At 63.0% G+C, this 57,671-nt stretch carries 47 protein-coding genes (1 of these 47 running past the window's edge); 27 read left to right on the top strand and 20 right to left on the bottom strand.

The genetic code is table 11. The annotated features are described in order from the left end of the window. The 9 genes from NPS47_RS17675 to NPS47_RS17635 all read left to right on the top strand — a co-directional run. Positions 1-773: the 3' portion of a sigma-54-dependent transcriptional regulator gene (locus NPS47_RS17675; RefSeq protein ID WP_274296108.1), read on the top strand. It extends 760 nt beyond the left edge of the window; only the last 773 of its 1,533 coding nucleotides appear in the window; its start codon lies off the left edge, out of view; it ends in the stop codon at positions 771-773. 260 nt (positions 774-1,033) lie between these two features. Beyond that, positions 1,034-1,411 (top strand): glycine cleavage system protein GcvH, encoded by a 378-nt coding sequence (gene gcvH, locus NPS47_RS17670; protein ID WP_274296107.1) that lies wholly within the window; start codon positions 1,034-1,036, stop codon positions 1,409-1,411. Positions 1,412-1,425: 14 nt separating this feature from the next. Beyond that, a complete protein-coding gene (gcvP, locus tag NPS47_RS17665) occupies positions 1,426-4,296 on the top strand; it encodes an aminomethyl-transferring glycine dehydrogenase (protein WP_274296106.1) in 2,871 nt (956 codons plus the stop codon). A 146-nt stretch (positions 4,297-4,442) separates the two neighbouring features. Then, on the top strand, positions 4,443-5,696 hold the full coding sequence (gene glyA, locus NPS47_RS17660; protein ID WP_274296105.1) for a serine hydroxymethyltransferase: 1,254 nt from the start codon (positions 4,443-4,445) through the stop codon (positions 5,694-5,696). A gap of 27 nt (positions 5,697-5,723) precedes the next feature. Beyond that, entirely contained in the window at positions 5,724-7,100 is a 1,377-nt protein-coding gene (locus NPS47_RS17655; RefSeq protein ID WP_274296104.1) for an L-serine ammonia-lyase, read from the top strand. Between the two features lie 9 nt (positions 7,101-7,109). Next, complete coding sequence (gene gcvT / locus NPS47_RS17650; protein WP_274296103.1) at positions 7,110-8,234, top strand: glycine cleavage system aminomethyltransferase GcvT; 1,125 nt, start codon at positions 7,110-7,112, stop codon at positions 8,232-8,234. Between the two features lie 24 nt (positions 8,235-8,258). Continuing rightward, complete coding sequence (lipA, locus tag NPS47_RS17645; protein ID WP_274296102.1) at positions 8,259-9,227, top strand: lipoyl synthase; 969 nt, start codon at positions 8,259-8,261, stop codon at positions 9,225-9,227. Between the two features lie 216 nt (positions 9,228-9,443). Further along, a complete protein-coding gene (locus tag NPS47_RS17640; RefSeq protein WP_274296101.1) occupies positions 9,444-10,256 on the top strand; it encodes a class I SAM-dependent methyltransferase in 813 nt (270 codons plus the stop codon). Between the two features lie 151 nt (positions 10,257-10,407). After that, positions 10,408-11,211, top strand: coding sequence for an alpha/beta fold hydrolase (locus NPS47_RS17635; protein WP_274296100.1), 804 nt, complete (start codon positions 10,408-10,410; stop codon positions 11,209-11,211). 30 nt (positions 11,212-11,241) lie between these two features. Here the strand turns inward: NPS47_RS17635 and NPS47_RS17630 are convergent, their stop codons facing one another. Then, complete coding sequence (locus NPS47_RS17630; RefSeq protein ID WP_274296099.1) at positions 11,242-11,949, bottom strand: peptidoglycan-binding domain-containing protein; 708 nt, start codon at positions 11,947-11,949, stop codon at positions 11,242-11,244. Positions 11,950-12,370: 421 nt separating this feature from the next. On the opposite strand from NPS47_RS17630, the gene gltS reads away from it, so the two are divergent. From gltS to NPS47_RS17575, 11 genes are all read left to right on the top strand, one after another. Then, on the top strand, positions 12,371-13,585 hold the full coding sequence (gene gltS / locus NPS47_RS17625) for a sodium/glutamate symporter (protein ID WP_274296098.1): 1,215 nt from the start codon (positions 12,371-12,373) through the stop codon (positions 13,583-13,585). Positions 13,586-13,912: 327 nt separating this feature from the next. Further along, entirely contained in the window at positions 13,913-15,451 is a 1,539-nt protein-coding gene (gene bcsE, locus NPS47_RS17620) for a cellulose biosynthesis protein BcsE (RefSeq protein ID WP_274296097.1), read from the top strand. After that, positions 15,448-15,636 carry a cellulose biosynthesis protein BcsF gene (locus tag NPS47_RS17615; protein ID WP_274296096.1) on the top strand — a complete coding sequence of 63 codons (189 nt, stop codon included), beginning with the start codon at positions 15,448-15,450 and terminating at the stop codon, positions 15,634-15,636. Before bcsE ends, NPS47_RS17615 begins: the two co-directional genes overlap by 4 nt. Continuing rightward, positions 15,629-17,227 (top strand): cellulose biosynthesis protein BcsG, encoded by a 1,599-nt coding sequence (gene bcsG, locus NPS47_RS17610; protein WP_274296095.1) that lies wholly within the window; start codon positions 15,629-15,631, stop codon positions 17,225-17,227. The genes NPS47_RS17615 and bcsG overlap by 8 nt, the downstream gene beginning before the upstream one ends. 23 nt (positions 17,228-17,250) lie before the next feature. After that, positions 17,251-17,460, top strand: a complete 210-nt coding sequence (gene bcsR, locus NPS47_RS17605; RefSeq protein WP_274296094.1) for a cellulose biosynthesis protein BcsR — start codon at positions 17,251-17,253, stop codon at positions 17,458-17,460. Beyond that, positions 17,457-18,191 (top strand): cellulose biosynthesis protein BcsQ, encoded by a 735-nt coding sequence (bcsQ, locus tag NPS47_RS17600; protein WP_274296093.1) that lies wholly within the window; start codon positions 17,457-17,459, stop codon positions 18,189-18,191. The genes bcsR and bcsQ overlap by 4 nt, the downstream gene beginning before the upstream one ends. Beyond that, positions 18,188-20,785: a UDP-forming cellulose synthase catalytic subunit gene (gene bcsA, locus NPS47_RS17595; RefSeq protein WP_274296092.1), complete on the top strand. Its 2,598-nt coding sequence runs from the start codon at positions 18,188-18,190 to the stop codon at positions 20,783-20,785. Before bcsQ ends, bcsA begins: the two co-directional genes overlap by 4 nt. Then, positions 20,782-23,088 (top strand): cellulose biosynthesis cyclic di-GMP-binding regulatory protein BcsB, encoded by a 2,307-nt coding sequence (bcsB, locus tag NPS47_RS17590; RefSeq protein ID WP_425313524.1) that lies wholly within the window; start codon positions 20,782-20,784, stop codon positions 23,086-23,088. Before bcsA ends, bcsB begins: the two co-directional genes overlap by 4 nt. Further along, positions 23,085-24,185, top strand: a complete 1,101-nt coding sequence (gene bcsZ / locus NPS47_RS17585) for a cellulose synthase complex periplasmic endoglucanase BcsZ (RefSeq protein WP_274296091.1) — start codon at positions 23,085-23,087, stop codon at positions 24,183-24,185. The genes bcsB and bcsZ overlap by 4 nt, the downstream gene beginning before the upstream one ends. Next, entirely contained in the window at positions 24,173-27,715 is a 3,543-nt protein-coding gene (bcsC, locus tag NPS47_RS17580) for a cellulose synthase complex outer membrane protein BcsC (RefSeq protein ID WP_274296090.1), read from the top strand. Before bcsZ ends, bcsC begins: the two co-directional genes overlap by 13 nt. A gap of 25 nt (positions 27,716-27,740) precedes the next feature. After that, a complete protein-coding gene (locus tag NPS47_RS17575; protein ID WP_274296089.1) occupies positions 27,741-27,959 on the top strand; it encodes a DUF4287 domain-containing protein in 219 nt (72 codons plus the stop codon). Positions 27,960-28,165: 206 nt separating this feature from the next. On the opposite strand, the gene NPS47_RS17570 is transcribed toward NPS47_RS17575, so the two are convergent. The 4 genes from NPS47_RS17570 to NPS47_RS17555 form a co-directional block, all read right to left on the bottom strand. After that, positions 28,166-28,795, bottom strand: a complete 630-nt coding sequence (locus NPS47_RS17570) for a hypothetical protein (RefSeq protein WP_274296088.1) — start codon at positions 28,793-28,795, stop codon at positions 28,166-28,168. Then, a complete protein-coding gene (locus tag NPS47_RS17565) occupies positions 28,792-30,651 on the bottom strand; it encodes a hypothetical protein (RefSeq protein ID WP_274296087.1) in 1,860 nt (619 codons plus the stop codon). The genes NPS47_RS17570 and NPS47_RS17565 overlap by 4 nt, the downstream gene beginning before the upstream one ends. A gap of 189 nt (positions 30,652-30,840) precedes the next feature. Then, positions 30,841-34,242 (bottom strand): Ig-like domain-containing protein, encoded by a 3,402-nt coding sequence (locus NPS47_RS17560; RefSeq protein WP_274296086.1) that lies wholly within the window; start codon positions 34,240-34,242, stop codon positions 30,841-30,843. A 191-nt stretch (positions 34,243-34,433) separates the two neighbouring features. Next, positions 34,434-34,976 (bottom strand): AAA family ATPase, encoded by a 543-nt coding sequence (locus NPS47_RS17555; protein ID WP_274296085.1) that lies wholly within the window; start codon positions 34,974-34,976, stop codon positions 34,434-34,436. A gap of 278 nt (positions 34,977-35,254) precedes the next feature. On the opposite strand from NPS47_RS17555, the gene NPS47_RS17550 reads away from it, so the two are divergent. From NPS47_RS17550 to NPS47_RS17535, 4 genes are all read left to right on the top strand, one after another. Beyond that, positions 35,255-35,917 (top strand): hypothetical protein, encoded by a 663-nt coding sequence (locus NPS47_RS17550; RefSeq protein WP_274296084.1) that lies wholly within the window; start codon positions 35,255-35,257, stop codon positions 35,915-35,917. A 114-nt stretch (positions 35,918-36,031) separates the two neighbouring features. Further along, the gene (locus NPS47_RS17545) at positions 36,032-37,588 is read left to right on the top strand and encodes a GGDEF domain-containing protein (RefSeq protein ID WP_274296083.1); all 1,557 of its coding nucleotides are present in this window, start codon (positions 36,032-36,034) and stop codon (positions 37,586-37,588) included. 64 nt (positions 37,589-37,652) lie between these two features. Next, on the top strand, positions 37,653-37,811 hold the full coding sequence (locus tag NPS47_RS17540) for a DUF2986 domain-containing protein (RefSeq protein ID WP_274296082.1): 159 nt from the start codon (positions 37,653-37,655) through the stop codon (positions 37,809-37,811). Between the two features lie 212 nt (positions 37,812-38,023). Then, the gene (locus NPS47_RS17535) at positions 38,024-39,181 is read left to right on the top strand and encodes an HPP family protein (RefSeq protein WP_274296081.1); all 1,158 of its coding nucleotides are present in this window, start codon (positions 38,024-38,026) and stop codon (positions 39,179-39,181) included. On the opposite strand, the gene NPS47_RS17530 is transcribed toward NPS47_RS17535, so the two are convergent. Beyond that, positions 39,155-40,021: a LysR family transcriptional regulator gene (locus NPS47_RS17530; protein ID WP_274296080.1), complete on the bottom strand. Its 867-nt coding sequence runs from the start codon at positions 40,019-40,021 to the stop codon at positions 39,155-39,157. The two genes, NPS47_RS17535 and NPS47_RS17530, sit on opposite strands and share 27 nt — an antisense overlap. 104 nt (positions 40,022-40,125) lie before the next feature. On the opposite strand from NPS47_RS17530, the gene NPS47_RS17525 reads away from it, so the two are divergent. The 3 genes from NPS47_RS17525 (at position 40,126) to NPS47_RS17515 (ending at position 42,597) form a co-directional block, all read left to right on the top strand. Then, positions 40,126-40,314, top strand: coding sequence for a hypothetical protein (locus NPS47_RS17525; RefSeq protein ID WP_274296079.1), 189 nt, complete (start codon positions 40,126-40,128; stop codon positions 40,312-40,314). Between the two features lie 125 nt (positions 40,315-40,439). Then, the gene (locus NPS47_RS17520; RefSeq protein WP_274296078.1) at positions 40,440-41,447 is read left to right on the top strand and encodes an Ldh family oxidoreductase; all 1,008 of its coding nucleotides are present in this window, start codon (positions 40,440-40,442) and stop codon (positions 41,445-41,447) included. 841 nt (positions 41,448-42,288) lie between these two features. Next, complete coding sequence (locus NPS47_RS17515; protein WP_274296077.1) at positions 42,289-42,597, top strand: DUF3077 domain-containing protein; 309 nt, start codon at positions 42,289-42,291, stop codon at positions 42,595-42,597. A gap of 149 nt (positions 42,598-42,746) precedes the next feature. On the opposite strand, the gene NPS47_RS17510 is transcribed toward NPS47_RS17515, so the two are convergent. From NPS47_RS17510 to NPS47_RS17445, 14 genes are all read right to left on the bottom strand, one after another. Further along, entirely contained in the window at positions 42,747-44,327 is a 1,581-nt protein-coding gene (locus NPS47_RS17510) for an aldehyde dehydrogenase (NADP(+)) (protein ID WP_274296076.1), read from the bottom strand. Positions 44,328-44,352: 25 nt separating this feature from the next. Next, a complete protein-coding gene (abaF, locus tag NPS47_RS17505; RefSeq protein ID WP_274296075.1) occupies positions 44,353-45,735 on the bottom strand; it encodes a fosfomycin efflux MFS transporter AbaF in 1,383 nt (460 codons plus the stop codon). A gap of 69 nt (positions 45,736-45,804) precedes the next feature. After that, positions 45,805-46,722, bottom strand: coding sequence for a dihydrodipicolinate synthase family protein (locus NPS47_RS17500; RefSeq protein WP_274296074.1), 918 nt, complete (start codon positions 46,720-46,722; stop codon positions 45,805-45,807). Positions 46,723-46,845: 123 nt separating this feature from the next. Next, entirely contained in the window at positions 46,846-47,874 is a 1,029-nt protein-coding gene (locus NPS47_RS17495) for a trans-3-hydroxy-L-proline dehydratase (protein WP_274296073.1), read from the bottom strand. A gap of 97 nt (positions 47,875-47,971) precedes the next feature. After that, positions 47,972-48,694 carry an amino acid ABC transporter ATP-binding protein gene (locus NPS47_RS17490; RefSeq protein WP_274296072.1) on the bottom strand — a complete coding sequence of 241 codons (723 nt, stop codon included), beginning with the start codon at positions 48,692-48,694 and terminating at the stop codon, positions 47,972-47,974. After that, positions 48,687-49,337, bottom strand: coding sequence for an amino acid ABC transporter permease (locus tag NPS47_RS17485; RefSeq protein WP_274296071.1), 651 nt, complete (start codon positions 49,335-49,337; stop codon positions 48,687-48,689). Before NPS47_RS17485 ends, NPS47_RS17490 begins: the two co-directional genes overlap by 8 nt. 10 nt (positions 49,338-49,347) lie before the next feature. Continuing rightward, positions 49,348-50,013: an amino acid ABC transporter permease gene (locus NPS47_RS17480; protein WP_274296070.1), complete on the bottom strand. Its 666-nt coding sequence runs from the start codon at positions 50,011-50,013 to the stop codon at positions 49,348-49,350. Next, positions 50,006-51,787 carry an aconitase family protein gene (locus NPS47_RS17475; protein WP_274296069.1) on the bottom strand — a complete coding sequence of 594 codons (1,782 nt, stop codon included), beginning with the start codon at positions 51,785-51,787 and terminating at the stop codon, positions 50,006-50,008. The genes NPS47_RS17480 and NPS47_RS17475 overlap by 8 nt, the downstream gene beginning before the upstream one ends. Positions 51,788-51,797: 10 nt before the next feature. After that, the gene (locus NPS47_RS17470; protein ID WP_274296068.1) at positions 51,798-52,616 is read right to left on the bottom strand and encodes a transporter substrate-binding domain-containing protein; all 819 of its coding nucleotides are present in this window, start codon (positions 52,614-52,616) and stop codon (positions 51,798-51,800) included. Positions 52,617-52,858: 242 nt separating this feature from the next. Next, positions 52,859-53,608: an AraC family transcriptional regulator gene (locus NPS47_RS17465; RefSeq protein ID WP_274296067.1), complete on the bottom strand. Its 750-nt coding sequence runs from the start codon at positions 53,606-53,608 to the stop codon at positions 52,859-52,861. Positions 53,609-53,664: 56 nt separating this feature from the next. Then, a complete protein-coding gene (locus NPS47_RS17460; protein ID WP_274296066.1) occupies positions 53,665-54,921 on the bottom strand; it encodes an NAD(P)/FAD-dependent oxidoreductase in 1,257 nt (418 codons plus the stop codon). Next, positions 54,918-55,154, bottom strand: a complete 237-nt coding sequence (locus NPS47_RS17455) for a 2Fe-2S iron-sulfur cluster-binding protein (RefSeq protein WP_274296065.1) — start codon at positions 55,152-55,154, stop codon at positions 54,918-54,920. The genes NPS47_RS17460 and NPS47_RS17455 overlap by 4 nt, the downstream gene beginning before the upstream one ends. Then, on the bottom strand, positions 55,147-56,262 hold the full coding sequence (locus NPS47_RS17450; RefSeq protein WP_274296064.1) for an NAD(P)/FAD-dependent oxidoreductase: 1,116 nt from the start codon (positions 56,260-56,262) through the stop codon (positions 55,147-55,149). Before NPS47_RS17450 ends, NPS47_RS17455 begins: the two co-directional genes overlap by 8 nt. Continuing rightward, positions 56,259-57,191 carry a 4-hydroxyproline epimerase gene (locus NPS47_RS17445; RefSeq protein ID WP_274296063.1) on the bottom strand — a complete coding sequence of 311 codons (933 nt, stop codon included), beginning with the start codon at positions 57,189-57,191 and terminating at the stop codon, positions 56,259-56,261. The genes NPS47_RS17450 and NPS47_RS17445 overlap by 4 nt, the downstream gene beginning before the upstream one ends. Between the last annotated feature and the right edge of the window lie 480 nt (positions 57,192-57,671).

The raw sequence follows: 57,671 nt of genomic DNA, 5'->3' as shown, positions 1-57,671 counted from the left end.
ACTGCGCGGCGTTGCCGGAGAGCCTGGCCGAGAGCGAGCTGTTCGGCTATGCCGCCGGTGCTTTTACCGGCGCCCAGCGCGGCGGCAAGCCGGGCCTGCTGGAACTGGCCGACGGTGGCACGGTGTTCCTCGACGAAGTGGGCGAGATGTCGCCGTACCTGCAGGCCAAGCTGCTGCGCTTTCTCAGTGACGGCAGCTTTCGCCGGGTCGGTGGTGGCGGCGAGGTGCGGGTGAATGTGCGGGTGGTCTGCGCGACGCACCGCAACCTGGAAAACATGGTGGTCGAAGGCAGCTTTCGCGAAGACCTCTACTACCGCCTCAACGTGCTCAATCTGCTGGTGCCGCCGTTGCGCGAGCGCGGCCGCGACATCCTGCTGCTGGCCGAGCACTTCCTGCGTCAGGCCTGCGCGCAGATCCAGCGCTCGCCGTGCCGGCTGGCGCTGGCCACCCATCCGCTGCTGCTGGGTAATCGCTGGGCCGGCAACGTGCGCCAGTTGCAGAACGTGATCTTCCGCGCCGCGGCCATCAGCGAAGGCGAGGTGATCGATTGCGACGACCTGGAACTGGCCGGTACCGCTCTGAACAACCAGCAGCCCGAAGTACCGCAAGTCACCAGCCTGGAAGCGGCTGTGCAGGGTTTCGAAAAGACGTTGCTGGAAACGATGTATGCGGCCTATCCCTCGACCCGGCAACTGGCGGTGCGCCTGCAGACTTCGCACACGGCCATCGGCCAGCGCTTGCGTAAATACGGCATCGCCAGCCGGGTCTCGTAGCAGTCTGGTTCGAATACGCTCCACTGGAGTGATTGTGCTCCAGTCGGGCGTGGGCCGCGGCTTCATTGGCCAATCCCGTCAGGGCTGGCTGCCGGGTTCATGTAGCGGAGCGATTTCGCTCCAGCGCAGAGGCTTGAGGTTGATTGGTTATTTCACATAACTAGCTGAAATATAACGATTTTATTAAGTTGGCACTGCCCTTGCTCTTGTATCAATTAGTCCTGCACAAGGACCCACCTGATAACAAGAGAGGAAGATCCATGACCACGCTGCGTTTTACTCCCGAACACGAATGGCTGCGCCTGGAAGCGACTGGCGAGCTGACCGTCGGCATCACCACCTACGCCCAGGAGGCCCTGGGGGACGTGGTGTTCGTTCAGCTGCCGGAGCCGGGCGAGTACGGCGAGGGCAATGAAGTCGCGGTGCTGGAGTCGGTGAAGGCCGCCAGCAACATCAGCATGCCCCTGAGCGGTACCGTGGTGGCGGTCAACCAGGCTCTGGCCGACGACCCCGAGCTGGTCAATGCCTCGCCGATGCAGGACGGCTGGTTCTTCCGTATCCAGGTCAGCAACCCTGCCGACCTCGACACCCTGATGGACCAGGAAGGCTACGACCGCTTCCTGGCCGACAACGCCTGAGCCAGGGGGCCGACATGAGCATTGCATCCACCCCTCTGACCACCGCCAACGAGTTCATCGCCCGCCACATCGGCCCACGCGAGGACGACATAGACGCGATGCTGGCGCTGATCGGCCATGACACTCTCGACGGCCTGATCGACAGCGTCATCCCGGACAGCATCAAGGGCACCAGCGTGCTTGAGCTGAGCCAGGGGCAGGGCGAGGCCGAGGCGCTGGCCTCGCTCAAGGACATCGCCGCGAACAACCAGCTGTTTCGCAATCACATCGGCCAGGGCTATTACCCTTGCCACACGCCGACGCCAATCCTGCGCAACCTCTTGGAGAACCCGGCCTGGTACACCGCGTACACCCCGTACCAGCCGGAGATTTCCCAAGGCCGGCTGGAAGCATTGCTGAACTTCCAGACCCTGATCAGCGACCTCACCGGCATGGAAATCGCCAACGCCTCGTTGCTCGATGAAGCCACCGCCGCCGCCGAGGCCATGACCTTCTGCAAGCGTCTGGCGAAGAGCAAGGCGCCGGCGTTTTTTGTCTCCAGCCATTGTCATCCGCAAACCCTCGACGTCCTGCGCACCCGTGCCGAGCCACTGGGTATCGAAGTGGTCATCGGTGATGAGTCGACTCTGTTGAATCAGAACCTGGAGGGCTATTTCGGCCTGTTGCTGCAATACCCGGCCAGCACCGGCGCTATCGTTGATCATCGCGCCCTGGTGCAACGTGCCCATGCTGCCGGCGCGCTGGTGGCGGTGGCCGCCGACCTGCTGGCGCTGACCTTGCTGACACCACCGGGTGAATTCGGCGCCGACGTGGTGCTCGGCAGCGCCCAGCGTTTTGGCGTGCCGCTGGGCTTCGGCGGCCCGCACGCGGCGTTTTTCGCCACGCGTGACAGCTTCAAGCGCGACATGCCCGGGCGCCTGGTCGGCGTGTCCATCGACCGCTTCGGCAAGCCGGCCCTGCGCCTGGCCATGCAGACCCGCGAGCAGCACATTCGCCGCGAGAAGGCCACCAGCAATATCTGCACCGCGCAGGTGCTGCTGGCCAACATCGCCAGCATGTACGCGGTCTACCATGGCCCACAGGGCCTGGCACAGATCGCCCGGCGCGTGCACCGGTTGACGGCGATTGTGGTGCGCGGGCTGCTGCAGCTTGGGCACAAGGTCGAGCAGCAGCACTTTTTCGACACCGTCAGCGTGGTGACCGCGCGCCCTGTGGCCGAGGTGCTGGCCGCTGCCAACGCGGCACAGCTGAACCTGCGGTTGATCGACGCGCAGCGGGTCGGCCTGTCGCTGGATGAGACTTGCGAGCAGGCGGCTGTCGAGGCGTTGTGGCAAGTCTTCGCTGCGCCCGGTCAGGCAGTTCCGGACTTCGCTGGCGTGGCCGCCGACACCGCCGATTGCCTGCCGACGCAGCTGCTGCGCGAGACGCCGTTCCTGCAGCATCAGGTATTCAACCGCTATCACTCGGAAACCGAGCTGATGCGCTACCTGCGACGCCTGGCCGACAAGGACCTGGCCCTGGACCGCAGCATGATCGCGCTGGGCTCGTGCACCATGAAGCTCAACGCCGCCAGTGAGATGATCCCGATCACCTGGCCCGAGTTCGGCGCCTTGCACCCGTTCGCCCCGGCTGAGCAGTCGCTGGGTTACCGCCAGCTGACCGACGAACTGGAGGCCATGCTCTGCGCGGCCACCGGTTATGACGCCATGTCGCTGCAGCCCAATGCCGGCTCCCAAGGCGAGTACGCCGGCCTGCTGGCGATCCGCGCCTATCACGCCAGCCGTGGCGAGGCGGGGCGCGATGTCTGCCTGATCCCGTCGTCGGCCCATGGCACCAACCCGGCCACCGCGCAGATGGCCGGCATGCGCGTGGTGGTGGTCAACTGCGACGAGCGCGGCAACGTCGATGTTGACGACCTGCAACGCAAGGCCGAGCAGCACACGGATCAACTGGCCGCCCTGATGATCACCTATCCCTCGACCCATGGTGTGTTCGAGGACGGCATCACCCGCATCTGCGACATCATCCATGCGCACGGCGGCCAGGTGTACCTGGACGGCGCCAACATGAACGCCATGGTCGGCCTCTGCGCACCGGGCAAGTTCGGTGGCGACGTGTCGCACCTGAACCTGCACAAGACCTTCTGCATTCCCCATGGTGGCGGCGGTCCGGGTGTCGGTCCGATTGGCGTCAAGGCGCATCTGGCGCCGTTTCTGCCGGGGCACGCGCACATGGACAACAAGCACGGCGCGGTCAGCGCTGCGCCGTATGGCAGCGCCAGCATCCTGCCGATCACCTGGATGTACATCCGCATGATGGGTGGGGAAGGGCTCAAGCGTGCGTCGCAGCTGGCGATCCTCAGTGCCAACTACATCGCCCGGCGCCTGGAGGAGCACTACCCGGTGCTCTACACCGGCGAGAACGGCCTGGTCGCTCACGAATGCATTCTTGATCTGCGCCCGCTCAAGGACAGCAGCGGCATCAGCGTCGAGGACGTGGCCAAGCGCCTGATCGACTTCGGCTTCCATGCCCCGACCATGTCCTTCCCGGTGGCCGGCACCTTGATGGTCGAGCCTACCGAGAGCGAGTCGAAGCAAGAGCTGGACCGCTTCTGCGAGGCGATGATCTGCATCCGCGAGGAAATCCGCGCCGTGGAAAACGGCAGCCTGGACAAGCTCGACAACCCGCTCAAGAACGCACCGCATACCGCCAGCGAGCTGGTGGGTGAATGGCCGCATCGATATGGCCGGGAGCTGGCGGTGTATCCGCTGGCCGAGCTGCGCGAGAGCAAGTACTGGCCGCCGGTGGGGCGCGTGGACAACGTCTACGGCGACCGCAACCTGGCCTGTGCCTGCCCGCCGATGTCGATCTACCAAGACGCTTGACGATGCCTCGGTGGGAGCGGGCTTGCCCCGCGATGCGATGTGACTGGCTGCACGCAATCGCGGGGCAAGCCCGCTCCCACAGGCAAGCGGGCTCCTACCGGCAGCTGTTGCCATTTGCTTGAACGCTAATAACAAGGAAAACCACCATGTTCCATAAGAGCCTGACCCTCTCCGATTTCGACCCAGCACTGGCCGCCGCCATCCACCGCGAGGCACAGCGCCAGGAAGACCATATCGAGCTGATCGCCTCGGAAAACTACACCAGCCCGCAAGTGATGCAGGCCCAGGGCACCGAGCTGACCAACAAGTACGCCGAAGGCTACCCGGGCAAGCGCTACTACGGCGGTTGCGAGCACGTCGATGTGGTTGAGCAACTGGCCATCGACCGTGCCAAACAGCTGTTCGGCGCAGGCTACGCCAACGTCCAGCCACATTCCGGCTCCCAGGCCAACGCGGCGGTCTACCTGGCCTTGTTGCAAGCCGGCGACACCCTCCTCGGCATGAGCCTGGCCCATGGCGGTCACCTCACTCATGGTGCCAAGGTCAGCTCATCCGGCAAGCTGTACAACGCCGTGCAGTACGGCATCGACGCCAACGGCCTGATCGATTACGACGAGGTCGAGCGTCTGGCCGTCGAGCACCAGCCGAAGATGATTGTCGCCGGTTTCTCGGCCTACTCGAAAACCCTGGACTTCCCGCGCTTCCGTCAGATCGCCGACAAGGTCGGTGCCTTTCTGTTCGTCGATATGGCCCACGTCGCCGGCCTGGTCGCGGCGGGCCTGTACCCCAATCCGCTGCCGTATGCCGATGTGGTCACCACCACCACCCACAAGACCCTGCGCGGCCCGCGCGGCGGCTTGATCCTGGCCAAGGCCGATCCCGAACTGGAGAAAAAGCTCAACTCGGCGGTATTCCCGGGCGGGCAGGGCGGGCCGCTGATGCATGTGATCGCCGCCAAGGCCGTGTGCTTCAAGGAAGCTCTGGAACCGGGCTTCAAGGATTACCAGTTCCAGGTCATCAAGAACGCCCAGGCCATGGCGGAAATCTTCCGCCAGCGCGGTTATGACGTGGTCTCCGGCGGTACCGACAACCACCTGTTCCTGGTCAGCCTGATCCGCCAGGGCATCACCGGCAAGGACGCCGACGCCGCCCTGGGCCGCGCGCACATCACGGTGAACAAGAACGCCGTGCCCAATGACCCGCAATCGCCGTTCGTGACCTCGGGCCTGCGCATCGGCACCCCGGCGGTGACCACCCGCGGTTTCCAGGTGCCGGAGTGCCGTGCCCTGGCGACCTGGATCTGCGACATCCTCGACCACCTCGGTGACGCCGACGTCGAGGCCCAGGTGGCGCGGCAGGTGGCCGAGCTGTGCAAGCTGTTCCCGGTTTATCCGGCCTGATCCCTGGGTACGATGGCGGAGGCCTGTATGTCGCTGAGTGTTTTTGATCTGTTCAAGGTGGGCATCGGCCCGTCCAGTTCCCATACGGTCGGGCCGATGCGCGCGGCGGCGCGCTTTGTCGAAGGGCTCAGGGAGCAGGGGCTGCTGGCCCAGGTAGAGGGCGTGCGTGCCGAGCTGTACGGCTCGCTGGGCGCCACCGGCAAAGGCCACGGCAGCGACAAGGCTGTGCTGCTGGGGCTTGAGGGCGAGCACCCGGATACCGTCGAGACGTCGATGGTGGCCGACCGCCTGGGGATGATTCGCCAGAGCGGGACGCTGGCGCTGCTGGGCGAGAAGCGCATCCGCTTCGTCGAGAAAGAACACCTGGCAATGATCCGCAAGCCCTTGCCCTATCACCCCAACGGCATGATCTTGCGCGCCTTCGACGCGGCCGGGCTGCAGCTGTGCAGTCGCGAGTATTACTCGGTGGGCGGCGGCTTTGTGGTGGACGAAGCGGCGGTGGGCGCCGACCGCATCGTCGAAGATCGTACGCCGCTGCGCTTTCCCTTTCTGAGCGGGCGCGAGCTGTTGGCGCAATGCGCCCAGCACGGCCTCTCGATCAGCCAGTTGATGGCCGAGAACGAGACCGCCTGGCGCAGCCCGGAGCAAACGCGCGAGGGCTTGCTGCACATCTGGCAGGTGATGCAGGACTGCGTCAAGGCCGGCTGCCGTACCGAGGGCATCATGCCTGGCGGGCTCAAGGTCAAGCGCCGTGCCGCGGCGCTGCACCGGCAGTTGAGTGCCAGCCCTGAAGCCGGTTTGCGCGACAGCCTTTCGGTGCTCGACTGGGTCAACCTTTACGCCCTGGCGGTCAATGAGGAAAACGCCAGCGGCGGACGGGTGGTCACCGCACCGACCAATGGCGCGGCCGGCATCATCCCGGCGGTACTGCATTACTACACGCGATTCGTACCGGGGGCCAACGAGGACGGAGTGGTGCGTTTTCTGCTCACTGCCGCCGCGATCGGCATCCTCTACAAGGAAAACGCTTCGATCTCCGGTGCCGAAGTGGGCTGCCAGGGCGAGGTCGGGGTGGCCTGTTCGATGGCGGCCGGGGCCTTGTGCGAAGTGCTCGGTGGCAGCGTGCAGCAAGTCGAGAACGCCGCCGAAATCGGCATGGAGCACAACCTCGGGCTGACCTGCGACCCGATTGGCGGGCTGGTGCAGGTGCCGTGCATCGAGCGCAATGCCATGGGCTCGGTCAAGGCCATCAATGCCGCACGCATGGCCCTGCGCGGCGACGGCCAGCACTTCGTCTCGCTCGACAAGGTGATCCGCACCATGCGCCAGACCGGTGCCGACATGAAAAGCAAATATAAAGAGACGGCCCGCGGCGGGCTGGCAGTCAACATCATCGAATGCTAGGAGTCACCCATGTCCACAGAACAACTACAACAAACGCCGTTGCAGGGTCTGCACCTGGAACTCGGGGCGCGCATGGTGCCATTCGCCGGCTACGCCATGCCGGTCCAGTACCCGCTGGGCGTGCTCAAGGAACACTTGCACTGCCGTGAGCAGGCCGGCCTGTTCGACGTTTCGCACATGGGCCAGATCCGCCTGCGCGGCGCCGGTGCCGCCAAGGCGCTGGAAGCGCTGGTGCCGGTCGATATCATCGACCTGCCGGTGGGCATGCAGCGCTATGCACTGTTTACCAACGACGATGGCGGCATCCTCGACGACCTGATGGTCGCCAACCTGGGCAACGACGAGCTGTTCCTGGTGGTCAATGCCGCCTGCAAGGACCAGGACCTGACCCACCTCAAGCAGCATCTGGAAGGGCAGTGCGAAGTCGAGTCGCTGTTCGACAGCCGCGCCTTGCTCGCCCTGCAAGGCCCGGCGGCGGCCAGGGTGCTGGCACGCCTGGCGCCGCAGGTCGGCAGCATGACCTTCATGCAGTTCGCCCAAGTGAGGATGCTCGGTGTCGACTGCTACGTCAGCCGCTCCGGTTACACCGGTGAGGACGGTTATGAAATCTCCGTGCCTGCAGAGGCTGCGCAGATGCTCGCCCGTTCGCTGCTGGCCGAGGCCGAGGTCGAGGCCATCGGCTTGGGCGCCCGGGATTCGCTGCGCCTGGAGGCCGGACTGTGTCTGTACGGCCATGACATGGAGCGGCGCACCACGCCGATCGAGGCCAGCCTGACCTGGGCGATTTCCAAGGCCCGGCGTGCCGATGGCGTACGCGCCGGTGGCTTCCCCGGTGCCGAGCGGATTTTTGCCCAGCAGCGCGAAGGCGTGGTCAGCAAGCGCGTCGGTCTGTTGCCCAAAGAGCGGGTGCCGGTGCGCGAAGGGGCGCTGATCGTCGATGCCCAAGAGCAGGTGATCGGTCGCGTTACCAGTGGCGGATTCGGCCCGAGCCTGGGTGGGCCGCTGGCGATGGGCTATGTGCAGAGCGAGCATGCGTCGATGGACAGCGAAGTCTTTGCCCTGGTGCGCGGCAAGCGGGTGCCGATGGTCGTCGTCCGCACGCCGTTCGTGGCGCAACGTTACTACCGTGGCTGAAGGCCAGATTGCCGGAGCATGAGCATGAACGAAACCCAAGCTGTCGCCACTCGCCCGCAGCCGTTGCAGACCGGGGTGAAACTACGCGGTGCCGAGAAGGTGGCGCGTATCCCGGTGAAGATCCTGCCTACCGAAGAGGTACCGCGCAAACCCGAGTGGATCCGCGTGGAGATTGCAACGTCGCCGGAAGTAGCGCGGGTCAAGGCGCTGCTGCGCAAACACAAACTGCACAGTGTCTGCGAGGAAGCCTCGTGTCCGAACCTGGGCGAGTGCTTCTCCGGCGGTACGGCGACCTTCATGATCATGGGCGACATCTGTACCCGACGTTGCCCGTTCTGTGACGTCGGCCACGGCCGGCCCAAGCCACTGGACGTCGATGAGCCAAAGAACCTGGCCATTGCCATCGCCGATTTGCGCCTGAAGTACGTGGTCATCACCTCGGTCGACCGCGACGACCTGCGCGACGGTGGCGCCCAGCATTTCGTCGACTGCCTGCGCGAGATCCGCAAATTGTCGCCAGGTATCCGTCTGGAAACTCTGGTGCCTGACTATCGCGGGCGCATGGACGTGGCCCTGGCGATCACCGAACAGGAGCCGCCGGATGTGTTCAACCACAACCTGGAAACCGTGCCGCGTCTGTACAAGGCGGCACGGCCGGGCTCGGATTTCGAGTGGTCGCTGGACTTGCTGGAAAACTTCAAGCATCGCGTGCCTGCGGTACCGACCAAGTCCGGGCTGATGCTGGGGCTGGGGGAAACCGATGACGAAGTGATCGAGGTGATGCAGCGCCTGCGCGAGCATCGGGTCGACATGCTGACCTTGGGGCAGTATCTGCAGCCGTCGCGCAGCCACCTGCCGGTGCAGCGTTTCGTCCACCCCGATACCTTTGCCTGGTTTGCCGAACAGGCACTGGCGATGGGCTTCAGGAACGTGGCGTCCGGGCCGCTGGTGCGGTCGTCCTACCATGCCGACCAGCAGGCTCGGTTGCCGTAATCGCGGGGCAAGCCCGCTCCGACAGAGGGGGGTATTCGCAAAGGTTATATGCATGTATCCAACGGTTCTTGTACCGCAGGCAGCGTTGGGTTTTATCTGGTCGCAGGCGCGGGCGCGGATCCTCGGCCCGCCGCCGCGATGTGAACAACCCACAAGACCAAGGCGCGTTGACCGCCGCAGAGGCTGACGGCCGCGCGGATACATCAGGTGCAGACAATGAGCACACCCCTGGATTTGAATGCCTTGAAGGCACGCCAGCAGACGGCGTGGGCCAGTGGCGATTACGCAGTGATCGGTACGACCTTGCAACTGGTCGGCGAACGCCTGGCCGAAGCCTGCGACTTGCGTTGGGACGAAAAGGTCCTCGATGTAGCGGCCGGCAACGGCAATGCGACCCTTGCCGCTGCACGGCGCGGCTGTCAGGTTACCTCCACAGACTACGTGCCCGAGCTGTTGAAACGCGGTGAAGAGCGCTCACAGGCCGAGCACCTGAGCGTAGTGTTTCAAACCGCCGATGCCGAGGCGCTGCCTTTTGCCGACGGTGCCTTCGATGCCGTGATATCGACCTTCGGGGTGATGTTCACCCCCGACCAGGCCCAGGCGGCAAGAGAGCTCAGCCGGGTTTGCCGGTCAGGCGGGCGGATCGGGCTGGCGAACTGGACACCACAAGGTTTCATCGGGCAGATGTTCAAGACCCTCGGGCGGCACGTCCCGCCACCTGCCGGGGCGCTGCCGCCGTCGCGCTGGGGTGACGAAGAACAGTTGCAGCAGCTGTTCGGCGACAACGTCGGGGTCATCAATGTCAGCCGTCAGCAGTTCAATTTCCGCTATCGCTCGGCGGCGCATTTCATCGACGTGTTCAGAACCTGGTACGGCCCGGTGCACAAAGCCTTTGCCGCGTTGCAGAGTGACGCCGCCTATGCTTTGGAACGCGATCTTACCCAACTGCTGAACGACAACAACGTGGCTGGGGCCTCGTCGCTGGTGGTGCCCAGTGAATACCTGGAGGTGGTCATCAGCCGCCGCTGAATGGGAGCGGGCTTGCAGTGGGAGCGGGCTTGCCCCGCGATGCGATTTGGCGGATAGCCCGCAATCGCGGGGCAAGCCCGCTCCCACAAAGACCGTTACGCCCACTCTGAACTTGCTATCCTGCGGCTGGAACCATCAACCGAGGTTGCGCATGTCATTGTCAATCAACACCGAAGAGCTGTGGATCGATACACCGCAAGGGCGGCTGTTTTGTCGTCGATGGTTCCCCGCCGATGGCCCGGGCAATCCGGACAGGCCACCGATAGTCCTGTTTCATGACTCTCTGGGCTGCATTGCCCTGTGGCGGGACTTCCCCCGGCAGCTGTGCCAGGCCACTGGACGAGAGGTGATTGCCTATGACCGGCTCGGCTTCGGTCAGTCCGATGAGTATCCGGGACGCTTGCCGCGGCAGTTCATCCGCGAAGAAGCCGAGTACTTTTTTGCCCACCTGAAGACCGCGTTACAGGTCGAGCGTTTTGTCGTCCTGGGCCATAGCGTCGGCGGGGCAATGGCAGCAGTCTGTGCCTCTTTGTACCCACAACATTGCATGGCATTGATCACCATCGCTGCGCAGGCATTTGTCGAAGAGCGCACGCTGCAAGGCATTCGTGCCGCCGAGGTACAGTTCGAACAGCCCGAGCACCTGGCGCGTTTGAAAAAATACCATGGCGATAAAGCGCCCTGGGTACTGACGGCCTGGACCCGAACATGGCTTGCAGAGGCTTTCGGCGACTGGACCATCGAAAGCACCGTAGATGCCATTCATTGCCCGGCACTGGTGCTGCACGGTGAGCATGATGAATACGGCTCAGCGCTGCACCCGCAGCGGATCGCCCGGTTGTCGCAAGGGCCCAGCGAGTACGTGATCCTCGATGATTGTCACCATGTCCCGCACCGGGAGGCGCCTGAGGCGGTGCTGGGAGAGGTGGTTCGCTTCCTTGATGTAGAGCGTTGAGCGCAACCGGGCGTGGCTTGCTCATCTGCCTCAGGGCCATTCGATCTTCAGCGCCCGGGCGGTCGCCGGGCCGACAATACCATCGGCAACCAGGCGGTGAGTGGCCTGGAAGGCAATCACCGCAGCGGTGGTATGCGGACCGTACTCGCCGTCTATCTTTCCCGGGTCAATGCCCAGGGCCTTCAGGCAGTTCTGGATTTCCTTGACCTTCGCACTTTTGATGTTCGGCTCTTGCAGCCGAATGAACTGTGGTTGCGGCTTGAGGCGCGGCACCCGCGCATCGCTGCTGTAGGCAACGTTCGGCACCCTGCAGATATGGTCCCAGACCCGGCCGCTGACATTGCCGACGCGAACGCCAAGGTTGGTACCGGCGGCCTCCATGGTCTTGCCGTGGCCATCGGTAATGGCGACATGGCCCATCTGCCCGGGCAGCGGTGGTTTGCGGATCAGAATGACCCCGGCGGTGAGCATCGCATCGGACTCGTCGGTGACGATCAGGGTGCCATCCTTTGCGTCTCTGACCCAGGCGCCGGAGTACGCTTCAGTGATCGCCGGATTGCCCTTGTTGTCGATGCAGCCATAGAGCTTCTTGAGCTTCTGGAACAGCACCCAGGAGACGAACTCTGCACAGTCCCACGGGCCGTTCCAGTTCGGGTTGTCCTTGGGGACCAGGACATTCACGTATTTCTGGCCTTTCTTGGTCGCAGCGAGTGCGAACAGCTCTTCTCCGGTGACCATAGCGTGACCCTCTGATGACAGTGCAGGTAACTCAGCCGGGTTGCACCGTGTGCGGCGCTGCACCTTCTCCAGCCGGGACATCAAGGGGTAGATCCACGGCGCCGCGGCCCCGTGCAGGTTTCGCAGCGTACGGTGAGTGGACACTGATTTGTCGCACTTCAATTGACGGTAGCTTTGGCCGCAAAAGTTGTCCAATCGTGCGCGGCACTATGCCCCCCCTGTGGGAGCGGGCTTGCCCCGCGATGCCCCGTCCGCGATGGTGTGTGTAACGAATGGAACGAGACTATCCTTGCCGGGGCCAACACGCCGGTTGGTCAATGTGCGCCACGCGGGCGATCTGAATCAGCTTTTATTGATTCGGATCTGAACCGGCAGTGGGCAAATCGTGATAATGCTTTTTTCAGATTAGAGGAAGGCGTTGATGACCTCCCAGCTTTTCCCGGTTCACGGTCTCGTGAGCTTTACCCTTGCGATCCTCCTGCTTTTCCTCGGCAAAACCCTTGTCCAGCACAGCACCTTGCTGCGTCAATACTGCATTCCCGAATCGGTTGTCGGCGGTTTCGTCTGTGCCGCGGTGACCAGCCTGCTGTACTTCGGTCTGAATATCCAAGTCGAGTTCGATCTGCAGGTTCGCGACACCTTGCTGCTGTATTTCTTTGCCGGCATCGGCTTGAAATCGGATGTACGCCAACTGCTCAAGGGCGGACGCCCGCTAGTGATCCTGCTGGTGCTCGCCAGTGTCTTCATCGTCCTGCAAAACACCCTGGGCATGGGCCTGGCCGAGGTGTTTGGCCTCGACCCCAAGGCGGGGTTGATGGTCGGCTCGATTTCCCTGACTGGCGGGGTGGGCACAACATTGGCCTGGGCGCCGCTGTTCGTCGAGAAGCTCGGCATCAGCAACGCACATGAACTGGGCATCGCCAGCAACACCGTCGGCCTGATTGCTGCGTGCGTGATCGGCGGCCCGATCGCCAACCAGTTGATACGGCGCCATAACCTGACGCCTTCCCGGGATGCCGCGCTGGAGATCGGCATTCTCGAACATCAACCGAACAAGGGCGTGAACTACTACGATGTGCTCTGGGCCTGGATGTGGCTCAACCTGACGCTGATGCTCGGCTATGGCCTCAACCTGCTGCTGGTCGATGCCGGCATCACCCTGCCAAAATTCGTCAGTTGCCTGTTCGCCGGCATCGTCATCCACCACGTTGTGCTTGCCGTTGTCGGCGAGCAGAAGCTCAAAAGCTGGAGCGGTGCGAGCCTGGGCCTGGCGTTGATCTCCGATATCTGTCTGGGCATGTTTTTGACCATGGCCCTGATGGGGCTGCAGTTATGGCAGCTCAGCGGGGCGTTGATGTTCATCCTGTGCGCCTTGACCCTGCAAGTGCTGCTGACGGTTCTCTATACCTACTTTGTGGTGTTCCGCTGCATGGGGCGTGATTACGAAGCCAGTGTGGTTGCTTCCGGATTCGGCGGGATCACCCTCGGCTCCACGGCGACGGCCATCGTCAACATGACCACCGTGACGCAAAAGTACGGTGCGGCCCACCAGGCATTCCTGATCGTGCCGTTGGTGTGCGGCTTTTTCATCGACCTGGTCAATGCCGTGATCATTGGCATGTTCAGTGGTCTTTAAGCGGCGTCCGGCAGGCGGCTACACGTCAGTTGATCATTAGCCGCCACTGCTGACCTGCATCAAACTCCGATATTTCGCCGCGCGCAAAATAGCCAACCAATGGAACGGGTTGGCCAGCGAAATTCGGAGGTGCTGACGGTGACACTCGGCTTGATTTTGCTGCAGGTCATACGACTTGAGAAAATCGGTCTAAAGTCTTTGCTGCAGGCCCGTTCTATTTTTAACCCCCAGCACGCTCGACAGGATTGAGGCGTGTAGTGTGTGCATTGTTTTGCAACCGCGCCTGACTGGATGGACTGTTGTCCTGTGCCCTCAAGGAGGTGGCTATTGCATGCGTCGACACCGGTATTGCCCGGTCTTCCCGACAGACAAGCGGAAATGCGCATTGGTGGCCTGTACTGGCTGGCCTGCGAGTCGCCGGACACCGCCGACCGGCTGTGCACACAATTACTGATGAGCCTGCCGGCCTCGGCGCGGGCCTTGCTGGTCAATGCCGCCGGCGCCTCGCGCGACCTGGTCAAGGCGATTCCCGATGATCGCGGGCCAGGGCATCTGACCCTGTTCGACCTGCCCGCGATGTCCCCCAGACACATGATCCAGGCGGTGCGCCAGGACGTGCCGCGAGTGCGCGGTGGGGAAGGGGCGATCTGGCTGATCCGGGTGCCGCACAAAGGCTGGGACGAACTGGTGGCAGAATCCCTGGCGCTGTGGTGCTCCCGGGCTCAGGACTGGCTGCGTTCGGTGGGCAGTACGCTGCTGGTGGTCGGCGATACTCCACCACCGGCGCTGCTGGATATTCTGCTGCGCCACAACGACAACATTTCCGGCCTGGCCCAGGTCTACGTGGCCCAGGGCGCGCGGCATCTGCTGGTGCACTTCTGGAGTAACGACGCCGGCGTCAACGGCCCGCATGATTTCCTCCTGTTAGACGAGGGCAGCGGGTTCCGCGTGTCGCCTCGCCCCGACGATGACCGCGCCGCGCCGATCGCCAACGATCAGCGCCAGGTCCTGGCAGACACTGCCGTGCTGGCCGGCGAGACGCCACCAACCGCGCAATGGCACCTGTTCGGCGACCCGGACGCGCTGCTGGAACGGGGCATGGATGCGCAGGCGGCGACCGTGATCTTCGCCTTGAGCGGCACCGACGATGTCAACGCGCTGGCCAGGCGCCTGTACCAGTTGCGCAGTCATTGCGGGCGCGCGGTCAAACTGGTGGTACGCGAGATGCTGCAAGGCCTGCGTCAGCACGAAGAACAGTTGCTGCTGGCCAGCGGCGCAAATCTGGTGGTGCCGCTGGGCACGCCGTTTCTGCGCTTCCTGACCCTGGTGCGCTCGATTCAGGGCCACCGCTGGCAGCGTCCACTGGCGGCCGAACCGTCAGCGCTGCTAGCCCGCCTGCAGCCTCTGCAGGTGCGTGGCTGCCTGTCGCCACGGGCGTTCGCTGCGGCGGCGAAGAAGATGGCCGACAACACCGTCGGCACTGAGGTGCGTCACCAGTTGCTGCGCTTGCAGCCCTTGCCAACACTCAGCCCGACCGCACTGCTGCAGGAGCTGCAACTGCGCCGCTATGGCGATATCGCCTGCATCGCCGGTGATGTGCCTTATCTGTTCCTGTTCGCCTGCAGCCCGTCGCTGGTCGACGCCGCGTTGCGCAATGTGTTCCGCCTGCCCTGGCAGGATGTGCTTGGCGGTTACGAAAGTGTGCTGCCCTCGCAAGTGCTGTCGCTGCCGCAGTTCCAGTCCGATGACAGCGCCGCGGTCGACGCCCTGGTGCTCGACCCGGCTGAGGCACAGCCGGACACCGAGGCGTTCCGGCCGCTACAGCCACAGAAGATTTCCCTGCAAGTGCTGGAGGCGCGCCAATGACCTACGAAGAACTGCTGTGGGTCATCGGCCTCACCGCTTTATTGACTGCACCGCTAGCGATTGCCTTGTTCCTGTTGGGCCAACGTCTGGTCACCTGGTTCAGTCGCCGTTTGCCACCGCGCCACCTCATCGCCCGGGGTGTGCGGATTAATCATGATGCCGAAAAGGAGGGCGTCCATGAGTGACGCGGTCGCCACAGCGCCGGTACTGAAATGGCCGGAGCTGGGGCTTTGGAACCTGTATTTCCTCGGCAAGTTTGTCTTGTTATGGATGGGCCTGCTGGACTTCAACGCGCTGCTCAATCTATTGCTCGCCGCCGGGCTGCTGTTGCCCTTGCCGGGGCCATGGCTGCCGCGCCTGCGCAACGCTGTTGCGGTGCCACTGGGGGCCGCGCTGCTCTACAAGGACACCTGGTACCCGCCGATTCGCAGGCTGTTCGAGCAATCCGAGGTGCTGGCGTTTTCCGTCGACTACGTCATTGACCTGCTTGGGCGTTTCGTCAACTGGGACGTGCTCGGCGTGCTCCTGGCCATCGGCCTGGCCTACTTGTTCATTGCCCCGTGGGTGCGCCTGACGCTGGTCAGCGTTGCGTTGCTGCTGTGGGTGTACCTGGTCGGCGCTTTACCGGCGATCAGTGCACCGGTGCAGTCGGTCGCCAGCGAGGCGGGTACCAACCAGGGTGCCAGTAGCCCGCTGGCCGAAAGCAAGGCCATCGATGCCTGGCTGGATCAGTTCTATCGCGAGCAGTCGGGCAAGATGACCCGCTTCCCGGAGCGCAACCCGACGGCCGAGCCATTCGACCTGCTGGTGCTCAACGTCTGCTCGCTGGCCTGGGACGATCTGGAAGATGCCGGCATGCGCGACAACGCCTTGTTCCGGCGCATGAACGTGGTGTTCGACCGCTTCAACTCGGCGACTTCATACAGTGGCCCGGCAGCGATCCGCATGCTGCGCGCCAGCTGTGGCCAGCCGCATCACATCAAGTTGTACGAGCCGGCGAACGAGCAGTGCATGCTGTTCGACAACCTGGCCAAGCTCGGTTACAGCCCCGAGTTGATGCTCAACCACAACGGCCCGATCACCCGTAAATACATGACCTTCCTCGCCGGTCAGCACCTGCCTGCACCGCTGATGAGCAGCGACGAGTTCCCCACGGCGCTGAAGTCGTACGACGGCGCCAACATTGCCCGCGACCACGACGTGCTGCAGGCCTGGTGGACGCATCGGCTCAAGGAGCAGAAACCTGCGGTGTCGCTGTTCTACAACACCATCACCCTGCATGACGGCAACCGCATCACCAATGCCGATGGCAGCACCCGGCGCGCCTCGTTCCAGGAACGGGCGAAGAACTTCCTCGGCGACATCGACCAGTTCATCGACATGGTCGAGCAAAGCGGGCGGCGCGTGGTGCTGGTGCTGGTGCCGGAACATGGTGCGGCGGTGCACGGTGACCGCATGCAGATTTCCGGCATGCGCGAGATTCCGTCGCGCTCCATCACCCACGTCCCGGCGGTGATCAAGCTGATCAACATGGGCGAAAACGACCAGCAAGGGCCTCAGCATGTCACTGCGCCGTCCAGCTACCTGGCGGTCTCCGAGCTGATTGCCCGGCTGTATGCACAGCAGGGCGGGCCGCTCGACCTGGCGGCGTTGACCCACGACCTGCCGACCACCGCGGCAGTTTCGGAGAACTCCGATTCTGCCGTGGTCGAGTTCCAGGGCCGGCCCTACGTACGCATCAAGGGACAAACGCAATGGATGCTGTATCCCGAATGAGCCGCGAACAAAGAGGAGGCGATATGACCGAGGACGAGCGGAAACTGCGCAGCGATGACATCGCCCGGCTCAAACAGCGCCTGGGCGATGAAGGCATGCCGTACCAGGACATCAGCCGCGAAGGCGAGCTGCTTGCCGCCTGCCGGCGCTGGCCGTTACTGGCCGAAAGCGATGGCTGGTCGAGCGATAGCGTCACAATCGCGCAAGTCAGTCACCAGGCGCCGACCCTATGACGGTGGTGGCACTGAGCGGTATTCGTGGTGGTGTCGGTACGACGTCGGTGCTTGCCGGCCTGGGCTTTGCCTTGCACCTGTTGCAGCAACGCGTGCTGATGGTCGACCTGCACCCGCGCAACCTGTTGCGCCTGCACTGCAACCTGGCCCTGGAGGCGCCAGATGGCTGGGCCACGGTCGACCAGGACGCCGAGGGACGCTGGAACGAGGCCTTGCTGCAGGTGGTGGAGGGCTTGTACCTGCTGCCATTCGGGCAGCTGTCGGCGCAGGCGTTGAGCGTGCTGGAGCAGCGTCAACGGACCCAGCCGCAGGAGTGGCCGCAACGCTTGCACACCCTGCAGGCGCACTTTGACTGGATCCTGCTGGACCTGCCCGCCACGTTGCCGGCCGGGCAAGCGGCGCTGCCGCTGTTGCCGGAGGCGACGAGGCGTGTCCGGGTCGTGGAGGCGGACGCCGCATGCCATGCGCTGTTGTGTACTGAAGGGGCGGGCGGCGACTTGCTGCTGGTCAACCGTTTCGACCCGGTCAGCCAGTTGCAACGCGACCTGCTGCTGCTCTGGGGCGAACGCCATGCGCAACTGATTCCCCAGTTGATCCACCGCGACGAGGCCATGGCCGGTGCGCTGGCCTGGAAGAGCCCGGTGGGCCACTACGCGCCAGACTCCCTGGCCAGCCATGACGTGCGCAGCCTGGCGACCTGGCTACTGGCACAGGAGGCCCGTCGCGTATGAATCGCTATCGCGCCTATCGCCAGCGCGGTGCACGCCCGTTTACGGCCGTCGTGCTCAGCATCGGTGCCAGTCTGGCCTGGGTATTTCTGCGCCTGGACTCGCCGCAGTGGCAACGGCTGCTGCGCAACTGGCGTCAGTATTATCCGCAGCTTGCGCATAAACGTCCGAGCCTCGGCGACCCGCTGCGTGGCCTGGTGCAGACCCTCTGGCTGTTGCTGCTACGCCCCGCACGTCCGGAACGCGGTGCCGATCTGAAACGGGGCAAGGGCATTCGCTGGGGGCAACGCCTGGGGCGCGGTCTGTATACCGGGGTGCAACGCGCCCGCCTGCCGCTGGTAGGGCTGATGCGCAGGTTGCCGCGGCTTATCGGCCGCAGCGACGCCCTGGCGCAGACGCAGCGCCGGATCAAGGCGAGCGGCTCGACCGGCGAACGGGTGTTCTACTGGACCCTGGCAGTGGTCGGGATGGTCATCGCGCTGCTGTGCATTACCTCGCCGTTCAACCTCTATGCACAGCTGGTGTTCGTCGTCACCCTGGGGGCGATGGCGATGCTGATGCGCTATATGCCCGGGCGTTTTCCGACGCTGATGATGATCATCCTGTCGATCACCATCTCCTGCCGCTACCTGTGGTGGCGCTACACCTCGACACTGCACTGGGAAAACGACCTCGACCTGATCCTCGGCATGATCCTGTTGCTGGCCGAGACCTATTCCTGGCTGGTGCTGATCCTCAGCTTTGTACAAAGCGTCTGGCCGTTGCGCCGGCCGGTGTTGGCCCTGCCAGAAGACCGGCGTTTGTGGCCGAGTGTCGATCTGGTCATCCCGACCTACAACGAAGACCTGTCGGTGGTGCGCACCACGGTCATGGCGGCCCTTGGCCTGGACTGGCCACGCGACAAACTCAAGGTGTACATCCTTGATGACGGCGCCCGCGAAGAGTTTCGTACCTTCGCCAAAGAGATCGGGGTTGGCTACATCGACCGTCACGATAATCACGGTGCCAAGGCGGGCAACCTCAACCACGCGCTGGAGCAATTGACCGGCGATCTGGTCGCGGTGTTCGACTGCGACCATATCCCGGTGCGGGCGTTCCTGCAGTTGACCGTAGGCTGGTTCCTCCAGGACCCGAAAATGGCCCTGGTACAGACCCCGCACCACTTCTTCTCCGCCGACCCGTTCGAGCACAACCTCGGCTCGTTCCGCCGCAAGCCCAACGAAGGCGAGTTATTCTACGGCCTGATCCAGGATGGCAACGACCTGTGGAACGCCACCTTCTTCTGCGGCTCCTGCGCGGTATTGCGCCGCTCGGCGCTGGACGACATCGGCGGCTTTGCCACCCAGACCGTGACTGAAGACGCCCACACCGCCTTGCGCCTGCACCGTGCCGGCTGGAACTCGGCGTACATGCGCGTTCCCCTGGCGGCGGGCCTGGCCACCGACAGCCTGGCCGCCCATGTGCGTCAGCGTATTCGCTGGGCACGCGGCATGGTGCAGATCTTTCGCATGGACAACCCGTTGCTGGGCAAGGGCCTGAGCCTGTTCCAGCGCTTGTGCTACGCCAACGCCATGCTGCATTTTCTGTCCGGGCTGCCGCGGCTGATTTTCCTCACCGCGCCACTGGCGTTCCTGCTGCTGCATGCCTATGTAATCTATGCCCCGGCGGTGCTGTTGTTGCTCTATGTGCTGCCGCACATGCTGCATGCCAGCCTGGTCAACTCGCGGGTCCAGGGGCCGTACCGGCAAACCTTCTGGGGTGAGGTCTACGAGTCGGTGCTGGCCTGGTACATCATGCGCCCGACCCTGGTGGCACTGTTCTCGCCCAAACGTGGCAACTTCGACGTCACCGTCAAGGGCGGCATGAACGAGAGCGACCGCCTCGACTGGCGCATCGCCCGGCCTTACCTGGTGCTGGCCGCGTTCAACGTGGTGGGCCTGGCCTTTGCGGTCTGGCGCTTTTTCTACGGGCCGAGCAACGAGTACGGCACGGTGATCGTCAGTTCGTTGTGGGTGATCTACAACCTGCTGTTGATCGGTGCAGCGCTGGCGGTGGCGGCCGAAGTTCGTCAGGTGCGGCGCTTCCAGCGTGTGCCGGTGGAACTGCCGGCAGCCTTGCGCCTGCCCGACGGCCATCTCTATCCGGGGCTGCTCTACGACTACTCCGACAGCGGTGCCGGGATCGAGCTGGAAAGCCCCCGCGCGCTGGCGCCGGACACTCAGGTGCTGTTGCTGCTGGAGCGGGCCGGGCGCGAGTTCGTGTTCCCTGGCCGGGTCATGCGCTGCGCCGAGCGCAAGGTCGGTATCAGCCTGGCGGAGCTGACCGTGCAGCAACGCATCGACTACGTGCAGTGCACCTTCGCCCGCGCCGACAACTGGCTTGGCTGGAGCGACAGCCATGTGCCGGACCGGCCACTGCGCAGTTTCTTCGATGTGCTGGCACTGGGAGCCATGGGCTACTACCGGGTCATCGAGTATGCCCCGGCCTGGGTGCGCCTGCCGGCCATGCCGATCATCGGCGCAACCCGCTGGTTGCTCAGTTTCTTCCCGCGGATGCCGCGTCCCATTCCCTCCGACTCAATGAAGAGTACGACATGAAGCGTTCATTCCTGTCTCCATGGACCCTGGCTCTGCTCCTGGCGGCCATGGGCTTGCCGTTCACCCTGGCGGCCGAAGAGCAGCCAGCAACCACGACTGCGGCGCCGCAGGTGCCCCACTGGTTGCGTGCACAAACTTTCGAAAGTCTGGGACGCGGTAGCGACAGTCTGTTGATGGGCGTGCGCAACAGCGACCAGATCGAATTCAGCCTGCGTCGCGACCGCCTCGCCAGCAGCGTCGAGCTGGAGCTGAACTTCACCCCGTCACCGGCGCTGGTGCCGCGTCTGTCGCACCTGCGGGTTTATCTCAACGACGAACTCATGGGTGTGGTGCCGATCAGTGCCGACGATATCGGCCAGCAGCGCCAGCAACGCATGGCCCTCGATCCGAAACTGGTACAGGACTTCAACCGCGTGCGCGTGGAGTTCGTCGGCCACTACACCGACATCTGCGAAGACCCGGCACACAGTTCGCTGTGGCTGAACGTCAGCCGCAAAAGCGTGATCCGGGTCGATGAGCAGGCTCTGGTCACCGACAACGACCTGGCGTATTTCCCGCTGCCGTATTTTGATCCACGCGATACTGACCAACTGAGCATTCCAATGGTCTTCGCCGGCAGCCCGGGGCTTGGCGAGCAGAAGGCCGCAGCGATTATCGCCTCGTATTTCGGCAGCAAGGCGAAATGGCGCATGGCGACCTTCCCGGTGCTCTACAACCAGCTACCGGCACAGACCGCTACGCAACCGCTGCCGAGCATTGTCTTCGCCACCAACGACCGGCGTCCGGCGTTCCTCGCCGACCTTGAGCGTTTTCCGCCGGTAGAAGGGCCAGTGATTCAGCAGATCACCCACCCGGACAACCGCTACAGCAAGGTGCTGCTGGTGCTCGGTCGCAACGAAGACGATCTGGTCAAGGCCGCTTCGGCACTGGCCGTGGGCACTGACCTGTTCCGTGGCTCGCGGGTGGCGGTGGAAGGGGTTCAGGAGCTCAAGCCACGTGAACCCTACGATGCGCCAAACTGGGTGCGTACCGACCGCCCGGTGCGTTTCGCCGAGCTGCAGGAATACCCGGGCCAGCTGCAGGTCAACGGCCTGCGGCCGCAGCCGATCGAATTGTCGCTCAACGTACCGCCTGATCTGTTCGTCTGGCGCAACCAGGGCGTTGCCGTGCAGACCCTGTATCGCTACACGCCACCGGTGGTCACCGACGAATCACGCCTGACCATCCGCCTTAACGATCACTTCGTCGGCAGCATTCCGCTGCCAGGCTCCGACGGTATGGGCGCGGCCTTGCAGGAACTGCGCACACGGGTGTTCTCCGCGGATACCTCGACGCTGTCCGACAAGACCCTGGTACCGGCAGCAAAAGTCGAAGACCGCAACAAGCTGCGTTACGACTTCAGCTTCGCCAGCAAGGTCGGCAACGCCCAGAACGGCCAGTGCCAGACCTTCCTGCCGGCGGACGTGCAGGCAGCCATCGACGAGAACTCGACCATCGATCTGTCCGGCTACTACCACTACATCGCCATGCCCGACCTGCGCGCGTTCGCCCGCAGTGCCTTCCCCTTCAGCCGCATGGCCGACCTGTCGCAGACCCTGCTGCTGATGCCGGGCAAGCCCAACGAACTGCAACTGGGCACCATGCTCGACCTGGTCGCCGGGATGGCCTCGCGCATCGGTTACCCGGCACTCGGGCTGCAACTGGCTGACGACTGGGCGGTGGCCGCCAAGGCCGACGCCGACCTACTGGTGCTCGGCCCGCTGCCGGACGACCTGCGTAACGGCAACGGCCGTGAGCTGAACCTGCTGCTCGACCGTTCGCGCGACTGGCTACGCCAGGCACGCTCGCCGTGGCCGCTGGATGCCAGCAGTGCGCAGCGCTTGCGTGAAGATGTGCGCAACAAACCTGCCAGTCAGGTCGACGTGATCGCCCGCGCGCCGATTGCGGCGATCACCGGCATGCAGTCGCCGTTCCACTCGCAACGCAGCATCGTTGCGCTGCTGGCCAGCGACAATGCCGACTACACATTGCTGCGCCAGGCCCTGACCGATCCGGGCAAGCTCAATGACCATATCCGCGGCTCGGTCAGCCTGATCCGCAGCAGCGGCGTCAGCAGCCACTATGTCGGCGACACTTACTTCGTCGGTCGGCTGCCGTGGTGGATGCTGCTCTGGGTGAAGCTCTCCTATCACCCGGTGCTGTTGGCCCTGGGCGCGGTGCTGAGCATTGTTCTGCTGGGCGTGGTGGCCTGGCGTCTGCTGGCCTGGGTCGCGCGCCGGCGCCTGCTTGAGGGCAAGGAATGACCGCTTCGAAGTGGCTGCTGGGCGGTGCGCTGTGGCTGTGCGCGTCGCTCGCGACGGCCAGTTGCTGGCCGGCCTGGGAGCAGTTCAAGGCTGACCTGGTCAGCCCGGACGGGCGGGTGATCGATCCGGCCCAAGGGCGTATCAGCACCTCCGAAGGGCAGACCTACGGACTGTTCTTCGCCCTGGTGGCGAACGATCACGAGCGCTTCAAACAACTGCTCAACTGGACCGAGAACAACCTCGCCGGCGGCAACCTGAGCAAGCAGTTGCCGGCGTGGAAGTGGGGGCAGGACGACAAAGGCAAATGGCGCGTGCTGGACGCCAACAACGCCAGCGATGCCGACCTGTGGCTGGCCTACAGCCTGCTGGAAGCCGGGCGTTTGTGGGCCGTGGCCGAGTATCGCGAACTGGCCATCCAGGTGCTCTGGCGGGTTGCCGCACAGACCTTGCGGCCGCTGCCCGGCGTCGGTGTGATGCTGCTGCCGGGTGATCGCGGCTTTACCACCGCGCAGGGCACCCGGCTGAACCCCAGCTACTTGCCGCCGCAGGTGCTGGACCGTTTTGCCGAACTGGCGCCGCTCTGGGAGGAGCTGGCGCGTAACAGCCGCAAACTGTTGCTCGACAGTGCGCCCAAGGGATTGGCCCCCGACTGGCTGGCGCTGCGCGACAACGGCAGCTTGGCCAGTGACCCGGTCAATGGTGCCAAGGGCAGTTACGATGCCATCCGCGTGTACTTGTGGCTGGGCATGCTCGACCCGGCTGCCAGCGGTCGTCAGGCGTTGCTCGAACGCTACCGGCCCATGGTTGCCTTGACCCTCGAACAAGGCGTTCCGCCGGAAACCGTCAATGTCGAAACGGGTGAGGCCAGTGGTCACGGCCCGGCGGGCTTTTCGGCCGCCTTGCTGCCGCTGCTGACGGCGCTGAAAGAGCAGCATGGCCTGCAACAGCAACGTCAGCGCCTGGTGCAAGCGCCGGCCAGTGGATATTACAACCGCGTACTGAGCCTGTTTGGCCAGGGATGGGATGAGCGTCGCTATCGATTCGACGCCAAAGGAAGACTGGTACCCGGCTGGGAAAAAGCGCAATGCGAAAACTGACGACATTACTGTGCCTGAGCGCCGTCCCTCTGACGCTGCTGGCCCAGCCCGCTGACCGTGGCGAACAGCGCGAATGGCTGATGCAGCAGATCCGCCTGGGCGAAGCGACGCACCGCGAGAGCCTGGTGGAAGACTCCCTGGCGCGCTTGCGCCTGCTGGAGCCGAACAACCTCGACGCGCTCACCGCCTCGATCCGCCAGGCGGTGCGCACCCGCGAACTTGACCGCGCCCGGCAACTGTATGCCGACCTGCATCGCCTGGCCCCGGACAGCCCGCAAGACCGGCAGATGCAGCGCCTGCTGGAAATGAACAGCGGGGAGGGCGAGCAGACCCTGCAACAGATCCGTCTGCTGGCCACGGCCGGGCGTTTCGAGGAGGCACTGACCCGTTATGACGCGGCGTTTGGCAAGGGCGAGCCGCCAAGCCTGGAGCTGGCGCTGGAGTACTGGCGCATCCGCAGTCGCTTGCCCGAGCAGTTGCCCACCACCATCGACCACCTGTATGCCCTGGACAAGCAGTACCCGGGCAGTCCGGAACTGCAGCAGTTTCTCGCCGAGCAGTTGTTCCGCGCCAAACGCAACGACGAGGCGCTGATCGTGGTCAAGCGCATGGCCGGCGAAAGCCAGTCACGCAACCTCGCGGCCGGCCTGGAATACGCTTATCTGAGCAAGCAACCGGTCAGCGATGCCAGCGTCCGTGCCTGGCAGACGTTCCTTGAGCGCTACCCCGGGGATTCCCATCAAGCCCAGGTGCAGGAACTGCTGGCCGGGCAACAAAAACTCACCGGTGATCCAGCCTGGCGTGCCGGTCAACTGGGCATCCGCATGCTGGTGGAAAAGCGCACCCCGGCGCTGGCCGAGCGCAACCTGCGCAAGGCCCTGGTGGCGTACCCGAAGGACGCCACCCTCAAGGGCTACCTGGGCCTGGCCCTGGCGCGTCAGGGCCGTCGTCAGGAGGCGCTCGACTGGCTCAAGCAGGCGGTCGCCGAAGAGCAGGACACCTATATCCTGAGTAAATGGCACGAACTGCTGGCGTCCACCGAATACTGGCTGCTGATGCAACGCGGCCGTCAGGCGCTGAACGCAGGCAACTACAACGTCGCCCAACAGGCTTATGAAGAAGCCGCCCGCCGTGATCCCAAGGAACCGCTGGCGCTGCTCGGACTGGGCAATGTGGCGATGGCGCGCAAGCAACTGCCGCGCGCCGAACAGTACTACCTGCAAGCGTCGCGCCTGCAGCCGGGCAACGAAAACACCGTGCGCGCCTTGTCACGCTTGTACCAGGCGCAATCGCCGGCACGTCATTCGCGCTACGTCGCCAGCTTGCCGGCCGGGCAGCGCCAGTGGGCTGCGCAGAGCAATGGACAGTCGGCTGGCAGTTCGCAACTGGCGCTGTTGCGCAGTCAGGCCCGGCAGTCGCTGGAGCGCCAGGACTGGGCGGGCGCCGAGCGTCAATTGAGTCAGGCCCGTCAGCTCGCGCCGAACGACCCGTGGCTGGCCAGCGATCTGGCCCGCGCCTTGCGCATGCAGGGCAAGGGGCCGCAAGCGGATGCCGTGTTCGCCGATCTGCTGGCGCGCCAGGGCCAGGAACCGAGCGCACGCTTCGCCCATGGTTTGTACCTGGAATCGGACGGGCGCAGTCAGGCCGGGCTGGACAGCCTTGAACAAGTGCCCGCCCGGCAGTGGAACGACGGCATGCAGGCCTTGCACAAGCGCTTGCAGCGCCAGGTGGTTCTCGACCGCTCCCGCGCCCTGGCCGACAGTGGCGACATTGCCGGGGCGATGGCTGTGCTGGAAGGCCAACTGGCTGCCGGTCAGCCGGTCACGCAACAGCTGGGCGACCTGCAGCAACTGGCCGGCTGGGCGCGGCAGTCGGGGGATCTGAGTGCAGCCGATGGCTACTACACCCGTATGCTGGCCCTGCAAGCGGACAGCCCGCAGGCGCGTCTGGGGCATATCGAGGTCTTGATCGAACGCGGCGAGACAACGGCTGCCCGGCAGATGCTGCAGCGCGATGAACCGCAGATACCTGCAGAGCGCGTCGACGAGCGACGGCGCCTGGGCAATGCCTGGGCCGCGGTGGGTGAGCGTGACAAGGCGCGGGTGCTGCTGGCCGAAGTGGCCGAGCGCAAGACCACCCCGGATGCCTTGCTTTACCGCGACCTGGCACGCACGCTGCCGCGCGAACAGGCAGACCAGGCGCTGGATTACTACGCACTGGCCATGCGCGATGCCGGGTTGCTGAGTGCCGAACAGGCCAGCCCGCGCGATGACATCGCCTTGACCCGCGCCAGCCGCGCCAAGGATGAAGACGACTGGTTACTGCAAAGCCTGCGCCAGGATGTCGACAAACGCTATCAGCGGCAGAGCCCGACCGTGACCGTCCAGCAGGATTACGGCTGGCGCGACAACGATGGTGCCGAGGGTATTTCCGATCTCACCACCTCGACGACCATGGTCCATGCACAGATGCCGGTCGGTGATGGCCTCGGCTTTGCCCGTGTCGAGCAGGTGGCACTACGTGCGGCGAGTTTCGATACTGACGCCGACGGCCTGCATCGCGAAGCCTTCGGCAGCTGTTCGTTTGGCGGCAAGGGCGTTACCAACACGGGTTGCCCTGGCGGCAAGGAAACCGCCGATGGTGTCACCCTGGCCGCCGGTTGGCAGGGCGATGGCATCAGCGCCGACATCGGCACTTCGCCCATGGGCTTCGAGGTGCAGAACCTGTTGGGCGGCGTCACCTTCGATGGCAAGACCCACGGTATCGGCTGGTCGCTGACCGGCTCGCGGCGGCCGATGAACAACTCGTTGCTGTCCTACGCCGGCGCCGAGGATCCGCGCACCGGTATCAGCTGGGGTGGGGTGACGGCTACCGGGCTTACTCTGGGCCTGAGTCGTGATCATGGCCTGGACGATGGCGTGTGGGCCAGCCTCGGTTACCACTGGCTGCAGGGCAAGAACGTCGAAGACAACAAGCGCTGGCGCGCCCTGGGCGGGTACTACTACCGCCTGATCAACCGTGTTGACGAAGAACTGCGCATCGGTGCCACGGCCATGACCTGGCAGTACGACCGCAACCTCAGCGGCTACACCCTGGGCCAGGGCGGTTACTACAGCCCGCAGCGCTACCTGTCGTTCGGCGTGCCGGTCAGCTACGCCTGGCGCAACCCTGACTGGTCGGTTTACCTGGAAGGCTCGCTGGGCTATTCCTGGGCGCGCAGTGATGATGAGCGTACCTTCCCGCTGTCTTCGGTCAACGATGACATCGTCAACTACTATGGTGGGGCGCAAGGCAACATCGACGGTACGCGTGAAGGCGACAACAACAAGGGCCTGGGCTATCTGGCCCAGGCCATGGTCGAGCGGCGCCTGGATGATCATTGGGTGCTGGGCGGCGGGTTCACCCTGCAGCGCAGCGAAGACTACTCGCCCAATCGCGCGTTGCTCTACCTGCGTTACAGCTTTGACCCCTGGCAGGGCAACCTGCCGTTGCCGGTGAACCCGCTCAAGCCTTATGCGGAGTTTCGTTGAAACCGATGGAACAGGAGAGTGCACCGTGAGCGAAGATGCAAAAGTCAAAGGACCCGCTTCGTATTTTCCGTCGATTGAAAAAAAGTACGGACAGCCCATCAGTCATTGGCTGGAACTGCTTAAGACAGTCAGTGGTAAAAAGCACATGGAAATGGTGGCGTGGCTGAAAACTGAGCATGGTCTGGGGCATGGTCATGCCAATGCGCTGGTTGCCCATTATCTGGCGGCCAGCAAAGGCACCTGACCACGAATCTCTGCTATTCCTAATAGTTGAGCCAGATCAGTAGCTGAGTATTCGCAGACAGTGTTGCGGCCAGAGGACCGGAGGGGGGCGGTCCTCGTGGGTGGCCTTTGATTCAGGTAGGGTGCACATCTGCTGAAGTCGAAAGTAAGTGGAACTCAGCGCAGCTTGATGGTCAGCAGCCTAATTAAGCTGCTGCTGTCGAAACGTTAACTCGGACTCAAATATTTTAACCTAAGTACCTTCAGCGATATATCAGTGACAAGGCCGAGCGATTGTTTGATCTCCTCTTCAGAGCAAGGGTCCAGGTTGTCATGGCGAGCACGAATCGACACTCTCTCGACGTCTGTGCGCATAGTGATCAAACTCGTCAGCTCTTCCACTCCGCCAAATTTTACGCCGATTGGAGTGCGCTCGAAGTGGTCAGCAAACACGCCTAGAAATCCACTGAGAGCAGTTACCGCAGCGACACCAGCAGCAACCTTGTCATTCGCCAATGGGGTGCCTTGGGCCATGTAGGCGAGCGCCGCACTGATAATGCCTGTGGCGGCAGCGACTATTGAACTGCTCAACCGAATTCGGCGCACGAGCAACATGCTGGATTTCATGACCGATACTAGAGAGTCGATGTCTTTACCAAGCTGTTCGGTCGTTGCTTTTATTAGTTCAAAGCTGGCTGCCCTATGTGGGGCGTCGGTACCCGCAGGTTTTTCGTCTTCTACACCGAACTTCATGGCGCCGGAGAGCATTTTTTGGCTATCGGGGAATTTGTTTCTCAGCAGATCAAGTGCGCTAGGGTTGGACGTCTCAAGATAGCCAACCAGGACGTTAGTGTTCATGTGTGTTCCTTTTTGTCCGGTTCAAGAATTAAGACCAGGAGAAACGCGGCGACGAAAGCCCACGTCATCCAGCCGAGCGTCCAAAATATATGAATCAATGCGCCAGCAAAAAAAATAAAAGCAATTGCAACTACCCCTCGTAATGCCCATGTTTCAGATCTGGAAATCAGGGTGCGACGGCGAATTATATTTTTTCTGATATAAATCCATCCGGCGACACAAAACACCAATGTTAACCCTGTACCAAATAAGGTCCCAATGGGGCCCGATCTGTAGCTGGCCCGCCAAGCGCCAATCCCCCCGGAGTCGGAAATAGGTCTATTGGCCGACTCCCAGGAAATTTGGTAGGCGCTAAAGGGGATGTTGCTTCCATGGAGCGTAGATGGGTAACGCGTCACTGTAATCGCTGCCTCGTCGTTCCTGTCGCTACCACTTACCGATTTACGCACGGTAACCTCTAGATACTGATTGAAGTTATCAGAATCAATCGATATTGAGCCTATTTTATTGAAGGCTGAAAGCAGCGCTCCTAACGATAAAGAACCAGCAGGAATAGCTTTAAGAAGCTCGGCAACCTCGTCACTGAGAATCGGCCGTGTGAAACCAAAAAAAGCGCCTTCTTTCGCGGAGTTACAACCTATAGGTACCAGGAAAACACCGCGCTGCTGCGCTTTTTCAACAAGCACCGGGATGTCCATTTTAAGCGGCTCCCGCCCCGCGCCACGATCTTGGACAAACTGCCGATTTTCAATATGGCCAACCAGGATCAATGTTTTTCCCGAAAACTCCGAAAGAAATCGATTAATATCTTCATGGCTCAACAGGCGCGGCTCAAGATGGCCTCGCTCAGCCCATGCTGCGCTCATGTTAACGATTGACGATCGGGCTAAGGCCGAATCTAGAAAGAAAACCAATTCTGGCTCACCGCCGGGTATGGGATCATCCAGCCGATGCAGAACTTCCCACAGGGCCTCGTAGTGCTTTGCTCTGAATTCCCAATTTTCGATACCATATTTTGAGAGGTGGGAGGTTTTCAGGTAGTCGTATAGTGCATTTTTTGCGTATTCGTTCTCATGAGCGTTGGAAAGCAGCGAGTGATCACTTGTCATTTGTAAAATTGTTTTGCGTAATTCAGGTCTTGATTCATCGTGCAATGGGAACTTGTCTGAAAGCTCTTTCAGTTCCTTGTCCAAGGCGCTCCGCCACTGACGAACAATGTCAGTGTTAAGTTTTGAAGGGTCTTGCTCTTGAATCCCTTTTTCATGCGCAAATTCAAGCAAGAGCTCAGCGGCGCCCGGCTTTAAGTCAAGTACGAATTTTTTTGTCTGCTCATTGATGCTCGACTCAATGAATTCGATGTATTTTTGTTTGTTCGCCTCGGTCATGCTGTTGAGTTGCTGTAGTTGGATTCCGGTTTCGCTGCCTTTGCGAAAAACTGGCGATATGCCTATTTTTTCCAACGTGTCAGGGCTCAGCGCGTCGAGGTAAAATTCCAACTCCATGGTTGATAAATTATTTATCCAGGCTTTTGCCTCTTGCGGCGTCCCTTTCAGTAAGGCTTCATGTGTTCTTGAAGGAATAGACAAGTTGGCAGGGCGCGTGGCTGAAGCGCTGGCGCCCGTGTGAGAGGGGTCCTTGATCTGGGTCGCCGGTGCATGCTCACTCAGTACCGGCTTTGCACTAGCGATTGCTGCAGCACTCACCTGCTGAATGCTGATAGCAGAAAACAATAGCGTTGCAACTAGGGAATACTTGAAAATCGTACTCCTTGTTATCCCACGGCGCGCTATTTTTGTTGGCATTTCGTGTGGTTTCCAGGCAGAGGGCCCGAATGCCCCGGCTATTTTTAGCAGCATAGATCAACCTCGTAACATCGCCGCCTACTTTGAAGACCTCAACTAATTACATCGCCTGTTAGCACAGCTTGCTATAACGCGCCGTGCGTAAAATGCTCCACCGCATTTACAGCGTGCTGAATTCGGGCCAACGGTTTGGCCCGAATTCAGCAGTTGCCCGGTAAAGGGCAACACGGTATCTCCCACCAACTAGCGCACGACCACCGGCGCCGTCACCTTCGTTCCTGCGGACGAACTGACGGTCACGCTCGGGCTGCTTGTCGGCGCGCTACCGGTGGTGGTCACCGACACCCGCCAGCGTGCCCCGGAACCGCTAGGGCTGAGCATCGTCGTGCCGAGGCTCAGCGGGCCGGCGACGGTCGAGGCGTTCATCGTGATCGTATTCCCGGTACCGAGTGACGTGGTGCCCGCCAGCTCCCAGGTGTAGCGGTTGTTGCTGCGGGCGGTGACCGTGGCGCTGCTGATCACCAGTTCTTCGTTGACCGCCGCGGCGCTGACGGCCACCGATACCGTTGCCGGTTTCTCCGAGACCGCATCCTTGGCATCACTGGCGTTATAAGTGAAGGTCGCGGTAAACGGCGCCGGGACAATCGCCGGCGGTGTATAGGTGACGCGCAAGCCATCGGTACTGGTGCTGCCCAGGCCGGAGTCCGGTTGGGTCAGGTCCACCACTTTGAGCGGCAGGTTGCCGTCGGGGTCGGTGTCGTTGGCCAGCACGTTGATGAGCAACGGTTTGCCGTTGTTGCTGATGGCACTGTCGGGGTTGGCCAGCGGCTTCTTGTTTTCGCCCTGGTGGTCGTCGTCTCTATCGCCGGTGCGGAATGTCGGCAACGCGGCAGAGTTGACGTAGGTGACACCGTCCCAGCCAGGCAGCGGGGTTGGCATCAACTGGAACTGCCCCGGATGCTCGACATCCCAGCGCAGCAGCATCGAGGTATCCTCATGCTGGGTGTTGTGGCAGTGCTCCATGTAGGTGCCGGCGAATTCACGGAAATGAATGGCCATTTCGACATCGACTGAACTGTCGATCCCTTCGCCGATGCGGTACACGTCTTTGCGCGCCCATTTCTCCCATTCCGGCGGCGCCTTGCCGTCACGGCTGAGGATGATGGCTTCCTCGAAATGCACATGGACCGGATGGTTCCAGCCGTTGCCGCCGTTGATGATCTTCCACACTTCCAGCGTGCCGTCGCCAGAGAACCCGGCGTCGGTCGGCCCGGTAGCCAGTTGCGGGGCAGCGCTGATGCGCCGCGGGTCCATGTTGTAGCCCAGGCCGCCGTCGGTCTTGATCGTCCACGGTGCCTCGTCGGTGCCATCGGAACGGCCGAAAATGTACTCGCGATGGCGCGCGGCCTTGAGCCTGGCCTGTACGGCCGGGTTGTCGCGGTCGAGGGTCAAGGGGATCATGTATTTACCGGCAGGTTTGCCCGGTTTGGCCGGTTCAAAGTCAGCCGGGTTCATGCTCAGGTCCTGGCCGCTGTAAGGCTGCACCAGCAGTTGCAGGAACTTGCCCACCGCCGGATCGCCCTTGTCCCATTGCGGGCCTTTGCTGGTTTGCTTGATCACCGCTTTGTACTTCTCCGACAGCACGTCGGCCAGGCTCAGTGCGTTCTTCTCCGGGCCCTTGCCGGTCTTGTGCTCCATCAGGTTGACGAAGTAGATCCTGTCGCCGGGCTTGATCCCGTTTTTGCCGAAATCGATGATGATGTCGAAGCGTTCGGCGATGCCCTGGGTCGGCAGGATGGCGTTGTGGTTCTGGCGGTCGCCATCGCCGTCCAGGTCCATGCTGCCGTCGAACGGCACGGCATGCTCCATGATGTTGCCGTCGTTGGCGATCATGTGGAACGGCACCCGCGCATAGGACACGCCAGATCCCGGTGGCCCCGGGAATTCGCCGCCATTGCCGCTGACCTCACGGACCACGGCAAACTTGAAGTAGCGCGACACCGAACCATTGAGGATACGGAAACGATAGCTGCGCGCCCGCACTCTCAGGCGTGGCTCATACTGCCAGTTGACCAGAATCTGGTCGCCGAGAAAGCCATCGGTGTTGAACGGGTTGAACCACAGTTGACCGTTTTCGTCCCAGGCCTTGTCGGCGACCAACAGGTTCACATCGTAATCGCGGTTGCCCCAGGCTAACGCCGAACCGCTGGGCAGGCGCAGGTTGACGCCATCGTCGAGGGCTTCGTTACCGCGATCCAGGGCGCTGTAGTAGTTCATCATCACTGCGTTGCCCTTGTAGACGTTTTGCGCGGTGAAATCGAGCATGTGGTCGTGGAACCAGTGGGTGCTCATGGTTTCGCGCCAGTCGCCGCGAATCTTGATGCTGCCGTTGTCGCAGGTCTTCAGGCCGGGACTGCGGTCGTTGACGAACAGCTTTTCTCCCGGTGAGCAGGGGAATGCCGCGCGCGGGTCCTGGGCGTCGGTGTTGATGCTGTCGTAACCGGCCAATTGCAGCGGCCAGCGATAGTCGTAGTATTGCCCCGGAAAGAAATATGCATTGGCGTAGCCATCGCTCTCGGCGGGGGCGTGGCCATTGTGTTCGTGAGTGCTGATGGTGTGCAGGCCGAAACCTGCGTTGGCCGCGGGGTCGATCGGCAGGCCGTTGTAATGACGCATCAGCAGTGGTTGACCGTAGCGGGCCATCAACAGTTTGACCGGGAAGGTGCCGTCGAAGGTCCACAGCGAATTGTGATTTTGCACCGGCATATTCGGATGGAAGCGGGTGTCGATACCGCGGGTCGTGCCGGTCGTGGTCGGGAGGTCCGAGGTCTGGTAGTAGAGCCCGCCGGGGCCGAATTCACCGACTGCGTAATGGTGTAATTGGCCGCGATCGCGCAGGCCGAGGTTGATCCTCGCACCCGTCTGCACGGTTTTGAAATCGACCTGGGGGAAGAACTCGTTCCAGCGCTGATGTGACCAGCCTTTTCCCGGTGGCCGCCCTTCAGCCGGAGACCCCACCGGATAGCGGTTGAGGAAGTCTTCGATTTGCGCCTTCCAGGGGTTGCGATCGAGCACGTTGGAATACTGCGATGGAAACGGAAACAACCCCGGCTGGCGCATGTAGTCGTCGAGCGCAGCGCTTGAAGGCACACTGCGGGCCACGCTGTCGGGGTCTTGTTGCGGGGCGGGGCCCTTCGTCGGTATCGGGAACGTCAGCGGCGGCGCCGGCAACGTTGGGTCGAATTTTTCCGTGCCGAACTCTTCGAACAACAGCAATTGCTGGGTGAAGGGCAGGGCTCCGAACAGCGGGCTGGGTTTGCCGTTGGTAGGGTAATTGAACGAGGTCTGTGCGGCGGGTGGCAGTACGTTGTCGGCGCGTGGTGTGTTGCGGTCGCCGAATGCGCCGTTGGGCAGGGCCAGCGCGCCCTGGTTGGCTGGCGGCAAGGCTTTCAGGGCCTCCAGGGCGACTTTGGGGTCGGCAGGCGGGTTAGCGAAGGCGGACGGGTCGGTCGGTGGCGGTGGGCCGAAATCATCCAGGGGGGCGGCACTGACCGATGCCAGGCTGGCGCTGATCAACATCACCGAGACCAGCCCTGGCCCCCACAAACTGCTTCGCGAATGTACCCCCGGTGTAGCGTTTTTCATGCTTTTCCCCTCGCTTCATGCCGAACGGCGAAACCTGCTGTCCCCCCAGTGGAGACGGCAGCTGCAGCGCTTGGAGGGGCGCAAGCAACAGGTGGGCCAAGTGCCATATGTGAAAAAAATGTTCAGACTTATTAGCGAGATGTTTCTAATTATTTCTATGGCTGGTGGGTATATGAGTGGGGAATTTGCGTTTAATCAGTGGGTGTAGTGCCCCAACTCTGGAGGGTATGTCCATGTAAAAACTCGGCTATTTGCCGGGAACCGCGTAAGTGGACGACGGGAACAAGCGGCCCAACGGCCAGTCGCATCGACTCGATAGAAGGGCGATAGTCCCGGTCGAAGGTCCACACATAGTTGAGAAAAGTCAGAAACGCCCTGTCCAGTTTCTCGCTGCACCCTGCGGGCATATCGGCGCGGGGGCGGTTCAACACACTGCGCATAATCACCCGGCGAAAGCAGGTAAAGCGTGGCGTATCCAGCCAGATGATCAACTGCGCGCGGGGCAGCCTTAAATCAAAGGTTCGTCGAGAGTAGTTGCCCTCACAGACCCACGCGTCTGATGTAACTGCTTGGCTTACACGTTGGCGAAATGCGTCGGCATCCGGCTCGACCCAGCCGGGTTCCCAGAACAGTTTGTCCAGGTGCACGACAGGCACCTCCAGGCGCTTGCCCAACGCGCGCGCCAGGGTTGATTTGCCGCTGCCAGCGTTGCCCAGAATTACAATGCGCTGCATGAAGAAATCCTTTTCGGCAAAACCGGCAATTGTGCAGGTTTTCTCTGGGCAACAACAGATCACGGTGGGTGCGGGTCTTTACCCGTATGAGCGGGGACATATAGCGGCTCAGCAGCTTCTATTCGCACTGTGAACCCGCGCAAGGTTGGAAGAGTTAAGCCATGCTTGTCGGTGCGCTGGTGACGCTGGCGCGATGCAACGCTTCTCCCTGATGCAGCCGGTTGCCGATCGTCGCACAGGGGGCGGACGTCCATATGACGAGATGCAGTGAGGGTGGCATGGCCAGGCCCAACGAAGACAGCCGAAATAGAATTCTCGATCCCGTCGACCGGGTGACCGAAGTCATCTTCGGGTTGCTTATGGCGATGACGTTTGTGGGTACCTTGAGTGTCGCGACGGCAGGCCGTGAGGACGTGCGGCTCATGTTGATCGCCGCCTTCGGTTGCAACCTGGCCTGGGGCCTCGCCGACGCGGTCATGTACTTGCTGCGGACATGGACCGAACGTACGCGCAACCGGAATTTGATGGTCTTCCTGCAACAGGATGCCGACGCGGAGGCAGGGCGGGGGCTGATCGCCGATGCGCTACCGCCGCGTATCGCTGCTGCAGCGAGCAGGGAGGTGCTGGAGATGTTGCGCCAATCTATGCGCGGCGGCGCCGACGAACCGGTTCGCACGCGCTTGGGGATGATTGATTTCCTTGGGGCCCTGGGCGTTTTCTTGTTGGTAGTGCTGGCAACCTTTCCGGTTGTGATTCCATTCCTGCTGACCGGCGATGCGGCACTGGCAGTGCGCGCATCCAACCTGGTGGCATTGGTGCTGCTGTTTGTCGCCGGCTGGATGCTGGCTCGCCACTCGGGCGGCAATCCCTGGGCGAGCGGGATGATACTGGCGGTCGTTGGCACGGCCCTGATGCTCGGGATCATTGCATTAGGTGGTTGATGTGGAGCGTCAATGCCAAATCGCTGAACATCAAGTGGCGGGAATAGCAACTATGCTCTCAACTCCAGAGGTGAAACCCGGTTTTGGCGCTCCCGCTGCAAAAGAGGCCGCAGCATGCGAAACAGGCTTTTTCCCATTGATTTGCGCGGGCTGATTTTCTTCGTTGTTCTACTGTCTGTCCTGGCGACACTCGCCAATGGGCTGATCGTTGCCTATCGAGTCCAGCGTGACGCTTTGATCCAATCGGCACTGGAGGCCAACAGCGCCTATGCGGCCAAAGTCGCTTCCAGTATCGGCGAGTTCCTGACGGCAGCCCAAAACCGCCTGAAATACAGCGCCGACGTCTTGTCGACGCAGTGGGGCGATCCTGCGTCTCTTAGGGCCGAGGCCCTGCGTTTGCAAGCCCAGGATGCGGATTTCAGTTCCATTGTGATCGTTGATGCCGAGGGCAAGGTGCTTCAGGCCTATCCGGATACCTTGCAGATGGCCGGCGCCACTGTGCGTCCTGATGGCCTTCAGTTCGTCCTTGCCCAACGGCGTCCCTTGATCAGTGCTGCCTACCTTTCGGTGACCGGCAATCTGGTCGTGGCGATTTCGCAACCGATATTCAACGCGGCCGGGCAGTTCCTTGGTGCAATCGGTGGTTCGGTGTACTTGCGCAAGCAAAGCGTGCTCCACAGCGTCATCAGCAATCACTTTCATCAGGAGGGCACGCTGGCCTGGGTGGTGGATGGCAATCGACGGCTGCTGTACCACCCGGACCAGAAGAGGATTGGTGAGGCGGTGAATGGCAATGCAGCGGTAGAGGCGGCATTACAGGGGAATATCGGTTCGCTGCCGGTCCCCGCTCACGCAGACACTACGATGCTGACCGGCTACGCACCTGTGCCGTTTGCAGGCTGGGCGGTGGTGGTGCAACTACCCTCCGAGCGTGCGCTTGCCTCGCTGGGGCGATTGTTCAAAGAGGTGTTCGAGGGCATGATCCCGGCAGGTATCGTCGGTCTCGGCTTGATCTTCGCTGCCACGGCGCTGATCACCCGGCCTTTGCGCCAGCTTTCGGCGATTGCCCTGCAGTTGGCAGCGGTTGAAACCACCACACAGCTACAACGGGTTAACGCCTGGTACCGTGAAGCCGCGGCGATTCGCCGGGCAATGTTGACCGGCGTACAGTTGTTGCAGCAAAAGCTTGGTCGACTTTCCCAGGAGGCCCAGAGCGATCCGCTGACGGGCCTGGCCAATCGCCGGGCAATGACCGCCGTACTGGAATTGCTTGAGGAAGCCGAAGAGCATTATTCGGTGCTTGTAGTGGACATCGATCACTTCAAGCGCATCAACGACAGCTTCGGCCATGACGCCGGCGACAGCGCACTGCAGTTCATCGCGGATATTCTCAAGCAAAACTCCAGAGTCGGTGATCTGGCGTGCCGATATGGGGGGGAAGAATTCATCCTGGTCTTGCCTGACACAACGCTGCCGGTAGCAACCGTCATCGCTGAGCGGATCCGCGAAAGCGTTGCTGCCAGCGAGATTCCCGGTATAGGAAAGCTGACCGTCTCGGTCGGGGTGGCTTGTCCAAGCGCAGAGTCCGCCACACCGGATGCGGTGCTGAGGCTGGCTGACGAGCGCCTCTATCGTGCCAAGCAAGAGGGGCGCAACAGGGTCGTCTCCTAGCCGGCAACTCAACTGAAGGCCGTGGAGCTGATATCATTCGAGCATTGACCATCCGGGTAAAAAAATGAACCGTCAAAAGAAAATCAAACAGCTGTTGAAGGCTCACGCGAAAAAAGCCAGCGCCAAACTGGCGCCGAAAAACAAGCCTAAATACATCAGCAAAGCCGACCGACTGAAACTGGCAGCTGAATCGAGTGACACCTCAGACACACCCGCTGAGTAAATCACCGCGCATCCCTCAAAATTTTTGCACCCAACCCTCAGTTTTTTGAATTACCACCCCCTCACACATCCCCGTCAAAATCCCTCCACGCATCACCCGCAAGCCCCAAAATTCCATCTCCACGGACGGAGCCCATTCGGTATTGCCCCTCGCGATACTCAGCCCAGCCCTTTTGGCCGGGCTTTTTTTACTGCCAGGTAGCTGATTTTCCCATGTCTTCCCGTCGTCTGAACAACTGGTTGGCCCGGCTGATACCGGCCCCGCTGAACATCCCCCCGAAAGAATGGCTACGAGCAGGCGTTGGCGCACTGCTCGGTCTGTTTCTGGCTGGCGTCGCCTGCAGTTACGCCTTTGGCAGTAACGTAGCCCTGCACTTGCTCGGCCCGCTGGCGGCTTCGGCGGTGTTGCTGTTTGCCGTGCATTCCGGGGCGCTGGCGCAGCCCTGGCCGTTTGTCGGCAGCTATGCCTGTGCCACGGTGGTCGGGCTGGTGTTGCATCATTGGTTCGGTTCGGCGTTGTGGGTGGCGGCGCTGGCGCTGGGCCTGGCGTTGGTGGTGATGTGCTTGCTGCGCTGCCTGCACCCACCGGGTGGCGGGGTGGCGGTCAGCGTGGTGCTGGCGGATTCGTCGCTGACGGCCTTGGGCGACAAGCTGTTTGAACCGATCATGCTCAATGCGTTGGTGCTGGTGGCGGTGGCGGTGATCTATAACCGCCTGACCGGGGTTCGCTATCCGAAGACCGCCGCACCGCGCAAAGATCTGCACCACACCGCCGATGTGATTGCCAGTGAGCGGGTCGGGGTCAGCGGCGCGGACCTGGACCAGGCGCTGGAGGAGCTGGGTGAGTTTGTCGACATCACCCGCGATGAGCTGGAACGGATCATTCTGGCCACCGAGCAGCATGCGTTGCAGCGTAGCCTCGGCGGCATTACCGCCGCTTCGGTGATGTCGCGGGATGTGCAGCAGGCGACGCCTGGCACAACCTTGCAAAAGGCCTGGCAGCAGTTGTCGAACCACCATCTGAAGGCGTTGCCGGTGCTGGACGAGGCGCGGCACCTGGTGGGCATTGTGACACTCAGCGATATGGTCGGTGCGGCGATGGCGCAGGGGCGGTTCAGTTGGCGCGGGCTGTTCCGGCGTCGGCAGGTGCGCGTGGAGCAGATCATGAGCCGGCCGGTGATTACCGTGCGCAGCGATGAACCGGCTGTGGCGTTGATCCCGTTGCTCAGTGAGCAGGGCCTGCATTGTCTGCCGGTGCTGGAAGGGCAACAGCTGGTCGGAGTGATCACCCAGACCGATCTGATCGCCGGACTCAAGCGGCACCTGCTCAGTACCGCGTCGCGCTCAGATAACCGGATCCCAGCGTTGTGACCAGTCGCTGTCACCGTCGGCCACCAGCTGGCGCAGAATGCTGAAGGCCTGTTGCAGGGCTTCGGTGTCGCGCTCGCGGGCGTGTACCAGGTAGGTCGGGTAGGTGAACTCTGGCGCCTGGGGCACGCGTTCGAAAATACCGCTGTCCAGGTAGCTTTGGACCACGCGGGTGCGAAAGTAACCGCTGCCGCCGTTCTCGAGGATGAACTGCAAGGCCAGCGGGCCGAGGTTGAAACTCAGTGCCGGGCGCGCGCACTCGGGCAGGGCGGCATCGTGTTGACGGCGAAAAGCCTGGCCCCAGTCGATATAGATATACGGCTCGGGTTTGTCTTTGCGGCGGATGCGGATGAGCTTTTCTTCCATCAACTGCTCGACCTGCAGGCCCGGCCCATAGGTTGGTTGGTACACCAGCACGGCATCGAGCACGCCCAATTCCAGTTTGCGCAGCAATGACTCGCCGTCGCTGACCTCGTTACGGATTGCATGGCTGGGCATGCTACGGTGCAGGGCGCTGACCCATTCGAGGACCATCGGGTTGCCCAGGCTCACCTCTCCGCCGATGTGCAGCACCTGGTGACAGCCTTCAGGCAGCGGCAGGTCGCGGCGCGCGGCTTCCCAGGTTTGCACCAGCTGGTTGGCATACACCACGAAGGCTTCGCCGTCGGCCGTCAGGCTCGCGCCGCTGCGGCTGCGGATGAACAGCTGGCAAGACAGTTGCTGCTCCAGCTTCTGCACCCGCGCGGTGATGGCCGTCTGAGTCACGTGCAGGCGTTCGGCGGCGGAGACCAGGCTGCCACTGCGGACGATTTCAAGGAAGGTGCGGGCCAGCTCGATATCCATGGAGGTTGCCGGAAGGGGAAGGTTGCCCATTCTAGTGGGTTTGCACTCAATTGGCGCAAGCCGCTGTCTATAGTGAAAGGACATTTTCAGCGAGAGCCTTGCCCATGCAGCTGATCAGTCGAGAACCCTGGTGGCGTACGCCGCCACAGCCCGGTCAACGGGAAGAAGACCTGGAATGGGGGTACCTGGAAATCTACAAGGACGGTCATGCGGTGTTCGTCGCACAGCGTCCCAGCGATAAAGAACTGGCCGAACGCAAGAGTTGTCGAAACTTCCCCGAGGCTGAGGATTAGCCGCCAGGCGCAACGGTCTTCGCCGCACGTAGGCTGTGCCGAGTTCGTCATCGCAACGGGCCAAAGCGATCAAGCCGAAAGGGCAGGTCTCGGGCAGACTGGACAGTCTGCTCAAGGAGATGACCATGATCCGATTGACGCTGTCCGATGCCCATGCGCTCGCGCATTCGATCCTCTTGCACAACGGCTTCACGGCCGACCATGCCCAGGCGGTGAGCGACACCATCGTTGCCGGTGAGCGCGACGGTTGCGCCTCCCATGGCCTGTACCGGGTGCTGGGCTGCGTCAGCTCGCTCAAGGCCGGCAAAGTGGTCGCCGACGCGCGCCCCGAAGTGATCGATCAAGCGCCCTCGATCGTGCGTGTGGACGCCGCTGGCGGCTTCTCACAGCTGGCGTTCCAGGCGGGCTTGCCGCTGCTGCAGGCCAAGGCACGGAGCAATGGCATCGCGGCGCTGGCGATCAATCGCTGTGTGCACTTTTCTGCCTTGTGGGTTGAGATCGAGCAACTGGCCGACGCCGGCCTGGTTGCCCTGGCATTTACCCCGAGTCATGCCTGGGTTGCGCCGGCCGGCGGGCACCAGCCGGTGTTCGGCACCAACCCCATCGCGTTCGGCTGGCCGCGCAATGGCAAGCATCCTTATGTGTTCGATTTCGCCACCAGCGCCATTGCTCGGGGTGACATTGAATTGCATCGGCGCGCGGGCAAGGCGATCCCTGAAGGCTGGGGGGTGGACGAACACGGCCAGCCCAGCACCGATCCCAATGTGGTGCTGGACCGTGGTGCGATGCTGACCTTCGGCGGGCACAAGGGCTCGGCCTTGGCGGCGATGGTCGAGTTGATTGCCGGGCCGTTGATTGGTGACCTGACCAGCGCTGAATCGCTGGCCCATGCCGATGGCAGCAAATCTTCGCCTTACCATGGTGAATTGCTGATTGCCCTGGACCCGAAGCGGTTTCTCGGAGACGCTGCCGATCAGCATCTGGCTCGCGCCGAAACCGTGTTTGAAAGTATCGAAGGGCAGGGTGCGCGGTTGCCATCGCAGCGTCGTTATGCGGCGCGAGCGCACAGCCTGGTAGAGGGCGTAGAGATTCCAGAAGCCTTGTACAACGATCTCAAGGCGTTGTTGGCCTGACCCCCTCGGTGGGAGCAACTGTCTTGTAGGAGCGGATTTACCGGAGCGCCGGACCGCCGCGAAGGACTGCGTAGCGGTCCTATCTTTTGGGGCCGTGCTGCGCCCCTTCGCGGCGGTCCGGCGTCCCGGTAAATCCGCTCCTACGGTCTGTCTGGACTGCCCGGTGGGTGGGATTGCCCTGTGATGGCCCCCGGGTTTGTGTACATATCCATCGGCGAGGGTGGCGCTAAGTCACCTTTCCGCCCTTACGGCGGGTTACTTTGGCAAACGCCCCAAAGTAACGCAAAGGGCTCGCCCCACCAGGGGCCCTACGCTACGCTTCGGGTCCCTTCGCTCCGGTGCCGCTACGGGGCATTGCGAGCTACGAGTTGCAAGCAACTCTACGCTTCGCAACTTCGGCTAACGCCGAAGGCGCTGCGCGCTAGCCCCTCCACGACACCTCCACTCAGCCCTACTGGTTAACGGGGCGGGTGGATCAAGATCAAAAGCACAATTCGCTACGCTCTTGCTTTGGGTGCGCGGGGTGTCAAATTGCTTCGAAAGATTTTAAATCTGGTTATTTCAGGTCCTAGGAAATAACCTACGCGGTCTGTCGATGCACTTCTGATTGCTCTGGGAAACCAGTCCTAATAGGCTCGCCTAGTCACTGTCGTTTAAGTGACCGGGTGTGGAAACCCGGAAAGCAATTTAAGGAGTAGCCTTTATGGCGGTTGTGCGCGGGAGACATTCGTGTCTGCCGGGTTTGGCTCCTATTGCCCCGGTTTTCCACCCCGCGTACAGCTGCCACCCCTTTGTGTGGAAACAAGTGGTAGGCGGCTCAATTATGCAATAGGAGGCTGCCATGAAAAAAATCGTCCCCGATCCACCAATACCCTCGCTCTATCCCACCCTCGAAAAACCGTTCGGCGACTGCCCCGCTGGTCACCCGCAACTGTTCTCCGTCAACGCCGGCCTCGCCCCGCACGACGCCCTGGTGCATATCTCGCTGTACTTGCGTTGTGCGTATGACACGGGAAACAAGGCTTTCGATGGTATCGATGAATCATCCAAGGGCTTTCTCTGGTCCACCCTGCATTCAGTGGAAATGGCCAAGGGGCTGACTGAGGCTTTGCTCGATGCCCTTGAGAATAGAGAGTTGAATCCGCTTTAAAGCATCGCGGGTGTACAACCGGAGACATCCTTTACACAGCAAACCGGGGACATGGTTTACACATTTTAGGCCTGGACGCGGTTTGAAATGTAAAGGATGTCCCCGGTTTGTACCCGGGGTAAGCCCGCTCCCACCGGGATGGACTGTTGTTACAGTGGTCCGCGGCTGCTCTGGCCGTCCACCAGGCGGGCAATGCCCAATGGATTGGCGTTCTGCAACGCTTCCGGCAACAGCGCATCCGGGCAGTTCTGGTAGCACACCGGGCGCAGGAAACGCTCGATGGCCAGGCTGCCAACCGAGGTGCCACGCGCATCCGATGTCGCCGGATACGGCCCGCCATGCACCATCGCATCACAGACTTCGACGCCGGTCGGGTAGCCGTTGAACAACACGCGTCCGACTTTCTGTTCCAGCAACGGCAGCAATTCGGCATGGGCTTGCAGGTCCGCTGTCTCGCCGATAAGTGTCGCGGTCAGCTGACCGTGCAGACCGCTCAGGGCCTGATGCAACTCGCCGACATCGGCCACCTCGACCAGCACGGTAGCTGGGCCAAAGACTTCTTCCTGCAACAACGGATCACCCTCAATCAGCAGTTTTACGTCCGCCTTGAACAACTGCGGCTGGGCCTGCCTGCCCTGTTGTGGCTGACCCGCCAGGTGGCTGATGCCCGGATGGGCAAGCAACGCCTGTACGCCCTTGCCGTAACTGGCGAGGGTGCCGGCATTGAGCATGGTTTGCGCGGCTTGCTCGGCCAGTTGTCCGACCAGTTGCTCGGTGAAGGCACTGAAGGCCGGTGAGCGCAGGCCGATGACCAGCCCTGGATTGGTACAGAACTGACCGCAACCTAGCACCACCGAGGCGGCCAGTTCGCGGGCGATCTGCTCGCCACGGCTGGCCAGCGCCTGCGGCAGTACCAGCACCGGGTTGATGCTGCTCATCTCGGCAAATACCGGAATCGGTTGTGGTCGCGCCGCAGCCATGTCGCACAGCGCGCGTCCGCCCTTGAGCGAGCCGGTGAAGCCGACCGCCTGGATCGCCGGGTGCTTGACCAGCGCTTCGCCCACGCCGGCGCCGTAGATCATGTTGAACACGCCCTTGGGCATGCCGGTCTGTTCGGCGGCGCGGATGATCGCATCGGCGACCACCTCGGCGCTGGCCATATGGCCGCTGTGCGCCTTGAACACCACCGGGCAGCCAGCGGCCAGCGCGGCGGCGGTGTCGCCACCCGCAGTGGAGAAGGCCAGCGGGAAATTGCTCGCCCCGAACACCGCGACCGGACCGACGCCGAGACGGTACTGACGCAGGTCCGCACGTGGCAGCGGTTGCCGATCGGGTAGCGCGCGGTCGATCCGTGCTCCAAGGAAATCACCCCGGCGCAGGACCTCGGCGAACAGGCGCATCTGCCCGCTGGTGCGCCCGCGTTCGCCCAGAATACGTGCATTGGGCAACGCCGTTTCACGGGTCACCAACTGGATGAAATCATCCCCGAGGGCGTCCAGTTGTGCGGCAATGGCTTCGAGGAATTCTGCCCGCCGCCCCGGTGCCAAGTTGCGAAACGTCGGATATGCCAGTTGTGCGGCGCGAGCGGCGGCGTCCACCTCTTCGGGCGTGGCTTGATGGAAGCAATAAGGCAGCGCTTCACCGCTACTGGCGTCATGGCTTTGCAGGGTGACAGTACCAGCGGCGCTGCGCGCGCCGCCGATGTAGTTGTGGCCGATGATGTCCGGCATGGAACACTCCATATCAAGGGTGGGGTCAGGCCAGCGAACTGCCTTGGCGAACAGGCGCGGTTTGCCCGGCGGCGATGCGTGCAGCAGCTTCGGCGTCGACCGCGTGCAGCGACTTGCCACGGGTCTCGCGGGTCAGGCCGACGGCGACGATCGAGATCAGCGCGGCGCCAACCAGGTACCAGGCGATCGGTGTCGAGCTGTGGTACTTGTTGAGCAGGGTGATGGCGATCAGCGGTGCCAGGGAGCCGGCGAAAATCGGCGCGACCTGGTAGCACAGCGACAGGGCGGTGTAGCGCACGTGGGTCGGGAACAGCTCGGCCATCAGCGCCGAGTAGGGCGCGTAGGTCATCGACTCGATGGCCAGCCCCAGGGTAATCGCCGCCATGATCAGCCAGTTGTTGCCGGTGTCCATCATCGGGAAGCCGACGAAACCCCAGAACGCCGTGAGCACCGCGCCGGTGAGGTACACCGGTTTGCGCCCGACCAGGTCGGAGAGGTAGCCCATCAACGGAATCAGGAAGAAGTGCAGCAGGTGCGCGCCGAACATCAGCAGGAGGATCTGCGAAGTGTCCTTGTGCACCACCAGCTTGAGGTAGGTGATCGAGAAGGTCACCACGGTGTAGTAGAGGATGTTCTCGGCAAAACGAGCACCGATACCGACCAGCACTGCGCGCCAGTGATGGCGCAAGACTTCGACCACGCCCAGTTGCTGCTCGGCCTTTTGCGCCTGACGGGCCTGGGCCTCCTTGAAGATCGGCGCATCGTCGACGCTGGTGCGGATCCAGTAGCCGATCAGCACCACCACGGCCGAGAACCAGAACGCCACACGCCAGCCCCAGGCGAGGAACTGCTCTTCGGCGAGGGTGCTCGACAGCAGGAGCAGGGCCAGGGTGGCGATCAGGTTACCGGCCGGTACCCCGGCTTGCGGCCAGCTGGCCCAGAAGCCGCGGCGGTTGTCCGGGCAGTGCTCGGAGACCAGCAGGATGGCGCCGCCCCATTCACCGCCGAAGGCAAAGCCCTGAATCAGCCGCAGCAGCACCAGCAACACCGGCGCGGCATAACCGATACTGTCGAAACCGGGCAGGCAGCCCATCAGGAAGGTGGTGATGCCGACCACCACCAGGCTCAATTGCAGCAGGCGCTTGCGGCCGAACTTGTCACCGTAGTGACCGAACACCAGCCCGCCCAGAGGACGGGCGAGAAAGCCCACGGCATACAGGGCGAAGGCGGCGATGATGCCGTCGACGGGGCTGTCGGTCTGGCGGAAGAACAACTGGCCGAAGACCAGGGCTGAGGCGGTGCCGTAAAGGAAGAACTCATACCATTCGGCGACGGTGCCGGCCATGGCTGCGGCGACGACACGTTTCAAACCTGCAGGGGTGGTTGCGCGGGAAGGGTGACTGGACATGCTGGCGTTTCCTGTATGGGCGCAAAACAGGCGGGCCGGCCTCCACAATGGAGCCGGCCCGGTCATCACTCAGAGGCCGACGTCCGGCAGCTGCGGACGGTTGGCCAGGGCCTTGGCCATGATCTGCTCGACGAACAGCCGATCCGCTTCCGGCAGCGCCAGGCGTGGCGGACGGGTCAGGGCGCTGCCGCGACCGGCGATGGCTTCGCACAGCTTGATGCACTGCACGAGATCTGCGCGGGCATCCAGGTGCAGGATCGGCATCAGCCATTCGTAGATCGGCAGGGCTTCGGCAAAGCGTCCGGCCTTGGCCAGGCGGAAGATCGTCTCGCCTTCTTTCGGGAACACGTTGGACATGCCCGAAACCCAGCCCTGGGCGCCGACGGCGATGCTTTCCAGAACCACATCGTCGAGGCCTGCGAACAGGACGAAGCGATCGCCGACTTCATTGCGCACGTCGATAAAACGCCGGGTGTCGCCGGAGGAGTCCTTGAAGCACACCACGTTGTCGCAGTCGGCCAGGGAAATCAGAATGTCCGGGGTGACGTCGTTTTTGTAGATCGGCGGGTTGTTGTAGACCATCAGCGGCACGTCGGCATGCTTGGCCACGTAGCGGTAATGCTCGGCGGTCTCGAACGGCTTGGAGCCGTAGACCAGCGCCGGCATCAGCATCACGCCGTCGACGCCGGCCTTGTGCACCGCGTTGGCCACTTTGGCCGCCTGGATACTGGTGAATTCTGCCACGCCGCAGATCACCGGTACCCGGCCGCGCGAGGCGTCGACGGCGACTTCGGTCACGGCGATCTTTTCTTCGGCGGTCAGCGAGGTGTTCTCACCCACCGAACCACAGACCACCAGGCCCGAGACGCCATCGCGGATCACGTTGGAAATCACCTCATGGGTTTTCTCCAGGTTGATCGAGAAGTCGTCGTTGAATTGAGTGGTGACCGCAGGGAAGACGCCGCTCCAGTTTACGTGCTTGCTCATGGTGTTCTCCGGTTGTTTATTGTATTTCGTATACGATATTAAAAGTGTGTGATGTCGACCAGTGTTTTTTTCGTGTGTGGCGGATCGGGTTTTAAGGGTGTTTGAAAATCAATGACTTAGTGATCAGGCACCCGGCCAGGTGTCCGACAGCCGGTAGCCTTGCGGCCATGGATCGCTCGGATCGAGCAGCAGTTGGTGGGTGCCGGTGATCCAGGCGCGTCCGGAAATGCACGGGTAGATGGCCGCGCGTCCGGCAATTTCGGTCTGCGAATCGATGCGGCAGTGGAACTCCGAGCCGATGATCGAACGGCCGATGAAGCGATCGCCGACCTTGAGCAAGCCTTTGGCCTGCATCACCGCCATGCGTGCCGAGCAGCCGGTACCGCAAGGTGAACGGTCGATCTTGCCGGGGCGGATGACCACGGCGTTGGCAGCGGTGGCGATGCCGTTTTCGTATTCAACCGGCGCGGCGATCTGGCAGAAGGAAATGTGCGACCAGTCCGGGTTCAGCGGGTGACGAAAGCCCAACTGCTCGTTGGCGGCGTGGGTGATCTTCAGGCCGATTTCGACAATCTCCCTGGCTTCGTCGGGGCGGATGGCAAAACCCAGCTGCCGGGCGTCGGCAATGACGAAACTGTCGCCGCCGTAGGCCGTGTCGACCTGCAGCGAGCCATAGCCTTCGACTTCGATCCAGGCGTCGAGACGGTCGGCAAACGACGGTACGTTCTTCACTTCCACGCGCTGGACCTTGCCGTCGCGGCACTCGGCGACTGCTTCGATCAGGCCGCCGGGGGCTTCGAGCACCAGGCGGGTTTCGGGCTCGGTCATCGGCAGGATGCCGCTGTCGAGCAGTACGGTGGACACGCACAGCGAGTTGGAACCGGACATCGGCGGGGTGTCGGCAGGCTCCATGATGATCCAGGCCATCTGCGCGCGCGGATCCTTCGGCGGCACCAGCAGGTTGACGTGGCGGAACACGCCGCCACGCGGTTCGTTGAGGACGAAGTTGCGCAGGGTTTCGTCGCGGGCGATCCAGCGCGATTGTTCCCAGACGGTGGCGCCGGGCGGTGGCGCGACGCCGCCGACGATGACGTCGCCGACTTCACCTTCGGCGTGGCAATTGACGATGTGGATGATCTTTGAGGAACGCATTCACGGGACTCCTTGTGTTGAAGGGCGGGGCCTCTTCGCGGGGCAAGCCCGCTCCCACCGAGGTTCCCGGTGGGAGCGGGCTTGCCCCGCGATGCTGTTACTTCACGGACTTCAAAAATGCCGCCGTCTCCGGCTGCAACGGGTTGCCGATCACCTGGTCCGGCGCGCCGATCTCGTGCACCAGGCCGTTACGGAAAAACGCCACGCGGTCCGAGACATCGCGGGCGAAACGGATCTCGTGGGTCACCAGGACCATGGTCATGCCGTCTTCGGCGAGCATGCGCATGGTGTCCAGCACTTCACCCACCAGTTGTGGATCGAGTGCCGAGGTGGCTTCGTCGAACAGCATGTAGTCCGGCGACATCGCCAACGCCCGGGCAATCGCCATGCGCTGTTGCTGCCCGCCCGACAACTTGCCGGGAAAGGTCTTGAGCTTGTCGCCCAGGCCCACGTGGGTCAGTTGCTTGACCGCCAGTTCCTCGGCTTGCTCCTTGCTCTTGCCCAGTACCTTGCGCGGCGCGAGCATCACGTTTTCCAGCACGGTCAGGTGCGGAAAGGCGTTCCATTGCTGGAACACGATGCCGATCCTCTGCCGCAAGCGGTTGAGGTCGGTGGCGCGGTTGTGCACCTCGACGCCGTCGACGCGGATGCTGCCTTTCTGGATCGGCTCCAGGCCGTTGATGCACATCAGCAAGGTCGACTTGCCCGAGCCCGAGCCGCCGATGATCGACACCACTTCACCCTTGTCCACGGTCAGGCTCACGCCCTTGACCACTTCGAGGTTGCCGAAGGATTTGTGTACGTTCTGGATCTCAATCATTTTCCTGCCACCTTCTTTCCAGTCGGGCGCCCAGGCGGGCAACCACCAGGCTCATGACGTAGTAGATGAGGCCTGCGATGCACAGCACCAGCAGGGGTTCCTGAATCCGCGTAACGATGGTCTGCGAGGCGCGCAGCAGTTCGACGATGCCGATCCACATCACCAGCGCCGTGTCTTTCATCACCCCCAGCACCAGGTTCAGCCAGCCGGGAAACGCCACGCGGGTGGCCATCGGCAGGACGATCCAGCGCAAATCCTGCAGGTAGCTCATGCCCAGCGAACGGCTGGCCCGGCGCACGCTCAGCGACACCGCCAGCACGCCGCCGCGGACGATCTCGGTGAAGTACGCGGCGGTGTACACGCCGAGCACGATGCAGCCGACGCTGAAGGCGCTGATGTCCAGCCCGACGATGCTTTTGAACGAGTTGAACAGCACGAACTGGATCAGCAGCGGCACACTGCGAAACACGTCCAGTACCCACGCCAGCGGCAGGCTGAGCCGGGGCCACAAGGCCCGGGCCAGGCCGAACAGCAGCCCGGCGAAGGTGCCCAGCAAAATCGCCCAGAAGGTCAGCTGCACGGTGACCAGGGCCCCGTCGAGCAGGAACTTCAAGTCGTTCCAGGTAAATCCGGTGGAAAACATGCCGGGCTCCTCAGTAACGGAACAGTCGCCAGGCCATCAGCCGGGCTACCGCGACAATCGCCTTGGCGATCACGTAGTAGAGCGCTGCCGCCAGGGCGAAGTATTCGAAGGTGCGGAAGGTCTTGACGTTGAAGTCCTGGGTCACGCCGGTGAGGTCGTTGTTGAGGCCGACGATCACCCCCAGAGAGGTCATCAGTACTGCCCAGACCATCTGGTTGGTCAGCGGGTAGAACACCACTCGCAGCAGCTGCGGGATGACGATCATCCGGTAGGTCTGGAAGGCACTCATGCCCAGCGAGCGCGCCGCACGCATCTGCGTGGTCGGTACCGCCTTGAGGCCGCCGCGAAAGTTCTCCGCCAGGTACCCGGCGTTGTTGAAGGTGATTCCCGCCAGCAGGGCGATCCACGAACTGACATGCAGGCCCAGCGAGCCGAGGCCGAAGTACAGGATGTAGATCTGGAACAGCGAGGGCGTATTGCGCGCAATCGACACCCAGCCATCGGCAAAGCCGCGCAGCAGCGGCTGCTTGCCTTCGCGCATGACGGTCAGGGCCAGGGCAATCAGCACCCCGAAGATCATCGACAGCGCAGCGGTCTCGAAGGTGACCCAGGCGCCGGCCAGCATGTCCGGCAGGGCACGCAGGGCGGAGCGCCACTGGAAGGTGTAGTCAAACATGGGCGGGGCTCTCCTTGCAGGCGGCAGGTTGCAGCCAGGCGGGCAGGCGAGCGCTGGCCTGGCCGCTGCAGGCCGACTCGACACACTCGGCGAGACTGGCGAAATGCACCGGACGACCGGCCAGACCTGGGCCGTAATGGGCGTATTTGCCCGAGTTGGTCATCAGTGTGCGCGCCGTCGGCGGGATCACCGGTTCGCCGAGCATGCACCAGCAGGTGTCGGTCACCAGGGTCACGCCGAAGCGTTCGAGCCCGGCGATATGTCCGGCGGCGCGGGCCTGTTCGAGCACGGTGCGACCGCAGGTGATCGCCACCACCACGTCCGGGTGTTTGTGTCGGCCCTGGCACAGACGGGCAAGCACGGCGAACTCGCTGAGCGAAAAGTGCGGGTTGCCCAGCGACACCACATCGACCTGTGGCTCGCGGGCGCTGTTGAGCGCGCACCAGCTGCGTAGCAGTTCGCTCAGTTGCAGGCGTTCGCGGGGCAGGTTCACGCCGGGTTCAAGGACCTGCGCCGGGTCCAGCGCTTCGGGTGTGACCCCGGCAATATGAAACAGCGGCGCGGCAGAGGTAGTGGCAAAGGCGGCGCCGAAGGCCTTGAGGTCGTCCAGACTCGGTTGTGCCTGTTCCAGCCCGCGCACCAGGGGAATCCGTGAGCCGGACAGGGCGCCGATGTGGTAGCCGAGCAGGGGATAGAAGCTGTCGTCGAGGCCGTCCAGCACTGGCACCTCAACAATCAGCTGGGCCTTGCGCCGGCTGTCGAGGTGACAGCCGATGCTCGGTGCACGGCCGGTCAGGGCGATGCAGATGTCGAGGTAGTCGGGGTATTTGAGCGTGCGCGCACCCAACACGCTGTTGGCGTAGACCACCGCGTTGGATTCGGCCCAGACCACCTGTTCACCCAGGGTCGGTGCGCTGTCGAGCAGGTACGGCGCGCAGGTGAAGCTCAGTTGCGCGCCCATGGCCATGTAGGCATCGCCCAGGGCACTGGCCGGCTCGCCGAGTGCCGGGTCGATGCCCAGTTCGCGCCAGCGGCGCTGGTCGACCGAAATGGAATTGAGCGTGGTCGGCACCCGCACCTTCGCGCCCCACTGCACCAGTTGTTCTGCGAAGCGCAGGCTGGCGGGGCCGGTGTAGATGCAGCCGTCGATGTGTGCCTGGGTCACGTCCAGCAGCTGTTCGGCGCCTTGCAGCTCGGCCATGCGCAGGACAATCTGCATCGCCACCTGTGCAGCCTTGCCGTGGCTGCCATCGAGCAGTGCCTGGTCCTGAGCGGTCAGGGCCAGTGCCGTCGTGAATGGGCGTTCAGCCCGGGCTGGGGCGGGTGCTTGCCAGGCATCGGCGGGGGCCTGGGCAAAGGTGCTCAGGTGTGCCCCGTCGAGCCGCGCAAAGCTTGCGCTGCGCAATCCGGCGAAAGCCTCCTTGCCGATGCACAGCACCGGCAGGGAACGCCCGAACAAGGTCTGCGCGACCAGCACGCCGAGGGTCAGGATTTCGTCGGCTTCGGCCAGCACCAGTGCTGCCGGTGCGTGGCCGTTGCTGATCAGTTCCATCATCACGCTGCTGCCGGTGCACGAGCCACGTCCACTGGGGATCGCCAGTACCCGCCCGGCGATGCACTGGCCGCTGAGCGGATGATGGCGGTCGATCACTTCGCCGCTGAACGGGTCGACCCCGCCCCAGAAGCTCAGCCCGGTGTCGGCGAACAGCAGTTCGCCCTGGGCCGCGCCCTCGACCAGGCTACGCCCGGTCAGGGGTTTGGGAGTGCTGGTCATGCTGCCCACCTCAGTAGTAGACCTGTGGCACGGTCAGGTCGGTCGGGGCGATTTCGGTGCCGACCCACTTGGTGAACAGCTCCTTGTAGCGCCCGGTGCGCACCTGCTGGTTGACGAACAGGTCGAGGTAACGCAGCAGGCCGTACTCGTTACGCTTGGCACCCAGCGAAACGTAATCGATCACGTAAGGCGCGTTACCGGCGACTTTGAGGTTCTTGTACTTGCCGGACTTGAGGGTGGCCGCAGCGACGGTGTTGGTGACCACGGTGGCGTCGATATGGCCCTGAGCGACGGCGAGCAGGGTGTCGTTCTGCGACTGGTAGGCGCGGAAGCTGCCGCTGCCCCAGCTCTTCACATCCTTCTCCAGGGCGATGGCTTCATAGGTGCCGCTGGTGTTGCCCAGCGCCTTGCCCTTGAGGTCGTCGAAGCTGTTGATGCCGGTGTTGTCGCGGGTCAGCACGACCATCTGGAAGGCAAAGTAGGGCACGGTCAGGCCGACCGTCTTGGCGCGCTCCAGGGTGTCGGAGGTGGACGCCACGATCACGTCGGCGCGCCCGGAAACCAGGGCCGGAATGCGGTCAGGGAAGGGTGTTTCGACCACTTCGGGCTCGACCCCGAGAATCTTCGCCAGGTCGTTGCAGTAGTCCACGTCGAAGCCCGCGGGTTTGTTGGCTTCGTCACGAAAGCCCATGGGCGGGAAGTCCAGGGTTACGGCGCAGCGCAGCTTGCCGGAGCCGATGATGTCGTCGAGCTTGTCGGCCTGGGCGTTGGCAACAAAAGCGGTACTGAGAACAGCGCTGAGGGCTACGGCAAATGTGCGGTTTTTCATAGATGCCTCGTGGTCGGTTAAGTGCTGTTAGATATCGTATTGGTAATTTCGTATACGATATTTTGTAGTGCAATGGCCGTGCCTGTTTTGTTGTGGTTGTGGGAATAATCCTTCAGCCCATGAGCTAGGGCGTCTGCAGCAAAGGGGAGGTGTTGCAGGCGATTTAACTGCAGTCGGGCGGGTGAGCAGCGGGTGTTACATATGGGAGCACTGCGTGCGCGCAGCGCCCCTTAAAGGAACACTCAGCGCTGGCTGTCGCGGTACTGGCTGGGCGAGAGCCCGGTGAGGGCGCGGAACTGGCGGCTGAAGGCACTGTGGTCGGTGTAACCGCAGCGCAGGGCGATGTCGGTGATCGGCAGGTCGGGGTTTTGCAGCAAGCGTGACGCTTCTTCCAGCCGCGCCTTGTGAATCATCTGTCGTGGTGTGAGCTGGAAGATCCGTTTGCAATGACGCTCCAGTTGCGCGATCGAAAGCCCGGCGATGGCGGTCAGTTCGGCGAGGCTGATGGGGCGGCTGAAGTGCGCGCGGATATGCGCGTCGACGGCGGCGAGTTTCTGGAACGCCGGGTGGTTCGACTGCGGCAACTGCAGATCGCGGGAAATCCCGGCCAGCCCGACGATGTTGCCGTTGGCGTCCTTGAGCGGGCGCTTGTGGGTCAGGCACCAGATCGGCTGGTTGCCGAAATACAGGTGCAGCTCAAGCTGGTCGGCCAGTTCCCGGCCGCTGCTCAGCACACGGCGGTCCTGCTCGGTGTAGAGCGGGCCGAAACGGGCGGGAAACACATGTTCGGCGGTGAGGCCGAGCAGCTCATCGCAGTGCTTGCGCCCGCAGCGCCGGGCCAGAGTCTGGTTGACGAAGGCGTAACGCGCTTCGCGGTCCTTGATGAAGAACACCACGTCGTTGAGGGTGTCGAGCAGCGGCGCGATGGGCTGCAGGCTGCTCAGCAGGGTCGGCAGATCGCAGGGGGCGAAGTGGTTGAGCGTGGCGTGCATGGCGCGGACGGTCCGGGGGCGACCGTCGGGATCATAGAGGGTCCCCGGCGCTTATCTCAAGCGCCGGGTGTTTCCTTCAGGCACAGCAGGGTGTCGATGCGCGCCGGGCTGAACGGCGGGCGTGGCGTTGAGGGTTGCCAGCCGAACAGATGCGCGGTGGCCGCGCCGCAGACCCGGCCCTGGCAGGCGCCCATGCCGCAGCGGCTGGCAAGTTTGGCGTCGCGCCAGTTGCTGTGTCCGGCGAGGGCGGAATAGGGGACGTCCTCGCAGCGGCATACCAAAGTATCGCCAGTTGCCAGCGACTTGAGCGCCGGGTCGAGGACGAAGGCTTTGTTCAGCGCGGCAGCAAAGCCATGCCAGCGGCTGCGGCGGCGGAACAGGCGCTGCGCCGCCTGGCGATTGCCGACCGCAGCATGGCCGGCAATGGCGCCTTCCACCAAAGCCCGCTCGCTGCCACCGAAACCGGTGCATTCGCCTGCTGCATAGACGCCGGGCAGCGTCGTTTCCTGCCAGAGGTCTACTGCCACGGCCTGATGTTCGACGGCGCAACCCAGGGCCTGGGCCAGCTGGATATTGGGGATCAGGCCGAAGCCGCAGGCCAGTCGATCGCAGGCGATTTCCACGATCTTGCCGTTCTGCATCAAGCGCACGGCTTCCAGACGGTCGCTACCGAGTGCGGCAAGTACATGACTGGCGCTGCGGTACTGACGGTCGAACAGACTGAAGGACTGCAGGAGTTTTTGCGGCCAGCGCGGCAATTGCGCGGCGAAGCCGGCGACGGCGGCGGCCGACGCCTGTTCGGCAATGCGCAGCACCCGGGCGCCGTTGGCTTTGGCAGTGGCGGCGCTGGCCAGCAACAAGGGCCCGCTGCCGGCGATGACGATGCGCTGCGCGTGCACCGGCAGGCCGGCCTTGATCAGTGCCTGCAATCCACCGGCACCGGTCACGCCAGGCAGGGTCCAGCCGGGGAAGGGCAGCAGCAGTTCTCGGGCGCCAGTGCAGAGGATCAGCCGGTCGTAGCGGATCTGCCAGCCACGCTCGGCATCTTCCACCAGCAAGGTGTCCGGGCCGGGCTGGGCGATTACCCGTGTACCGCTGTAGTAGTGCACATTGTCGCAAGCGAGTACCTGCTCGCGCAGCTGGCGGGCCTGGGCAGGCACCTTGGCCTGGGGCCCGTCGCGCCAGATCTGCCCGCCCGGCAGCGGGTTGTCGTCAAGCAGCACGATGCGCGCGGCACGCGGCGCGGCGGCCAGCGCCGCAGCCAGCCCGGCGGGGCCGGCACCGATGATCAGCAGGTTGGTGTGTTCGCTCATGTCCGGGTCTCCACGCGCATGCCGTCGCGGCACAGGGTCTGGCAGGCCAGGCGTCGGCGGCCATCGATGCTCACCCGGCATTCCTGGCAAATGCCCATGCCGCACAGCGGCGCGCGGCGCTGGCCGCTTACCGAAGTGCGTGAGCAACCATCACCGGCCAACGCCAGTGCGGCGGCCACGCTGGTGCCGTCAGCCACCTGCAGCGGGCGGCCATCGAGGGTCAGGTCAGGCATGGGCGAGTACTCCCAGAAAGCGTTCAGGCAGATAGGGTTGCGCCGTCAGCGGTGGCGTTTCATCGAACAGTTGGGCGGTCAGCAGGTCGGCGGTCGCCGGGGCGGTGGTGACGCCAAGGCCTTCGTGACCGACCGCCAGCCACAGGCCCTCCTGCTGCGGATGGCGGCCCACCAGCGGCAGGCCGTCGGGGCTGGCGGCGCGAAAGCCGGTCCAGGCGCGGATGCCGTTCAAGTGCGCCAGGTCCGGCATGTATTCAGTGGCGCGCTTGAGCATGCGCGCCAGCATCCAGCCTTCTACCGCCGGGTCGGTGGTGCCGAACTGGCGCGAAGCGCCGATGAACAGCTGGCCGGTCGGGCGTGGCTGGATGTTGCAGGCGGTGGACGGGCCACTGGCGTTATGCGCGCTGGTCACGTAGCCCAGTTCCACCAATGTGTGGGTGACAGTACCGGGGTAGCGGTCGGTGATCAGCAGGTGGCCTTTCTTCGGCTCGATCGGCAGTTCCGGGCACAGGTCAGTGGCCTGGATGCCGTTGGCCAGCACCACGGCCTCGGCGCTCAGCCACTGGCCGTCGTCCAGGCGCACCCGTTTGCCCTGTACCGCGCTGACCCGCGCCCGGCGCTGTTCGATACGCGGCGATTGCAGCATCCAGCGCGCGGTGGCCGGGGCATAGAGAATGCCGTCGCCATTGATCAGCAGACCGCCTTCGAGCCCCTCGCGCAGCGCCGGTTCGCGCTGACGCAGGGCGTGTCCGGCAACCAGCTCGCAGGCCACACCTTGGGCTTGCAGTACGTTGAATTTATGTTCGGCCACTGCCATCTCTTCGGCATTGGCCGCCAGCCACAGGGTGCCGTTGCTGCGGTAGGCGCAGTCTTCGGGTAGCAGTGGGGCCAGTTCGCGCCAGCGTTGCAGTGAATGCTGGCTGAGCGCCAACTCGGCCGCATTGTCGTCGAGCACCAGCAGGTGGCCCATGCCCGCGGCGGTGGCGCCGTGCAGACCGGCATCGAGTACCAGCACCTGCAGGCCACGGGCGGCCAGCGATTGCGCGCAGGCTGCACCGATGATTCCGGCACCGATCACGATCACATCGGCCACGGCACCACGACTCATGGGCGAATGCCCCAGGCGAACGGGTCGTCTTCCTGCAGGATCAGCGTGGCTTCGGCGCTGATGTGCGCGCGGCCGCGAATGGTCGGCACGATGCGTTCGCCGTCGGCCTCGAACGAACCTTCGAACTGGCTGCCGATCACGCTGGCCTGACGCCAGACCTGGCCTGGCTGCAGCTTGCCGTCGGCGGCCAGACAAGCGAGTTTGGCGCTGGTGCCGGTGCCGCAGGGCGAGCGGTCGTAGGCCTTGCCGGGGCAGAGGACGAAGTTGCGGCTGTCGGCGTCCGGGTCGTCGGCGAACAGTTCGATGTGGTCGATCAGGCCGCCGTCTTCGCCGCGAATGCCCTGCTGTTCCAGCGCCTGTTGCACGGCGTAGGTATAGGCGGTCAGCGCCTCGATATTGTCGCCGGCGACGTTCAGGCCGTGATCGGCGATCAGGAAGAACCAGTTGCCGCCCCAGGCGACATCGCCGACCACTCGGCCAATGCCCGGCACCTCCAGTGTCAGGTCCTTGCGGTAACGGTAGGCCGGTACGTTGCGCACGCTGACCGAGTGGTCTTCATGCAGGGTCGCCTGCACGGTGCCGACCGGGGTTTCGATACGGTGAACCCCCGGGCCAATGCGGCCCAGATGCGCCAGCGACACCACCAGACCGATGGTGCCGTGGCCGCACATGCCCAGGTAGCCGGTGTTGTTGAAGAAGATCACCCCGGCACAGGCGCTGGGGTCCACCGGCTCGCACAACAGCGCGCCAACCAGCACATCACTGCCGCGCGGTTCCAGCATGCAGGCGCTACGCCATTGATCGTACTGCTCGGCCAGGCGCTGGCGGCGTTCGGCCATGCTGGCGTTGCCAAGTGCAGGGAATCCGTCGATGACCAGGCGGGTGGGTTCACCGCCGGTGTGGGAGTCGATCACGCTGATGCGTTTCATGGGCAGGCCGCGTCCGTTCAGGGAAGTGAACGACAGAGTGGCTTGTCCGCTGGCTGGCAGGCTTGATGCCTTTAAGTCATGCGAACGACGAAATCGGCACAGTGGCCTAATGCAGTGCGCTGAAGGAGTTCTATGAGTGAGCGCAAAACTCTTATCCCTTCATCCGACCCTACGCTTCCCCTCGCAGTCCCGCCTTTCGGTTCGTGGCGAGTGCGCAACTTCTTGCGCACTCGAATTTGCATAATTCCCCCGTTTTACCCCGTTTTTATCGCTACAGGCCACGGCCCACGTGGCTTGCAGCCGAGTGCGCAACTTCTTGCACAGTACTGCGCAAGAAGTTGCGCACTTTTTATCGGGTTTTCCGCTGGAAAACCGCTCCAGTCACCCCAGGAACGGCTGCAAGCCCCGGTTTACATGGCTTGCGCAATTTATGGCATGCCTCTTGTACTGGGTAGAGGGACCCAGCGGGTGATTTTACCT

This window comes from Pseudomonas putida (assembly GCF_028682475.1).
GTDB classification, from domain to species: domain Bacteria; phylum Pseudomonadota; class Gammaproteobacteria; order Pseudomonadales; family Pseudomonadaceae; genus Aquipseudomonas; species Aquipseudomonas putida_AG.
Note: the sequence above shows the minus strand (reverse complement) of the source record. Positions and strands in the feature narration are given on the sequence as shown.

Coding starts and splice junctions, on each gene's coding strand:
- NPS47_RS17525 (WP_274296079.1), top strand. CDS start 40,126: ATGCAGCTGATCAGTCGAGAACCCTGGTGGCGTACGCCGCCACAGCCC.
- NPS47_RS17615 (WP_274296096.1), top strand. CDS start 15,448: ATGACCTACGAAGAACTGCTGTGGGTCATCGGCCTCACCGCTTTATTG.
- bcsB (WP_425313524.1), top strand. CDS start 20,782: ATGAAGCGTTCATTCCTGTCTCCATGGACCCTGGCTCTGCTCCTGGCG.
- NPS47_RS17555 (WP_274296085.1), bottom strand. CDS start 34,976: ATGCAGCGCATTGTAATTCTGGGCAACGCTGGCAGCGGCAAATCAACC.
- NPS47_RS17470 (WP_274296068.1), bottom strand. CDS start 52,616: ATGAAAAACCGCACATTTGCCGTAGCCCTCAGCGCTGTTCTCAGTACC.
- NPS47_RS17460 (WP_274296066.1), bottom strand. CDS start 54,921: ATGAGCGAACACACCAACCTGCTGATCATCGGTGCCGGCCCCGCCGGG.
- NPS47_RS17520 (WP_274296078.1), top strand. CDS start 40,440: ATGATCCGATTGACGCTGTCCGATGCCCATGCGCTCGCGCATTCGATC.
- NPS47_RS17515 (WP_274296077.1), top strand. CDS start 42,289: ATGAAAAAAATCGTCCCCGATCCACCAATACCCTCGCTCTATCCCACC.
- glyA (WP_274296105.1), top strand. CDS start 4,443: ATGTTCCATAAGAGCCTGACCCTCTCCGATTTCGACCCAGCACTGGCC.
- NPS47_RS17550 (WP_274296084.1), top strand. CDS start 35,255: ATGGCCAGGCCCAACGAAGACAGCCGAAATAGAATTCTCGATCCCGTC.
- gltS (WP_274296098.1), top strand. CDS start 12,371: ATGACCTCCCAGCTTTTCCCGGTTCACGGTCTCGTGAGCTTTACCCTT.
- NPS47_RS17490 (WP_274296072.1), bottom strand. CDS start 48,694: ATGATTGAGATCCAGAACGTACACAAATCCTTCGGCAACCTCGAAGTG.
- NPS47_RS17635 (WP_274296100.1), top strand. CDS start 10,408: ATGTCATTGTCAATCAACACCGAAGAGCTGTGGATCGATACACCGCAA.
- NPS47_RS17655 (WP_274296104.1), top strand. CDS start 5,724: ATGTCGCTGAGTGTTTTTGATCTGTTCAAGGTGGGCATCGGCCCGTCC.
- NPS47_RS17535 (WP_274296081.1), top strand. CDS start 38,024: ATGTCTTCCCGTCGTCTGAACAACTGGTTGGCCCGGCTGATACCGGCC.
- NPS47_RS17500 (WP_274296074.1), bottom strand. CDS start 46,722: ATGAGCAAGCACGTAAACTGGAGCGGCGTCTTCCCTGCGGTCACCACT.
- NPS47_RS17640 (WP_274296101.1), top strand. CDS start 9,444: ATGAGCACACCCCTGGATTTGAATGCCTTGAAGGCACGCCAGCAGACG.
- abaF (WP_274296075.1), bottom strand. CDS start 45,735: ATGTCCAGTCACCCTTCCCGCGCAACCACCCCTGCAGGTTTGAAACGT.
- bcsC (WP_274296090.1), top strand. CDS start 24,173: ATGCGAAAACTGACGACATTACTGTGCCTGAGCGCCGTCCCTCTGACG.
- bcsG (WP_274296095.1), top strand. CDS start 15,629: ATGAGTGACGCGGTCGCCACAGCGCCGGTACTGAAATGGCCGGAGCTG.
- NPS47_RS17450 (WP_274296064.1), bottom strand. CDS start 56,262: ATGAGTCGTGGTGCCGTGGCCGATGTGATCGTGATCGGTGCCGGAATC.
- NPS47_RS17545 (WP_274296083.1), top strand. CDS start 36,032: ATGCGAAACAGGCTTTTTCCCATTGATTTGCGCGGGCTGATTTTCTTC.
- NPS47_RS17570 (WP_274296088.1), bottom strand. CDS start 28,795: ATGAACACTAACGTCCTGGTTGGCTATCTTGAGACGTCCAACCCTAGC.
- bcsR (WP_274296094.1), top strand. CDS start 17,251: ATGACCGAGGACGAGCGGAAACTGCGCAGCGATGACATCGCCCGGCTC.
- bcsQ (WP_274296093.1), top strand. CDS start 17,457: ATGACGGTGGTGGCACTGAGCGGTATTCGTGGTGGTGTCGGTACGACG.
- NPS47_RS17540 (WP_274296082.1), top strand. CDS start 37,653: ATGAACCGTCAAAAGAAAATCAAACAGCTGTTGAAGGCTCACGCGAAA.
- bcsA (WP_274296092.1), top strand. CDS start 18,188: ATGAATCGCTATCGCGCCTATCGCCAGCGCGGTGCACGCCCGTTTACG.
- NPS47_RS17565 (WP_274296087.1), bottom strand. CDS start 30,651: ATGCTGCTAAAAATAGCCGGGGCATTCGGGCCCTCTGCCTGGAAACCA.
- lipA (WP_274296102.1), top strand. CDS start 8,259: ATGAACGAAACCCAAGCTGTCGCCACTCGCCCGCAGCCGTTGCAGACC.
- NPS47_RS17560 (WP_274296086.1), bottom strand. CDS start 34,242: ATGAAAAACGCTACACCGGGGGTACATTCGCGAAGCAGTTTGTGGGGG.
- NPS47_RS17495 (WP_274296073.1), bottom strand. CDS start 47,874: ATGCGTTCCTCAAAGATCATCCACATCGTCAATTGCCACGCCGAAGGT.
- NPS47_RS17630 (WP_274296099.1), bottom strand. CDS start 11,949: ATGGTCACCGGAGAAGAGCTGTTCGCACTCGCTGCGACCAAGAAAGGC.
- NPS47_RS17475 (WP_274296069.1), bottom strand. CDS start 51,787: ATGACCAGCACTCCCAAACCCCTGACCGGGCGTAGCCTGGTCGAGGGC.
- NPS47_RS17455 (WP_274296065.1), bottom strand. CDS start 55,154: ATGCCTGACCTGACCCTCGATGGCCGCCCGCTGCAGGTGGCTGACGGC.
- gcvT (WP_274296103.1), top strand. CDS start 7,110: ATGTCCACAGAACAACTACAACAAACGCCGTTGCAGGGTCTGCACCTG.
- NPS47_RS17510 (WP_274296076.1), bottom strand. CDS start 44,327: ATGCCGGACATCATCGGCCACAACTACATCGGCGGCGCGCGCAGCGCC.
- NPS47_RS17485 (WP_274296071.1), bottom strand. CDS start 49,337: ATGTTTTCCACCGGATTTACCTGGAACGACTTGAAGTTCCTGCTCGAC.
- NPS47_RS17530 (WP_274296080.1), bottom strand. CDS start 40,021: ATGGATATCGAGCTGGCCCGCACCTTCCTTGAAATCGTCCGCAGTGGC.
- NPS47_RS17480 (WP_274296070.1), bottom strand. CDS start 50,013: ATGTTTGACTACACCTTCCAGTGGCGCTCCGCCCTGCGTGCCCTGCCG.
- NPS47_RS17465 (WP_274296067.1), bottom strand. CDS start 53,608: ATGCACGCCACGCTCAACCACTTCGCCCCCTGCGATCTGCCGACCCTG.
- gcvP (WP_274296106.1), top strand. CDS start 1,426: ATGAGCATTGCATCCACCCCTCTGACCACCGCCAACGAGTTCATCGCC.
- bcsZ (WP_274296091.1), top strand. CDS start 23,085: ATGACCGCTTCGAAGTGGCTGCTGGGCGGTGCGCTGTGGCTGTGCGCG.
- NPS47_RS17445 (WP_274296063.1), bottom strand. CDS start 57,191: ATGAAACGCATCAGCGTGATCGACTCCCACACCGGCGGTGAACCCACC.
- gcvH (WP_274296107.1), top strand. CDS start 1,034: ATGACCACGCTGCGTTTTACTCCCGAACACGAATGGCTGCGCCTGGAA.